General features: G+C 49.3%; 68 protein-coding genes, 2 rRNA genes and 2 other annotated features. All 70 genes read right to left on the reverse strand.

Annotated elements, in window-relative coordinates:
* Positions 1-83: ribosomal RNA gene (locus tag KNP80_RS13790) — 16S ribosomal RNA — on the reverse strand; the annotation flags it as partial.
* Between the two features lie 349 nt (positions 84-432).
* A complete protein-coding gene (locus KNP80_RS13795; protein WP_029594433.1) occupies positions 433-1,077 on the reverse strand; it encodes a KinB-signaling pathway activation protein in 645 nt (214 codons plus the stop codon).
* Positions 1,078-1,087: 10 nt separating this feature from the next.
* Positions 1,088-2,119, reverse strand: coding sequence for an Mrp/NBP35 family ATP-binding protein (locus tag KNP80_RS13800; protein WP_021066632.1), 1,032 nt, complete (start codon positions 2,117-2,119; stop codon positions 1,088-1,090).
* Positions 2,120-2,261: 142 nt separating this feature from the next.
* Positions 2,262-2,654, reverse strand: coding sequence for a 30S ribosomal protein S9 (gene rpsI / locus KNP80_RS13805; RefSeq protein WP_021066631.1), 393 nt, complete (start codon positions 2,652-2,654; stop codon positions 2,262-2,264).
* A gap of 25 nt (positions 2,655-2,679) precedes the next feature.
* Positions 2,680-3,117 carry a 50S ribosomal protein L13 gene (rplM, locus tag KNP80_RS13810; protein WP_021066630.1) on the reverse strand — a complete coding sequence of 146 codons (438 nt, stop codon included), beginning with the start codon at positions 3,115-3,117 and terminating at the stop codon, positions 2,680-2,682.
* 154 nt (positions 3,118-3,271) lie between these two features.
* Positions 3,272-4,012 (reverse strand): tRNA pseudouridine(38-40) synthase TruA, encoded by a 741-nt coding sequence (gene truA, locus KNP80_RS13815; protein ID WP_214720366.1) that lies wholly within the window; start codon positions 4,010-4,012, stop codon positions 3,272-3,274.
* The gene (locus tag KNP80_RS13820) at positions 4,009-4,800 is read right to left on the reverse strand and encodes an energy-coupling factor transporter transmembrane component T family protein (RefSeq protein WP_214834070.1); all 792 of its coding nucleotides are present in this window, start codon (positions 4,798-4,800) and stop codon (positions 4,009-4,011) included. Before KNP80_RS13820 ends, truA begins: the two co-directional genes overlap by 4 nt.
* Positions 4,797-5,675, reverse strand: a complete 879-nt coding sequence (locus tag KNP80_RS13825; RefSeq protein WP_214720364.1) for an energy-coupling factor transporter ATPase — start codon at positions 5,673-5,675, stop codon at positions 4,797-4,799. Before KNP80_RS13825 ends, KNP80_RS13820 begins: the two co-directional genes overlap by 4 nt.
* The gene (locus KNP80_RS13830) at positions 5,651-6,487 is read right to left on the reverse strand and encodes an energy-coupling factor transporter ATPase (RefSeq protein ID WP_029594432.1); all 837 of its coding nucleotides are present in this window, start codon (positions 6,485-6,487) and stop codon (positions 5,651-5,653) included. The genes KNP80_RS13825 and KNP80_RS13830 overlap by 25 nt, the downstream gene beginning before the upstream one ends.
* 69 nt (positions 6,488-6,556) lie before the next feature.
* A complete protein-coding gene (gene rplQ / locus KNP80_RS13835; RefSeq protein WP_012727650.1) occupies positions 6,557-6,910 on the reverse strand; it encodes a 50S ribosomal protein L17 in 354 nt (117 codons plus the stop codon).
* Positions 6,911-6,934: 24 nt separating this feature from the next.
* The gene (locus tag KNP80_RS13840) at positions 6,935-7,879 is read right to left on the reverse strand and encodes a DNA-directed RNA polymerase subunit alpha (protein ID WP_021066625.1); all 945 of its coding nucleotides are present in this window, start codon (positions 7,877-7,879) and stop codon (positions 6,935-6,937) included.
* A 92-nt stretch (positions 7,880-7,971) separates the two neighbouring features.
* On the reverse strand, positions 7,972-8,367 hold the full coding sequence (gene rpsK / locus KNP80_RS13845) for a 30S ribosomal protein S11 (protein ID WP_021066624.1): 396 nt from the start codon (positions 8,365-8,367) through the stop codon (positions 7,972-7,974).
* Between the two features lie 16 nt (positions 8,368-8,383).
* Positions 8,384-8,749, reverse strand: coding sequence for a 30S ribosomal protein S13 (gene rpsM / locus KNP80_RS13850; RefSeq protein WP_021066623.1), 366 nt, complete (start codon positions 8,747-8,749; stop codon positions 8,384-8,386).
* Between the two features lie 19 nt (positions 8,750-8,768).
* Positions 8,769-8,882: a 50S ribosomal protein L36 gene (gene rpmJ / locus KNP80_RS13855; protein ID WP_003156543.1), complete on the reverse strand. Its 114-nt coding sequence runs from the start codon at positions 8,880-8,882 to the stop codon at positions 8,769-8,771.
* A 30-nt stretch (positions 8,883-8,912) separates the two neighbouring features.
* Positions 8,913-9,131 carry a translation initiation factor IF-1 gene (gene infA / locus KNP80_RS13860; protein WP_021066622.1) on the reverse strand — a complete coding sequence of 73 codons (219 nt, stop codon included), beginning with the start codon at positions 9,129-9,131 and terminating at the stop codon, positions 8,913-8,915.
* 105 nt (positions 9,132-9,236) lie between these two features.
* A complete protein-coding gene (gene map / locus KNP80_RS13865) occupies positions 9,237-9,995 on the reverse strand; it encodes a type I methionyl aminopeptidase (RefSeq protein ID WP_021066621.1) in 759 nt (252 codons plus the stop codon).
* Positions 9,992-10,642 (reverse strand): adenylate kinase, encoded by a 651-nt coding sequence (locus KNP80_RS13870; RefSeq protein ID WP_029594431.1) that lies wholly within the window; start codon positions 10,640-10,642, stop codon positions 9,992-9,994. The genes map and KNP80_RS13870 overlap by 4 nt, the downstream gene beginning before the upstream one ends.
* 78 nt (positions 10,643-10,720) lie before the next feature.
* On the reverse strand, positions 10,721-12,010 hold the full coding sequence (gene secY / locus KNP80_RS13875; RefSeq protein WP_021066619.1) for a preprotein translocase subunit SecY: 1,290 nt from the start codon (positions 12,008-12,010) through the stop codon (positions 10,721-10,723).
* Positions 12,010-12,450 carry a 50S ribosomal protein L15 gene (rplO, locus tag KNP80_RS13880; protein ID WP_021066618.1) on the reverse strand — a complete coding sequence of 147 codons (441 nt, stop codon included), beginning with the start codon at positions 12,448-12,450 and terminating at the stop codon, positions 12,010-12,012. The genes secY and rplO overlap by 1 nt, the downstream gene beginning before the upstream one ends.
* A 31-nt stretch (positions 12,451-12,481) precedes the next feature.
* On the reverse strand, positions 12,482-12,667 hold the full coding sequence (gene rpmD, locus KNP80_RS13885) for a 50S ribosomal protein L30 (protein ID WP_214709841.1): 186 nt from the start codon (positions 12,665-12,667) through the stop codon (positions 12,482-12,484).
* A gap of 15 nt (positions 12,668-12,682) precedes the next feature.
* Positions 12,683-13,183 (reverse strand): 30S ribosomal protein S5, encoded by a 501-nt coding sequence (rpsE, locus tag KNP80_RS13890; RefSeq protein ID WP_034817136.1) that lies wholly within the window; start codon positions 13,181-13,183, stop codon positions 12,683-12,685.
* Positions 13,184-13,203: 20 nt separating this feature from the next.
* Positions 13,204-13,566 carry a 50S ribosomal protein L18 gene (gene rplR, locus KNP80_RS13895; protein WP_012727661.1) on the reverse strand — a complete coding sequence of 121 codons (363 nt, stop codon included), beginning with the start codon at positions 13,564-13,566 and terminating at the stop codon, positions 13,204-13,206.
* 34 nt (positions 13,567-13,600) lie between these two features.
* A complete protein-coding gene (gene rplF / locus KNP80_RS13900; protein ID WP_021066615.1) occupies positions 13,601-14,140 on the reverse strand; it encodes a 50S ribosomal protein L6 in 540 nt (179 codons plus the stop codon).
* A gap of 33 nt (positions 14,141-14,173) precedes the next feature.
* Entirely contained in the window at positions 14,174-14,572 is a 399-nt protein-coding gene (rpsH, locus tag KNP80_RS13905; protein WP_021066614.1) for a 30S ribosomal protein S8, read from the reverse strand.
* A 31-nt stretch (positions 14,573-14,603) separates the two neighbouring features.
* Entirely contained in the window at positions 14,604-14,873 is a 270-nt protein-coding gene (gene rpsN, locus KNP80_RS13910) for a 30S ribosomal protein S14 (RefSeq protein WP_021066613.1), read from the reverse strand.
* Positions 14,874-14,893: 20 nt separating this feature from the next.
* Positions 14,894-15,433: a 50S ribosomal protein L5 gene (gene rplE, locus KNP80_RS13915; protein WP_016508927.1), complete on the reverse strand. Its 540-nt coding sequence runs from the start codon at positions 15,431-15,433 to the stop codon at positions 14,894-14,896.
* Between the two features lie 32 nt (positions 15,434-15,465).
* Complete coding sequence (gene rplX, locus KNP80_RS13920; RefSeq protein WP_021066612.1) at positions 15,466-15,774, reverse strand: 50S ribosomal protein L24; 309 nt, start codon at positions 15,772-15,774, stop codon at positions 15,466-15,468.
* A gap of 37 nt (positions 15,775-15,811) precedes the next feature.
* The gene (gene rplN / locus KNP80_RS13925; RefSeq protein ID WP_012727667.1) at positions 15,812-16,180 is read right to left on the reverse strand and encodes a 50S ribosomal protein L14; all 369 of its coding nucleotides are present in this window, start codon (positions 16,178-16,180) and stop codon (positions 15,812-15,814) included.
* Between the two features lie 43 nt (positions 16,181-16,223).
* The gene (rpsQ, locus tag KNP80_RS13930; protein ID WP_021066611.1) at positions 16,224-16,484 is read right to left on the reverse strand and encodes a 30S ribosomal protein S17; all 261 of its coding nucleotides are present in this window, start codon (positions 16,482-16,484) and stop codon (positions 16,224-16,226) included.
* 33 nt (positions 16,485-16,517) lie between these two features.
* Positions 16,518-16,721: a 50S ribosomal protein L29 gene (gene rpmC, locus KNP80_RS13935; RefSeq protein ID WP_012727669.1), complete on the reverse strand. Its 204-nt coding sequence runs from the start codon at positions 16,719-16,721 to the stop codon at positions 16,518-16,520.
* The gene (gene rplP, locus KNP80_RS13940; protein WP_016508922.1) at positions 16,708-17,145 is read right to left on the reverse strand and encodes a 50S ribosomal protein L16; all 438 of its coding nucleotides are present in this window, start codon (positions 17,143-17,145) and stop codon (positions 16,708-16,710) included. Before rplP ends, rpmC begins: the two co-directional genes overlap by 14 nt.
* A 32-nt stretch (positions 17,146-17,177) precedes the next feature.
* A complete protein-coding gene (gene rpsC / locus KNP80_RS13945) occupies positions 17,178-17,837 on the reverse strand; it encodes a 30S ribosomal protein S3 (protein ID WP_021066610.1) in 660 nt (219 codons plus the stop codon).
* A 13-nt stretch (positions 17,838-17,850) separates the two neighbouring features.
* Positions 17,851-18,183: a 50S ribosomal protein L22 gene (gene rplV / locus KNP80_RS13950; protein WP_021066609.1), complete on the reverse strand. Its 333-nt coding sequence runs from the start codon at positions 18,181-18,183 to the stop codon at positions 17,851-17,853.
* Between the two features lie 20 nt (positions 18,184-18,203).
* Positions 18,204-18,479, reverse strand: a complete 276-nt coding sequence (gene rpsS, locus KNP80_RS13955; RefSeq protein WP_012727673.1) for a 30S ribosomal protein S19 — start codon at positions 18,477-18,479, stop codon at positions 18,204-18,206.
* Between the two features lie 66 nt (positions 18,480-18,545).
* On the reverse strand, positions 18,546-19,376 hold the full coding sequence (gene rplB, locus KNP80_RS13960) for a 50S ribosomal protein L2 (protein ID WP_021066608.1): 831 nt from the start codon (positions 19,374-19,376) through the stop codon (positions 18,546-18,548).
* Between the two features lie 34 nt (positions 19,377-19,410).
* Positions 19,411-19,692 carry a 50S ribosomal protein L23 gene (rplW, locus tag KNP80_RS13965; RefSeq protein WP_021066607.1) on the reverse strand — a complete coding sequence of 94 codons (282 nt, stop codon included), beginning with the start codon at positions 19,690-19,692 and terminating at the stop codon, positions 19,411-19,413.
* On the reverse strand, positions 19,692-20,315 hold the full coding sequence (rplD, locus tag KNP80_RS13970; RefSeq protein ID WP_021066606.1) for a 50S ribosomal protein L4: 624 nt from the start codon (positions 20,313-20,315) through the stop codon (positions 19,692-19,694). Before rplD ends, rplW begins: the two co-directional genes overlap by 1 nt.
* A gap of 28 nt (positions 20,316-20,343) precedes the next feature.
* Positions 20,344-20,970, reverse strand: coding sequence for a 50S ribosomal protein L3 (gene rplC, locus KNP80_RS13975; RefSeq protein ID WP_021066605.1), 627 nt, complete (start codon positions 20,968-20,970; stop codon positions 20,344-20,346).
* A 61-nt stretch (positions 20,971-21,031) separates the two neighbouring features.
* Positions 21,032-21,340, reverse strand: coding sequence for a 30S ribosomal protein S10 (rpsJ, locus tag KNP80_RS13980; RefSeq protein ID WP_021066604.1), 309 nt, complete (start codon positions 21,338-21,340; stop codon positions 21,032-21,034).
* A 377-nt stretch (positions 21,341-21,717) separates the two neighbouring features.
* Positions 21,718-22,227 carry a hypothetical protein gene (locus tag KNP80_RS13985; protein ID WP_214834959.1) on the reverse strand — a complete coding sequence of 170 codons (510 nt, stop codon included), beginning with the start codon at positions 22,225-22,227 and terminating at the stop codon, positions 21,718-21,720.
* Positions 22,228-22,336: 109 nt separating this feature from the next.
* On the reverse strand, positions 22,337-23,524 hold the full coding sequence (gene tuf, locus KNP80_RS13990) for an elongation factor Tu (protein ID WP_034781710.1): 1,188 nt from the start codon (positions 23,522-23,524) through the stop codon (positions 22,337-22,339).
* 115 nt (positions 23,525-23,639) lie between these two features.
* Positions 23,640-25,718, reverse strand: coding sequence for an elongation factor G (gene fusA, locus KNP80_RS13995; protein WP_214720362.1), 2,079 nt, complete (start codon positions 25,716-25,718; stop codon positions 23,640-23,642).
* Positions 25,719-25,834: 116 nt separating this feature from the next.
* Complete coding sequence (gene rpsG / locus KNP80_RS14000) at positions 25,835-26,302, reverse strand: 30S ribosomal protein S7 (protein ID WP_021066600.1); 468 nt, start codon at positions 26,300-26,302, stop codon at positions 25,835-25,837.
* A gap of 48 nt (positions 26,303-26,350) precedes the next feature.
* Positions 26,351-26,773: a 30S ribosomal protein S12 gene (gene rpsL, locus KNP80_RS14005; protein ID WP_012727683.1), complete on the reverse strand. Its 423-nt coding sequence runs from the start codon at positions 26,771-26,773 to the stop codon at positions 26,351-26,353.
* 288 nt (positions 26,774-27,061) lie between these two features.
* Positions 27,062-30,661 carry a DNA-directed RNA polymerase subunit beta' gene (gene rpoC, locus KNP80_RS14010; protein WP_214720361.1) on the reverse strand — a complete coding sequence of 1,200 codons (3,600 nt, stop codon included), beginning with the start codon at positions 30,659-30,661 and terminating at the stop codon, positions 27,062-27,064.
* A 22-nt stretch (positions 30,662-30,683) separates the two neighbouring features.
* Positions 30,684-34,232: a DNA-directed RNA polymerase subunit beta gene (gene rpoB / locus KNP80_RS14015; protein ID WP_058765118.1), complete on the reverse strand. Its 3,549-nt coding sequence runs from the start codon at positions 34,230-34,232 to the stop codon at positions 30,684-30,686.
* Between the two features lie 193 nt (positions 34,233-34,425).
* Positions 34,426-35,022, reverse strand: a complete 597-nt coding sequence (locus KNP80_RS14020) for a class I SAM-dependent methyltransferase (protein ID WP_214720360.1) — start codon at positions 35,020-35,022, stop codon at positions 34,426-34,428.
* 86 nt (positions 35,023-35,108) lie between these two features.
* On the reverse strand, positions 35,109-35,474 hold the full coding sequence (rplL, locus tag KNP80_RS14025; protein ID WP_024372175.1) for a 50S ribosomal protein L7/L12: 366 nt from the start codon (positions 35,472-35,474) through the stop codon (positions 35,109-35,111).
* 59 nt (positions 35,475-35,533) lie between these two features.
* Entirely contained in the window at positions 35,534-36,040 is a 507-nt protein-coding gene (gene rplJ / locus KNP80_RS14030) for a 50S ribosomal protein L10 (protein WP_034781718.1), read from the reverse strand.
* Between the two features lie 45 nt (positions 36,041-36,085).
* Positions 36,086-36,239 (reverse strand) — a sequence feature (ribosomal protein L10 leader region).
* 59 nt (positions 36,240-36,298) lie between these two features.
* Entirely contained in the window at positions 36,299-36,985 is a 687-nt protein-coding gene (gene rplA, locus KNP80_RS14035; RefSeq protein ID WP_214720359.1) for a 50S ribosomal protein L1, read from the reverse strand.
* A 98-nt stretch (positions 36,986-37,083) separates the two neighbouring features.
* Positions 37,084-37,509, reverse strand: a complete 426-nt coding sequence (gene rplK, locus KNP80_RS14040) for a 50S ribosomal protein L11 (protein WP_021066593.1) — start codon at positions 37,507-37,509, stop codon at positions 37,084-37,086.
* A 147-nt stretch (positions 37,510-37,656) separates the two neighbouring features.
* Positions 37,657-38,208, reverse strand: coding sequence for a transcription termination/antitermination protein NusG (gene nusG, locus KNP80_RS14045; RefSeq protein WP_128124035.1), 552 nt, complete (start codon positions 38,206-38,208; stop codon positions 37,657-37,659).
* A gap of 17 nt (positions 38,209-38,225) precedes the next feature.
* Positions 38,226-38,396, reverse strand: coding sequence for a preprotein translocase subunit SecE (gene secE / locus KNP80_RS14050; RefSeq protein WP_012727692.1), 171 nt, complete (start codon positions 38,394-38,396; stop codon positions 38,226-38,228).
* 34 nt (positions 38,397-38,430) lie between these two features.
* A complete protein-coding gene (gene rpmG, locus KNP80_RS14055) occupies positions 38,431-38,577 on the reverse strand; it encodes a 50S ribosomal protein L33 (RefSeq protein ID WP_214720358.1) in 147 nt (48 codons plus the stop codon).
* Between the two features lie 128 nt (positions 38,578-38,705).
* Positions 38,706-39,347 (reverse strand): RNA polymerase sporulation sigma factor SigH, encoded by a 642-nt coding sequence (gene sigH / locus KNP80_RS14060; RefSeq protein ID WP_021066589.1) that lies wholly within the window; start codon positions 39,345-39,347, stop codon positions 38,706-38,708.
* Positions 39,348-39,567: 220 nt separating this feature from the next.
* Positions 39,568-40,095 (reverse strand): NYN domain-containing protein, encoded by a 528-nt coding sequence (locus KNP80_RS14065; RefSeq protein ID WP_214720357.1) that lies wholly within the window; start codon positions 40,093-40,095, stop codon positions 39,568-39,570.
* Entirely contained in the window at positions 40,092-40,841 is a 750-nt protein-coding gene (gene rlmB / locus KNP80_RS14070) for a 23S rRNA (guanosine(2251)-2'-O)-methyltransferase RlmB (RefSeq protein ID WP_029594424.1), read from the reverse strand. Before rlmB ends, KNP80_RS14065 begins: the two co-directional genes overlap by 4 nt.
* Before the next feature lie 127 nt (positions 40,842-40,968).
* Positions 40,969-41,376, reverse strand: a complete 408-nt coding sequence (locus KNP80_RS14075) for a Mini-ribonuclease 3 (RefSeq protein ID WP_214755081.1) — start codon at positions 41,374-41,376, stop codon at positions 40,969-40,971.
* Positions 41,373-42,770 carry a cysteine--tRNA ligase gene (cysS, locus tag KNP80_RS14080; protein WP_214834061.1) on the reverse strand — a complete coding sequence of 466 codons (1,398 nt, stop codon included), beginning with the start codon at positions 42,768-42,770 and terminating at the stop codon, positions 41,373-41,375. The genes KNP80_RS14075 and cysS overlap by 4 nt, the downstream gene beginning before the upstream one ends.
* Entirely contained in the window at positions 42,739-43,428 is a 690-nt protein-coding gene (gene cysE / locus KNP80_RS14085) for a serine O-acetyltransferase (RefSeq protein WP_214834960.1), read from the reverse strand. The genes cysS and cysE overlap by 32 nt, the downstream gene beginning before the upstream one ends.
* 49 nt (positions 43,429-43,477) lie before the next feature.
* Positions 43,478-43,681 (reverse strand) — a binding site (T-box leader).
* Positions 43,678-45,135: a glutamate--tRNA ligase gene (gene gltX / locus KNP80_RS14090; RefSeq protein ID WP_214834073.1), complete on the reverse strand. Its 1,458-nt coding sequence runs from the start codon at positions 45,133-45,135 to the stop codon at positions 43,678-43,680. (Overlaps the previous feature by 4 nt.)
* Positions 45,136-45,180: 45 nt before the next feature.
* A complete protein-coding gene (gene ispF / locus KNP80_RS14095; RefSeq protein WP_214834058.1) occupies positions 45,181-45,654 on the reverse strand; it encodes a 2-C-methyl-D-erythritol 2,4-cyclodiphosphate synthase in 474 nt (157 codons plus the stop codon).
* Positions 45,651-46,331, reverse strand: coding sequence for a 2-C-methyl-D-erythritol 4-phosphate cytidylyltransferase (gene ispD, locus KNP80_RS14100; RefSeq protein WP_214834961.1), 681 nt, complete (start codon positions 46,329-46,331; stop codon positions 45,651-45,653). Before ispD ends, ispF begins: the two co-directional genes overlap by 4 nt.
* Positions 46,332-46,389: 58 nt before the next feature.
* Positions 46,390-47,454, reverse strand: coding sequence for a PIN/TRAM domain-containing protein (locus tag KNP80_RS14105; RefSeq protein ID WP_021066580.1), 1,065 nt, complete (start codon positions 47,452-47,454; stop codon positions 46,390-46,392).
* A 115-nt stretch (positions 47,455-47,569) separates the two neighbouring features.
* Complete coding sequence (gene radA / locus KNP80_RS14110) at positions 47,570-48,946, reverse strand: DNA repair protein RadA (protein WP_214834962.1); 1,377 nt, start codon at positions 48,944-48,946, stop codon at positions 47,570-47,572.
* A 54-nt stretch (positions 48,947-49,000) separates the two neighbouring features.
* Positions 49,001-51,436 (reverse strand): ATP-dependent protease ATP-binding subunit ClpC, encoded by a 2,436-nt coding sequence (gene clpC / locus KNP80_RS14115; RefSeq protein WP_029594418.1) that lies wholly within the window; start codon positions 51,434-51,436, stop codon positions 49,001-49,003.
* 24 nt (positions 51,437-51,460) lie between these two features.
* Entirely contained in the window at positions 51,461-52,504 is a 1,044-nt protein-coding gene (locus KNP80_RS14120; RefSeq protein ID WP_214834963.1) for a protein arginine kinase, read from the reverse strand.
* Complete coding sequence (locus KNP80_RS14125; protein ID WP_029594416.1) at positions 52,504-52,938, reverse strand: UvrB/UvrC motif-containing protein; 435 nt, start codon at positions 52,936-52,938, stop codon at positions 52,504-52,506. Before KNP80_RS14125 ends, KNP80_RS14120 begins: the two co-directional genes overlap by 1 nt.
* A 19-nt stretch (positions 52,939-52,957) precedes the next feature.
* Positions 52,958-53,425, reverse strand: a complete 468-nt coding sequence (locus tag KNP80_RS14130) for a CtsR family transcriptional regulator (protein WP_021066575.1) — start codon at positions 53,423-53,425, stop codon at positions 52,958-52,960.
* 147 nt (positions 53,426-53,572) lie between these two features.
* Positions 53,573-53,688 (reverse strand): 5S ribosomal RNA (rrf, locus tag KNP80_RS14135).
* Positions 53,689-53,827 lie beyond the last annotated feature (139 nt).

The following is a 53,827-nucleotide window of genomic DNA, read 5'->3' on the forward strand; positions in this document are numbered from 1 at the left end:
TCCGTCGATTTCCTGCGCTCGACTTGCATGTATTAGGCACGCCGCCAGCGTTCGTCCTGAGCCAGGATCAAACTCTCCAAAGAATTTGATATAGCTCTTTAAAAATGACGAAGCTTGCGCTTCATTCGAAAATTGTAAATCATTTTTGCCTCATCGTTCAGTTTTCAAAGACCAAATGTTGTCGTGTTAGCGACTTTTTAATAATAGCGATTTGACCTTTTAAAGTCAACCGTTTTTTATTATTTTTTTAATTCGCATTCTGTTGTCCGTGTGTGAACAGCAGCGACGTTTATTAATATATCAGCGCCCCCTATTTTCGTCAACTGTTTTTCTAAAAAAACTTTATTTTTTGTTTTACGCTCTGTAACTGAACGAAAGAACGTTTTAAACAAACAAGCCCAGACGAATGTCTGAGCTTGTACTAGTACGCTGTCATGATGATTTAGATGACACACGTTTCTTCGTTTTGGCCTTGCCCGCTGTCGACGGTTTGACGCTCTCTGCCTGAGCAGGTGCTTGGAAGCGATGCAGCATCAAGACTTGATACGCATTGGCAAACACGAGCGTCGCTAACGCCGGCCACAAGAGAGCAATTTCATCCGTCGCCTGAAGGGCTGGAATCCATTCAATCAACGTGATGACAATCATCAAGAAGAGCGTCGGGATGAACGCACTCGCGTTCGTCTGCTTCGCCTTACTCGTCGCGATAATCCAAGATACCATCACCAACACGACCATTTCACCTATATAGCGCCACATATGATCGTTGCCGAACGCGAGCATGCGAAGATATACCGCATCAAATAACGCAAAGGCGATCAATAGCACTTGCACGCGATTCCATAACCTTGGTCCTCGGAACAAGTCCAATCCAACCCGGTGGACAATCAAATAAGCAAAGAATCCCATCATGCTAATTCCCGTCCACGTGCTCGAGTAGCTAAGCGCCGTGACGATTGCTTCCCAAGATTGACTCACTAAATAACCTGGATTGGCCAGTAAGTTCATCACAAACCCAAACAACGTCCCGAAGACGAGCGTCGTCCAAAACAACCTTAAAAATCCTTGTACCTTCATTTGTGAACCATTACCCTTCTATCTGTTGAATGACCGCTTGTGCCAATCCATCGTATGTTTTCTCAAACGGATGCCCGTCCCGATAAACCGATGGGGCAAAGTCTTCTTCGTTTTCGTACGGCTGACCGAGCGGAATTTGAGCGAGCAACTTGCTCTTCAATGCCTCGGACAACTTTTCGCCTCCACCGTAACCGAAGACATACTCTTTCTCTCCAGTCACTTTGCTTTCGAAGTACGCCATGTTCTCAATGATGCCGAGGACTTTGTGGTTCGTCTTAATCGCCATCGCCCCAGCCCGTGCAGCGACGAACGCAGCGGTCGCATGCGGTGTCGTGACAATCAACTCTTGGCATGCCGGGAGCATCGAATGAATATCGAGCGCGACATCACCCGTTCCTGGCGGTAAATCGAGGAGCAAGTAATCTAGGTCGCCCCATTCGACGTCGTTAAAGAAATTATTGAGCATCTTCCCGAGCATCGGTCCACGCCAGATGACCGGCGCGTTATCTTCGACAAAGAAGCCCATTGAAATGACTTTCACACCGAACCGCTCGACCGGGATGATTTTTTCTCCACGTACGACTGGTCTTTCTTCGATTCCGAGCATATCCGGCACACTAAAGCCATAAATGTCGGCATCAATCAATCCGACTTTTTTTCCGGCCCGCGCGAGCGCGACGGCTAAGTTGACGGAGACCGTCGATTTCCCAACGCCGCCTTTCCCTGATGCGATTGCGATGAACGTCGTGCCTGCGTTCTCACGAAGAATTGCCGGCTTTGTCGCTTCTTTCAAGCTCTCGTCATTGAGCGCCTCGAAGCGGAGGCCGACCGTCTTGAAACCTTTTCCTTTGAGCAACGTGACAATCTCTTGTTGAAGTTGGAGCTGTTCCCCGCTCCCGGTTTGACCGAGCGCGACTTTAACACTGACATAATCTTCTTTAATGCGAATATCCTTCACGCCAGCTGTATCTCCAAGCGTACGGTTGATTGTTGGATCGATCAACCCCGCCAATTCTTCACGAACTTGTTCTACTGTAAGCATGTGGTTTCCCCCTAATTTCTGTCTCGCTAACAGTATATCAAAAAAAACGTTTTCTTGAGGGAACGGAATGCAACAATTTCATGAGCAACAAAAAAACTCTCCGCCCCAATGGACAGAGAGTTTGAACCAAATTGTTCGAAGATTAACGCTTCGAGAATTGTGGTGCGCGACGTGCAGCTTTAAGACCGTATTTTTTACGTTCTTTCATACGAGCGTCACGAGTCAAGAAGCCTTTTTCTTTGAGGCTTGGACGGAATTCTGGGTCCGCTTGAAGAAGCGCACGTGATACGCCGTGGCGAATCGCTCCAGCTTGTCCTGTGAATCCACCACCGTTAACGTTAACGATTACATCGTATTTACCTTCTGTTTCAGTCAATACGAGTGGTGATTTTGCCATCATGATCAAAGTCTCATGACCGAAGTATTCTGAAATATCACGGCCATTTACAACAACTTTGCCGTCACCTGCAACGAGGTGAACGCGAGCCACCGAGTGTTTGCGGCGGCCTGTTCCGTAGTAACGTACATCTGCCATCGTTTAGTTCCTCCCTGTGTCCCGATTAACCGCGAAGTTCGTAAACTTCTGGTTTTTGTGCTGCGTGGTTGTGCTCAGCTCCAGCGTAAACGTGGAGTTTGTTGAATGATTGACGTCCAAGTGATCCTTTTGGAAGCATCCCTTTGATTGCGAGTTCAAGCATACGCTCTGGACGTTTTGCGAGAAGCTCTTTTGCAGTTTGTGATTTCAAACCGCCTGGATGACCTGAATGACGGTAGTAAATCTTGTCGTTCAATTTGTTACCAGTCAAGTGGATTTTCTCAGCGTTGATGATGATGACGTGGTCTCCGCAATCAACGTGTGGTGTGAAAGTCGGCTTGTGCTTACCGCGAAGAAGTGATGCTACTTCACTAGTCAAACGACCAAGTGTTTTGCCTTCTGCGTCGATAAGGAGCCATTTGCGTTCTACTTCAGATGCTTTTGCCATGAATGTCGTGCGCATGTGGAATACCTCCTAAAATGTCTGTTTACTTAATTTTTTTAGTGCTTGTTTGATGCTTTATCATAATCCTAGTTTACGGGGCTAAGATTGTGGTTCATCTCTCAATGTGAAAATGAAATGCCAATGAATATAATACGATTTTATAGGGGGAATGTCAATCTACTTTTTCATAATTCACATTCCACAAATATAGACCGTGCGGTGGGGCTGTAATCCCAGCGCTACGCCGGTCTTTAGAAGCGATCATTCGACTCACATCGGCCGCCTCATATTTCCCTCGCCCGACCTCAAGCAACGTACCAACCATAATCCGAACTTGGTTATAGAGAAAGCCCGAGCCGACGAATCGGAAGTACATCTCATCGCCTGCTTCAACGAGCTCAGCTTCATAAATTGTTCTGACGCGGTCCTCCACTTCCGCCTTCGTCACCGAGAAGGACGTGAAGTCGTAGGTCCCGACTAATAGACGAAGCGCCTGGCGCATCCGCTCATGATCGAGCGTATACGTGACCGTCACGGCATGGTGGCGTCGGAACGGATCGGCGTCGCCTCGAAAGAAATAGCGATACTCTTTCCGTTTCGCCCCGTACCGTGCGTGAAACGAAGCATCGACCTCTTCGGCCGCTTGGACGAGGATATCATCCGGTAACATCGCATTCAACGCTTTGACGAACCGGTCGACCGGCATCGAGAGGTGCGTATCGAAATGCAAGACTTGCCCCCTCGCGTGGACCCGGGCATCCGTACGGCCCGAGGCCACGACTTTCACGGCTCGGCTATGCATCCGCGCCAAGACGGCCTCCACTTCGGCTTGAATCGTGTTTCCATTCGGTTGTACCTGGTAGCCCGCATAGTTCGTCCCGTCATACGCTACCGTCAGTTTGATTCGCTTCATCCAATCCCTCGCAATCCGATTAGAATGAGTGTCACGATGACAAAGATGAGGAGTAACGCCGTATCACGACGATGCCACGTCATCTCACGCAATCGTGTCCGTCCTTCACCCCCACGGTACCCTCGAGCTTCCATCGCCGTAGCGAGGTCCTCAGCGCGTTTAAACGCAGATACGAATAAAGGGATCATGAGCGGGACGACTGCCTTGAGGCGATCCATGATGGGACCGCTCTTCAAATCGACCCCTCGTGCCTGTTGGGCCTTCATGATTCGATCCGTCTCGTCGGCCAACGTCGGCAAGAACCGGAGCGAGATCGACAACATGAGGGCGATCTCATGCGCCGGTACTTTAAAGCGTTCGAGCGGGCGGAGCCCGGCCTCAATCGAGTCGGTCAGTTCCATCGGTGTCGTCGTCAGCGTCACGAGCGTCGTCAGCATGACGAGATAGAAGAAACGGAGCGAGACGATTAAGCCCATGCGGACACCTTCCGAATAAATTGCGAACGGTCCGAATGAAATCAACTCGGTTCCCTCGCGATTAAAGAACAACTGCAACAACAGCGTAAATAGGATCAGGAATAGAATCATCTTCAGTCCGTTCCATAAATACCGCCACGACAGTTGAGACAATCGCACGGCGAACAACGTGAAACCGAGCAAGAATACGTTCGTCCACAAGTTATCCGCCAAAAAGACGATTGGGATGAAGGCGAGGATAAACAACGTCTTCGCCCGCGCGTCGAGTGTGTGGAGCCACGAGTGTCCGGGAATGTACTGTCCGATAATCAAGTCGCTCTCCCCCTTCCTAGCTCGAACGCAATCCAGTCCGCCAATTCGTGCTCTGTTCGGAGCGACGGTGTGTCGACACCAAACACTGGGGCAAGTTCATTGGCGAAACGGAGCACGTGTGGAATCTCGAGCTGGAGCGTCTCGACGAGCGCCTCGTCTTTGAATAAGTCGAACGGATCTCCGTCAAAGGCGACCTGTCCGCGTTCCATGACGACGACACGTTCCGCATAGGCCAACACGTCATCCATATCGTGCGAGACGAGGATGAGTGTCAAATCGAGTTCTTGTTTTAATTGTTTGAATAACGCCAGCATCTCGCGACGACCGAGCGGGTCGAGCCCTGCCGTCGGTTCATCCACGACGAGAACGTCCGGACGGCTCGCGAGTACTCCGGCGATAGCGACACGGCGCATCTGTCCGCCTGAGAGATCGAACGGCGAACGGCTCCAAAGCGCTTCATCGAGCCCGACAAGGCGTAAGGCGACATGGGCCCGTTCTTTCGCTTCGTCTTCAGACGCCCCGAAGTTACGTGGGCCGAACATGACGTCGCGTTCGACCGTCTCTTCAAATAATTGATGTTCCGGATATTGAAAGACGAGCCCAACGCGGCGCCGAAGCGGGAGTAAGCTTTGCTTTTTATCGCGACGCTTCGTGATTGCACGGACTTCGATGTCATCGACGACGACACGACCTTTTGTCGGCCGCAACAGGCCGTTCATATGTTGAACGAGCGTTGATTTCCCAGAGCCGGTATGGCCAAGAAACGCAACAAGCGCCCCCGACGGAATCATCACATTCACATCGCGCAGCGCGGTTCGTTCAAACGGAGTATTCAATTGATATTGGTAAGTCACTTCTTCAATGCTAATCGGCATAGATGGTTCACCAACTCCGAATGTTGTAGCATCAGACGATCGAGTGGTATGCCCCGTTCCTTCAGTTCGAGTTGCATCCGGACAATAAACGGTACGTCGAGCTGAATGGCTCGTAACGCCTCCGGATTTTGAAACACGTCTTCGGGTGTGCCAGTCATCGCAATCTTGCCTTTCGACAATGCAATGATACGGTCGGCAAACAACACTTCGTCGAGCTCGTGGGTAATGGCGACAACGGTCATCCCTTCTGAGACAAGCTGTTGCACCGTTTCAATCACCTCTTTGCGCCCAATCGGGTCAAGCATCGAGGTAGCTTCATCGAGCACGAGGACATGCGGGCGCATTGCGAGAGCCGAAGCAATCGCAACACGCTGCTTTTGTCCACCGGATAACTGATGCGGTTCACGGTCCGCTAGTTCCGATAATCCAACGCGCGCTAGACTGTCATCAATTCGACGAACCATTTCTTGACGTGGAAGCCCCATGTTTTCGAGAGAGAATGCCACATCATCGCGCACGGTCGCCCCGACAAACTGGTTGTCGGGATTTTGGAAGACGACACCGATCCGTTTCCGAACGTCCCACACGTCTGTGGCGTCCGTTGGATCGAGTGCCTCAACCCGGACTTCTCCTTCTTGAGGAAGCAAAAGCCCATTCCACAACTTCGTCAAAGTCGACTTACCAGAACCGTTATGGCCAACGATTGCGAGCCATTCCCCTTTGTATACGTCGAGTGACAACCCATTGAGGGCTGGCTCGGTCTGTCCCGGGTAACGAAACACGATATCGCGTACCATAATTTGAGATTCCATCTGCCGACTCCTTTCCGATGTGGAAACAGGGCAATACGTCACCGCATGCCCTGTTGACTGCCTAATGAATTAGACGAGTTCGATGATTACGACTTCCGCACCGTCACCGCGGCGTGGGCCGACTTTCATGATGCGTGTGTATCCACCTTGACGTTCAGCGTAGCGTGGTGCCACGTCTTCGAACAATTTTTGGATTGCGTCTTTTTCTCCAGCGTTCTCTTTGCGAACGAATGAAGCTACTTGACGACGGGCATGAAGATCGCCACGTTTCCCAAGAGTGATCAATTTTTCAACGACTGGGCGAAGTTCTTTCGCTTTTTGTTCAGTTGTTTGAATGCGCTCGTTGATAATAAGGTCAGTTGCAAGATCACGTAAAAGTGCCTTACGTTGCGAGCTTGTACGGCCGAGTTTCGAATAAGCCATTACATTTCCCTCCTTCGTTTGAACTTAGTCTTCTTTACGCAAGCCCAAACCGAGTTCGTCCAACTTGAGTTGAACTTCTTCGAGTGATTTACGTCCGAGGTTACGAACTTTCATCATCTCTTCCTCTGATTTGTTTGCGAGTTCTTGAACCGTGTTGATGCCAGCGCGCTTCAAGCAGTTGTACGAACGAACTGAGAGATCGAGTTCTTCAATCGTCATTTCGAGTACTTTTTCTTTTTGGTCTTCTTCTTTCTCGACCATAATTTCTGCATTGAGAGCTTCGTCAGTCAAGCCAACAAAGATGTTCAAGTGTTCTGTCAAAATTTTCGCCCCGAGCGATACCGCTTCTTCCGGACGGATTGAACCATCTGTCCACACGTCTAATAGAAGCTTATCGAAGCTAGCATCTTGACCGACACGTGTTTTATCTACTTCGTAGTTCACGCGTTGAATCGGTGTGTAGATCGAATCGATTGGAATTACGCCAATCGGCATATCATCACGTTTGTTATCTTCTGCCTGGACGTAACCACGGCCACGGCGAGCAGTCAAACGCATGCGAAGCGTCGCGTTGTCAGCGAGAGTCGCGATGTGGAGCTCAGGATTCAAGATTTCAACGTCGCTATCATGGGTAATGTCTGCCGCAGTGACAGCACCGGCACTTGAAACGTTAATCTCAAGCGTTTTCTCTTCGTCCGAGTACACTTTGAGTGCCAACTTCTTGAGGTTAAGTACGATTTGCGTGACGTCTTCGACGACTCCGTCAATCGTAGAGAACTCATGAAGTACGCCATCGATTTGAACCGCTGTTACCGCTGCACCAGGGAGCGATGACAAAAGAATTCGACGTAGTGAGTTGCCGAGAGTAGTGCCATATCCACGTTCAAGCGGTTCCACCACGAATTTACCAAACGTAGCATCCTCGCTGATTTCGACCGTTTCGATCTTTGGTTTTTCAATCTCGATCATCTGAACCCCTCCTTGAGTGTATCCTGCCATGCAGCGCGAGCTGCATTGTATATGCTGTTTGTGCTAGGTAAGCCCTTCACACGCACAAGCGATTATACGCGGCGACGTTTTGGAGGGCGGCAACCGTTGTGCGGAACTGGTGTTACGTCACGGATTGCAGTTACTTCAAGACCAGTAGCTTGGAGGGCACGGATAGCCGCTTCACGTCCAGCACCAGGACCTTTAACGTTAACTTCTACTGTACGCATACCGTTGTCCATTGCAACTTTCGCTGCAGTTTCAGCAGCCAATTGTGCTGCGAACGGAGTCGATTTACGTGATCCTTTAAATCCAAGGTTACCAGAAGTAGCCCATGAGATCGCGTTACCTTGCGTGTCAGTGATTGTAATGATTGTGTTGTTGAAAGTAGAACGGATGTGTACCACACCGACTTCAACATGTTTTTTGACTTTACGTTTTGAACGTACATTTTGCTTACGTTTCGCCATTGTTCAATTCCCTCCTTTACTTCTTCTTGTTCGCTACTGTACGGCGTGGGCCTTTACGAGTACGCGAGTTGTTCTTCGTGTTTTGTCCGCGAACAGGGAGACTACGACGGTGACGAACACCGCGATAAGCGCCGATTTCAATCAAACGTTTAATGTTGAGTGAAACTTCACGACGAAGGTCACCTTCAACTTTGATTCCGTCAATTGCTTCACGGATACGGTTGATTTCGTCTTCTGTCAAATCACGTGTGCGTGAATCTTCAGATACGTTTGCAGTCTTCAAAATTTCTTGTGCTCTTGTTTTACCAATACCAAAGATGTATGTGAGCGAAATAACGATACGTTTTTCGCGTGGAATATCTACACCAGCAATACGTGCCATGTGTGCACCTCCTCTTAGATTAACCTTGTTTTTGTTTGTGTTTCGGGTTTTCGCAAATTACCATTACTTTACCCTTACGACGAATAACTTTACATTTTTCGCAGATCGGTTTTACCGACGGTCTTACTTTCATGATTATACCCTCCTCCTGGAAAAATCGGAGTTACTTGTAACGGTACGTAATCCGCCCGCGAGTCAAGTCGTACGGAGACAACTCGACAGTTACGCGGTCACCTGGAAGGATTCGAATATAGTGCATCCGAATTTTCCCTGAGACGTGCGCGAGCACCGTGTGGCCGTTTTCTAACTCCACTTTAAACATTGCGTTTGGAAGTGGTTCGACAACAGTGCCTTCCACTTCAATGACATCTTGTTTCGCCATCATTTATTCCCCTTTCTATATGAAGATATTTAGGAGCACAGACGATCTATCGCATTGTACTGTGAGAGAAGGATCCGTTACGGATCAGCACGAAGCAATAGAGCCTCATTCACCGGAATCGAGTTTCGTTAAAATCTCGTATCCATCGTCTGTGATGGCGATGGTGTGCTCAAAGTGGGCGCACATGCTACCGTCCACTGTCACAACTGTCCAGTTGTCAGCCAGTGTTCGAACATAGCGTTGACCAGCATTGACCATTGGTTCAATGGCTAACGTCATTCCAGTCTTCAGGCGCGGCCCTTTCCCCGGTGGACCATAGTGCGGAATTTGCGGTTCTTCATGCAAATTTTGTCCGACACCATGACCGACGTATTCGCGGACGACAGAGAAATCATGAGATTCCACATACGCTTGAATCGCATGCGAAATGTCTGTCAGACGCTGCCCAGCCTTAGCGTGCTCCAATCCTTTATACAGACTTTCTTCAGTTACGTCAAGTAACTGCTGCGTCTCTGCTGAGATTGTTCCCACTGGATACGTCCAAGCGGAATCTCCATGGTATCCGTTATAGTAGGCACCGATGTCGATTGAGATGATATCTCCATCGTTCAATACCCGCTTTCCGGGAATCCCATGAACAAGCTCTTCGTTCACTGAAGCACAAACGCTACCGGTAAACCCGTTGTAGCCTTTGAACGACGGTGTCGCACCTTGGCTGCGAATGTATTCTTCCGCGATCCGGTCGAGCTCAAGCGTCGTAATACCTGGTTTGATGTGCTCTTTGAGCACCTGGTGTGTTCGAGCAACAATTTGCCCAGCCTCACGCATAATCGCTATTTCACGAGGCGTCTTCGTGATGATCATTCAGTACCACCGAGTAACGCTTTGACATCGGCGTATACGACATCGATTGGACGATCTCCATCCAATGTACGAAGATACCCTTTTTCAGCGTAAAAGTCAATGAGTGGTTTCGATTGCTCGATGTTGACGTCAAGGCGACGGCGGACCGTTTCCTCTTTATCGTCTTCACGTTGCATGAGAGCCGACCCATCCACATCACAGATGCCTTCCACTTTAGGTGGGTTGAAGATCACATGATATGTCGCACCGCACGTCGGGCAGATCCAACGACCTGTCAAACGCGGGACGAGAATTTCCGCATCCACATCGATATTCACGACATGGTCAATCTGTTTTCCCAAATCTTTAAGCAAACTTTCGAGTGCCTCTGCTTGAGCAACAGTACGCGGGAATCCATCGAGTAGGAAGCCGTTTTTCGTATCATCTTGACTCAAACGCTCACGTACGATTCCGATTGTTACCTCATCCGGTACGAGTTCGCCTTTATCCATGAACGATTTTGCTTCTTTGCCGAGTGGCGTTCCGCCTTTGATTGCCGCACGAAACATGTCGCCTGTCGAAATGTGTGGGATTTGGTACTCTTCAACGATTTTAGCCGCTTGAGTCCCTTTCCCTGCACCCGGTAAGCCCATGAGTACTAGATTCATCTCAGTTAGCCTCCAGTTTTGATTTTCACAACACGTCGTAAACACGACAGGAAGGAAGGGTGTACCCTTCCTTCCGCTTTAACGGATAAAGCCTTTGTAGTGTCGTTTTACGAGTTGACTTTCGATTTGTTTCATCGTTTCGAGGGCTACCCCGATCACGATCAACAAGCTCGTTCCTCCGATTTGCACCGAAGTTGGGAGACCGGCAAGCTTAATGAAGATTGTCGGCATGATCGCAACGAGCGATAGAAAAATCGCTCCGAAGAATGTCAAACGATAGAGCAACTTCGTGATGTACTGTTCTGTTTGCGCCCCAGGACGAATCCCAGGAATATAGCCACCTTGCTTCTGCAGGTTTTCTGCCATCTGTTCAGGATTGACCTGAATGAATGTATAGAAGTAAGCGAACGCGATGATGAGCGCTACGTAGATTGACATTCCGATTGGAGCTGTCGTATCGAAGTAGGTCTGCAACTTCTGCGTCGTTTCCGGAGAAGCAATGAAGCTTGCAACAGTTGGTGGTGTCACCATGAAGGAAATCGCGAAGATAACCGGGATGACACCGGCAGCGTTTAGTTTGATTGGCAAGTGCGTCGACTGTCCGCCCACAGGGGTACGGTTCGCCGTGCGTTTTGCGTATTGAATCGGAATTTTGCGAGCGGCCTGTTGAACATAAATGATCCCCATAGTCACCGCAAGGATAACGAGCAATAACACAACCAAGTAAACGATGTTAATGAATAACGCATCTCCAGCATTTTGGAGCTTCGTCTCATAAATCTGCGTGAAGATTCTTGGGAACCCAGCGACGATACCGGCGAAGATAATGATGGAAATACCATTCCCAACACCTTTCTCCGTCGTCATCTCACCAAGGAACATCAAGAACGCCGTACCGGCAGTCAGTACGATCGCGATCACGAAATAGGTTGCCGTGCCCCACGTCTCATTGACGAGACCTGGATAGAGGCGGTTAAATCCAAACGACAATGAAGTCGCTTGAATAAACCCTAAGATGATCGTCCCATAGCGCGTGACCGTCGCTAGCTTTTTACGTCCAGACTCGCCTTGTTTTGCCCATTCGGCAAACTTCGGAACGACGTCCATTTGTAAGAGCTGCACAACGATCGATGCCGTAATATACGGCATGATCCCCATTGCGAACAGGGAGAAGTTCTGTAAAGCATTTCCTCCAAACAAGTTCAAGAAGTCGAGTAGACCTCCTGAGTCAAAACGCAACACATCCGTATTCACCATCGGCACCGGGATATGGGCCCCGATGCGGAAAATGATGATGATTGCGAGTGTGAAGAGAATACGCTGTCGAATATCTTTCACGCGCCACATATTGGAGATCGTCTGAAACATCAGATCACCTCAACTGAACCGCCAGCTGCTTCGATCGCTTCTTTCGCTGCACCCGAGAATTTGTTGGCTTTTACAGTCAATTTTGTTTCAAGCTTGCCGTTAGCAAGTACTTTGATTCCGTCTTTAGCAGAGCTGACAACACCAGTCTCGATTAAGAGTTCTGGAGTAACTTCAGTACCTGCTTCGAAACGGTTAAGCGTGTCTAGGGAAACAACTGCATACTCTTTACGAGTAGGGTTGTTGAAACCGCGTTTTGGAAGACGACGGTAAAGTGGGTTTTGCCCACCTTCAAATCCTGGACGAACGCCACCGCCCGAACGAGCTTTTTGACCTTTATGTCCACGGCCAGAAGTTTTACCGTTACCAGTCGCCATACCGCGACCGACACGGTTGCGTTCGTGACGCGAACCTGGAGTTGGCTTCAATTCATGGAGTTTCATAGTGGCACCTCCTTATTTAATAAAATCTGGATTATTCGTTGATTTCGTTTACAGTCACAAGGTGCGACACCTTTTTGATCATACCACGCATCGCTACGTTGTCAGGGACAACGACAGTCTGATGCATTTTACGAAGACCGAGTGTACGTACTGTTACACGCTGATCCTCAGGACGACCAATGATGCTGCGTGTGAGGGTGATTGCGAGTTTCGCCATGTCTAATTCCCTCCCTTATTTAAGAAGTTCTTCTACGCTTTTACCGCGTAGTTTAGCAACTTCCTCTGCTTTTTTAAGCTCTGTCAAGCCTTGTACCGTCGCACGGACGATGTTGATTGGTGTGTTAGATCCAAGCGATTTCGAAAGGATGTCACCTACACCTGCAAGTTCGAGCACTGCACGAACTGGTCCACCTGCGATAACCCCAGTACCTTCAGAAGCTGGTTTCATGAATACACGACCTGCTCCGAATACTCCTGTGATTTCGTGTGGAATTGTTGTACCGACCATCGGTACTTGAACCATGTTTTTCTTAGCGGCTTCAATAGCCTTGCGGATCGCTTCTGGCACCTCTTGTGCCTTACCTGTACCGAAACCGACGTGACCATTCTTGTCACCTACGACGACGAGAGCGGCGAAACGGAAGCGACGGCCACCTTTCACGACTTTCGCGACGCGGTTTACGGTAACAACGCGTTCTTCGAGTTGTTCCATGTTAACGTCTAACTGGCGCATCGAGTGTCCCCTCCTTTTTGTTAGAATTTAAGACCTGCTTCACGAGCTGCTTCAGCAACAGCTTTGACGCGGCCATGATAGAGGTATCCACCACGGTCGAACACAACAGTGTCGATACCTTTCTCGAGTGCACGTTCAGCTGCAAGTTTACCAACAGCTTTCGCTGCTTCAACGTTGCCGCCGTTTGTAAGATCGAGAGCTTTATCTTTCGAAGATGCTGACACAAGCGTTGTTTGTGCTGCATCATCGATGAGTTGAACGTAGATGTGCTTGCTCGAGCGGAATACGTTCAAACGTGGACGAGCTGCTGTCCCCGTGATCGTACGACGTACACGAGCATGACGTTTCTTACGAACTGCATTTTTGTCTGCTTTTGTGATCATTTATGCCACTCCTTTCCGTTCATTTCGTGACGAATTACTTACCAGTCTTACCTTCTTTACGGCGAATACGTTCATCAGAGTAACGAACACCTTTACCTTTGTAAGGTTCTGGAGCACGGTACGAGCGGATTTGAGCTGCAACGTGACCGACGCGCTCTTTGTTAATCCCTTTAACGATGATTTGCGTGTTTGAAGGAACTTCAATCTCGATACCTTCTTCAGCAACGTACTCGATTGGGTGCGAGTAACCGAGGCTGAGGACGAGTTTGTTACCTTGCTTAGCTGCACGGTAACCAACCCCTGAGATCTCAAGTGTTTTCTGGAATCCGTTAGACACACCTTCCACCATGTTGGCGATAAGGGCACGTGTCGTACCGTGGATCGTACGGTTCTCTTTCGAGTCATCCGGACGAACAACAGTCAATTCGTTTTCTTCAACTTTGATTTCCAAGGCCGGGTTAGCTGAAAGCGAAAGTTCACCTTTAGCACCTTTTACTGTGACCGTGTTGTCTTCTGCAACCGATACAGTAACGCCAGCTGGAATCGTAACTGGTTTTTTACCAATACGTGACATTGATTACACCTCCGTTCTTGTTAGAAAAGTGACTTACCAGATGTAGGCGAGCACTTCGCCGCCGACTTGTTGTTGGCGAGCTTCTTTATCAGTCATAAGACCTTTTGATGTCGAAAGAACTGCGATACCGAGTCCTCCGAGTACTTTTGGTACTTCATCTGCTTTTGCGTATACACGAAGACCTGGTTTCGAAATGCGTTTGAGACCAGTGATAACACGTTCGTTGCTTGCTCCGTATTTAAGGAACAAACGAAGTGTACCTTGCTTAGCGTCCTCGATATATTCAACATCGCGAATGAAACCTTCACGCTTGAGGATCTCTGCAACCTCACGTTTGATATTAGAAGCTGGAAGCTCTAATTTTTCATGGCGAACCATGTTAGCGTTACGGATACGTGTAAGCATATCTGCAATTGGGTCTGTCATTACCATGCGATGTACCTCCTTTCACACTGTTAGTGGATTACCAACTTGCTTTTTTAACACCAGGGATTTGACCTTTGTATGCAAGATCACGGAACTTGATACGGCTGATCCCGAATTTACCCATGTAACCATGTGGACGACCTGTGATGCGGCAACGGTTATGAAGACGCACAGGTGAAGAGTTACGTGGCAATTTGCTGAGTCCGATGTAGTCGCCTTCAGCTTTCAATTGTGCACGTTTCTCAGCGTACTGGGCAACGAGTTTCTCGCGTTTTTGTTCGCGATTCACCATTGACTTTTTAGCCATGTTGTCGACCTCCCTTTAGATTATTTTTGGAATGGCATTCCGAGAAGTGTGAGCAATTCACGAGCTTCTTCGTCTGTGTTCGCTGTTGTAACAACAACGATATCCATACCGCGTACTTTTGTTACTTTATCGTAATCGATCTCAGGGAAAATAAGTTGCTCTTTCACACCAAGCGTGTAGTTACCGCGTCCGTCGAATGCTTTCTTCGATACACCACGGAAGTCACGTACACGTGGAAGTGAAACAGTTACCAATTTGTCGAGGAAATCGTACATACGCTCGCCACGAAGAGTAACCTTCGCACCGATTGGCATGCCTTCACGAAGTTTGAAACCAGCGATTGATTTCTTAGCCTTCGTTACGAGTGGTTTTTGACCAGAAAGAATTGATAATTCTTCCACTGCCATGTCAAGAGCCTTCGAGTTCGAAACAGCGTCACCTACACCCATGTTGATGACGATCTTGTCGACCTGTGGGACTTGCATAACTGAGTCATAGTTGAATTTATCCATCATCGCTTTCACGATGTCGCTTTTATACTTCTCTTGCAAACGGTTCATAGTCGAATGGACCTCCTTTCGTCACGTTCTTCTTATTTATCGAGTACTTCGCCCGATTTCGCGACACGAACTTTTTTACCATCGACTACTTTGAAACCAACGCGAGTTGGTTTGCCCGTTTTAGGGTCGAGTGGCATGACGTTCGAGACGTGAATTGGTGCTTCGATTTCAAGGATACCGCCTTGTGGATTCGCTTGTGATGGTTTCGAGTGTTTTTTAATCACGTTGATACCTTCTACGACTACGCGGTTCTTGCTTGGCATAGCTTTGAGGATAACCCCTTGCTTGCCTTTATCTTTACCAGACATTACCTGGACTGTATCGCCTTTTTTAACATGCATCGTTTTGCGCACCTCCTTATAGGATTGAAATTGGAAATTAAAGTACTTCCGGTGCCAACGAAACGATCTTCATGAATTCTTTTTCACGAAGTTCACGTGCAACTGGCCCGAAGATCCGAGTGCCGCGTGGGCTCTTGTCATCTTTGATGATGACTGCTGCGTTCTCATCGAAACGGATGTACGAACCATCTTTACGACGAGCGCCGCGTTTTGTACGAACGACAACTGCTCTGACAACGTCACCTTTTTTAACAACGCCACCTGGTGTTGCTTGTTTTACCGTTGCGACGATAATGTCACCGATGTTGGCAGTCTTACGACCTGAACCACCGAGGACTTTAATTGTCAACAGTTCACGCGCGCCAGAGTTGTCTGCTACTTTCAAGCGAGATTCTTGTTGAATCATGCGAGTGTACCTCCCTCCGGATGTTTATAGATCCGAACTGTTATTAGATGATTACTGACTCTTCTACTACTGTTACGAGACGGAAACGTTTGTCTTTAGAAAGCGGACGTGTTTCCGCGATGCGTACCACATCGCCGATTTTAGCGACATTGTTCTCATCGTGTGCTTTAAATTTCTTCGTGTAGTTTACACGTTTGCCATAAAGCTTATGACGTACTTTTGTTTCAACTGCAACGACGATCGTTTTGTCCATTTTGTCAGACACGACGCGTCCAGTGAGTACTTTACGCTTATTGCGTTCCATGAGTGTTACCTCCTCTTAAAGAATCCGATTAGATTAGCCGTTGTTGATGCCGAGTTCGCGTTCACGAAGAATCGTTTTAGCACGCGCAATCGACTTGCGTACTTCACGGATACGAGCAGGATTCTCAAGCTGACCTGTAGCCAATTGGAAACGAAGGTTAAAGAGTTCTTCTTTCCACTCGCCTACTTTACCGTTGAGCTCTTCAGTTGTTGATTGACGGAGATCAGTTGCTTTCATTCGTATCACCACCATTTTCTTCACGTTTCACGAACTTACATTTAACTGGAAGTTTGTGTGCAGCAAGACGAAGCGCCTCACGTGCTACTTCCTCAGATACACCCGCGATTTCAAACATAACTTTGCCAGGCTTAACTACAGCTACCCAGCCTTCTGGAGCACCTTTACCCGAACCCATTCGGACTTCGAGAGGCTTTTTCGTGTATGGCTTGTGTGGGAAGATCTTGATCCACACTTTACCACCACGTTTCATATAACGTGTCATTGCGATACGTGCTGATTCGATTTGACGGTTTGTGATCCAGCTCGCTTCGAGCGATTGGAGACCGAATTCACCGAAATGAACTGTTGTGCCGCGTTTTGCATTTCCGCGCATTTTACCACGGTGTACACGACGATATTTCACGCGTTTAGGTAACAACATAGTGTGTTGCCTCCTTCCTGAAAGAGTGTTTATTATTCAGCGTTTTTAGCTGTGTTGTTTTTTGTTGGAAGAACTTCACCATGGTACAACCAGACTTTAATCCCGATTTTACCATAAGTTGTGTCAGCTTCAGCTGTTCCGTAGTCGATATCGGCACGGAGTGTGTGAAGTGGAACTGTTCCTTCCGAGTACTTCTCTGATCGAGCGATATCAGCGCCACCAAGACGACCAGAAACTTCTGTTTTGATCCCTTTGATGCCAGTGCGCATCGAACGTTGGATTGATTGTTTCATTGCACGACGGAATGACACACGGCCTTCCAATTGACGAGCGATGTTTTCAGCAACAAGTTTAGCGACAGCGTCAGCGTTTTTCACTTCAACAACGTTGATGTGAACACGTTTGCCTTCAGCAAGCTTGATGATGTTTTTACGGAGTGATTCGATTTCCGAACCACCTTTACCGATAACCATACCTGGTTTCGCAGTGTGAAGTGAAATGTTTACGCGATTTGCAGCGCGTTCGATTTCTACTTTAGAAACACTAGCATCCTTCATTTTGTTTTCGATGTATTCACGAATAACGAAGTCTTCATGAAGGAGATCTGCGTAGTCTTTCTCAGCGTACCAACGCGAATCCCAGTCTTTGATAATACCAACGCGAAGACCGTGCGGATTTACCTTTTGACCCACTACATATCCCTCCTTATTTCTCAGTTACCACGATGTGGATGTGGCTTGTGCGTTTGTTAATGCGGCTTGCGCGACCCATCGCACGTGGGCGGAAGCGTTTGAGTGTTGGACCTTCGTTGACGAAGATTTCCGACACTACAAGGTTCTCAATATTCATATCGTAGTTGTGCTCTGCGTTTGCAATCGCTGACTTCAATACTTTTTCAACGATTGGCGACGCTGCCTTGTTCGTGTGAGCAAGGACAGAGAGCGCTTCGCCGACTTGTTTCCCGCGAATTAAGTCTACAACGAGACGTGCTTTGCGAGGAGCAAGACGGACCATATTAGCTGATGCTTTAGCTTGCATGGATTTGACCTCCCCTCAAATTACCGTTTCGTTTTCTTGTCTGATCCGTGACCTTTGTACGTACGTGTTGGAGCGAATTCACCAAGTTTGTGACCGACCATGTCTTCTGTCACGAATACTGGTACGTGTTTACGACCATCGTGTACACCGAACGTGTGACCCATGAATTCTGGGAAGATTGTCGAGCGACGTGACCAAGTTTTGATGACTTGCTTCTCACCAGATTCGTTAAGTTTGTCAACTTTAGCGAGCAAATGGTGATCTGCGAATGGACCTTTTTTCAAGCTGCGACCCATGATAGAACCTCCCTTTGGAATGATTCGGGAACGGCCCTTTCGAACCGCCCGAGAATCATGTAGTAATTATTTCTTACGGCGACGAAGGATGTACATGTCGCTCGATTTGTTTTTCTTACGTGTTTTAAGACCAAGAGCTGGTTTACCCCAAGGAGTAAGTGGGCCCGAACGACCGATTGGCGCACGACCTTCACCACCACCGTGTGGGTGATCAACCGGGTTCATTACAGAACCACGTACTGTTGGGCGTTTGCCTAACCAACGTGAACGTCCTGCTTTACCGATGTTTACGAGTTCGTGTTCTTCGTTACCAACTGAACCGACTGTCGCGCGGCAAGTGCCGAGGAACAAGCGTGATTCACCTGATTGAAGACGAACGATAACGTACTTGCCGTCACGTCCTTGGATTTGTGCCGATGCACCAGCCGCACGAACAAGCTGACCGCCCTTACCAGGCTTAAGCTCGATGTTGTGGATAGTAGTACCGACAGGGATGTTCATAAGTGGAAGAGCGTTCCCCACTTTGATATCCGCTTCTGGGCCAGCCATGATTTCCATGCCTACTTTGATGCCCTTAGGAGCGAGGATGTAACGTTTCTCACCATCTGCATAGTTGATGAGGGCGATGTTTGCTGAACGGTTTGGATCGTATTCGATCGTAGCAACGCGTCCGACGATGCCATCTTTGTTACGTTTGAAATCGATGATACGGTATTTACGTTTGTGTCCGCCACCTTGGTGACGTACTGTCAAACGACCTTGGTTGTTACGACCGCCTTTTTTCGAAAGCTTTTCAGTTAACGATTTTTCAGGGCGATTCGTTGTGATCTCTGCAAAGTCGAGAGATGTCATGTTACGGCGACCGTTAGTGGTCGGCTTAAACTTTTTAATTGCCATCGAGGATTCCCTCCTTTTCTTCTAAGGTAGTAAATTAACCGAGGAAGTCGATTGTGTTGCCTTCAGCAAGAGTTACGATCGCTTTTTTACGACGCGATGTGTAACCAGAGTGACGACCGACACGTTTCGCTTTCGGTTTCATGTTCATTGTGTTTACCGAAGCAACTTTCACGTTGAAGATTGTTTCGATAGCGTGCTTCACTTGTGATTTAGTCGCTTTAACGTCGATCTCGAAAACGTATTTGTTAGCTTCCATGAGGCTAACAGAACGCTCAGTGATGATAGGACGTTTGATGATATCGTATGCTTGAGCCATTATGCAAGCACCTCCTCTACCTTCGCAACCGCATCTTTAGTGAAGATGACTTTGTCGTTAGCAACGAGGTCAAGAACGTTAACGCCGGCTGCTTCGATCACAGTCACTCCTGGGATGTTACGAGCTGCGAGAGCGATAGTCTCATTGTAGTCCGCTGTGACTACAAGAGCCTTACGTTCTACTGATAGGCCAAGAAGTACAGCGACCATATCTTTTGTTTTTGGTGCATCGAAAGCAAGGCCTTCGAGGACGATCATTTCGTTGTTTTTCACTTTTGACGACAAAGCCGAGAGAAGTGCAAGACGACGAACTTTTTTAGGAAGCTTGTAAGAGTATGAACGTGGTGTTGGACCGAAGACTGTACCACCACCAACCCATTGTGGTGAGCGGATAGAACCTTGGCGCGCACGACCAGTTCCCTTTTGTTTCCATGGTTTACGGCCGCCACCGCGTACTTCCGAGCGACCTTTCGTATCGTGAGTACCTTGACGGCGTGATGCTTGTTGCATAACGATCGCGTCATAAAGTACTGAGTCATTTGGCTCGATACCGAAGATGGCTTCTGCCAATTCGATTTCGCCAACTTGTGAACCTGTTTGGTTAAGCAAAGCTACTTTAGGCATTCGTAATTCCTCCTTTCCGTGCAGTTAATTAGTTACCCTTTACCGCTGTTTTGATGATGACGTTCGACTTGCGAGCGCCTGGGATTGCGCCTTTAACGAGTACAAGGCCGCGTTCCACGTCAACTTTGACAACTTCAAGGTTTTGAATCGTTTTACGCTCGCCACCCATTTGACCAGGAAGAAGCTTCCCTTTAAATACGCGGTTAGGAGCTACAGGACCCATCGAACCAGGACGACGGTGGTAGCGCGAACCGTGAGCCATTGGTCCACGTGATTGTCCGTGACGCTTGATCGCACCTTGGAATCCTTTACCTTTCGATGTACCTGTTACGTCTACTAATTCACCTGCAGCGAAAATGTCCGCCTTGATCTCTTGACCGATTTCGTATCCTTCTACTGAAGTACGAATCTCTTTGATGAAGCGCTTAGGTGTCGCACTTGCTTTCGCAGCGTGACCTTTTGCTGGTTTGTTTTGACGTGATTCTTTGATGTCTCCGAAACCGAGTTGAAGTGCCTCGTAACCGTCTGTTTCAACCGTTTTAAGTTGAAGAACGACGTTTCCTTCGACAGCAACTACTGTTACTGGTACGACTTCGCCTGCTTCGTTGAAGATTTGAGTCATACCGAGTTTTGTTCCTAAGATTCCTTTAGCCATGAGATACACCTCCTGTTTAATAATTATTGTCTCTTCTGGCTAGTATCTACTATATGAAGAATTAAAGTTTGATTTCGATGTCAACACCTGATGGTAATTCGAGACGCATAAGCGCATCAACCGTTTTTGGTGTTGGGTTAACGATGTCGATCAAGCGTTTGTGTGTACGCATTTCGAACTGTTCACGAGCATCTTTGTACTTGTGAACGGCACGAAGGATCGTGTAGATCGATTTGTCAGTTGGAAGCGGGATTGGTCCCGAAACCTTTGCACCTGAACGCTTCGCAGTATCAACGATTTTCTCAGCTGATTGATCGAGTACGCGATGGTCGTATGCTTTTAAACGAATACGGATTTTTTCATTTGCCATGTAAGTTTCCCTCCTTTGTCGCCTATTTTAAAAATAGACAGTTCTCCGCGGAAATTTCCACACCGGCCATGGCAAAGCTGCCTGGCGTGTCATAACCTCCCGCTTCATCGCAGCGTGCTTGTGTCAGCAGAGGTATCCGATCATTGCAAATCAACGATTGGACCCGATTTCTGCTGTAAAGTCTCTCACCACTCGCACAAACACTTAATCATTATATCGAATCTACATATGAAATGCAAGATTTGATTTTTTAATTGTGCTGGATGTCTGATGAGTTGTTCAACGTTCACTAATGTAACAAGATTCGAACCCATTTGCAAGCTATTTTCCTTCTTTTGTTGAACTATTTCTTTCGAGAACCGCCGTGCCAACTCGACCTAGCGTTTCATATGGGTTCCGAAGCGTTCGGTGACGGCTTCAATCACTGAGGCGGGGGCTCGTTTGAGGCATGCTTGGACGATTCCTTCATTGAGCTCATGCGTCTCAAAATAATCCGCCAGTCGATTAAGCTTATCTTCCCGACCGATGACCGTATACAGCACGACCCACTCTTCGAGTCGCATCCAGCTGCCAATCGGTTCAATGTAGGGATGCGTATAAATCCCGTCGGTACACTTCATCCGGAAACTGGCCATCACATCGATGTCGCCCCCTTCAAACACATACTCACTAAAGTATGTCGTCATGTAGTCAGCATGCGGTTGCGTTTCGACTTTCTCGCCGACCCGGCTCAACACTTGATCCAATCGTTCGAATTGATCCGGCTCCACGAATACATCCAAGTCATTCGTCGCTTCGATGAGTCCATGATGCTTCAATAACGTCGACCCACCAAACCGGCATGCAATCCCATTCAAGCGGCATAACGTTTCGACTTGTTTTTCCATCCTCGTCACCCCTTCCTACAACATATGTCCCATCTTACCACGTCTCGCCATAAAACAAAAAAGCAGCCCGCAAAATGCGGACTGCTTGAAAGGTCAGTGTATCAATCGATTACTCGATGATTTCAGTTACTGAACCAGCGCCTACTGTACGGCCACCCTCACGGATTGAGAAACGTGTTCCGTCTTCGATCGCGATTGTAGAAATCAATTCGATCGTCAACTCGATGTTGTCTCCTGGCATTACCATTTCAGTACCTTCTGGAAGGTGAACGATACCTGTTACGTCAGTTGTACGGAAGTAGAACTGCGGACGGTAGTTCGCGAAGAATGGCGTGTGACGGCCACCCTCTTCTTTAGAAAGAACGTAGATTGAAGCTTTGAATTTTGAGTGCGGCGTGATTGAACCTGGCTTAGCAAGTACTTGTCCACGCTCGATGTCTTCACGCGATACACCACGGAGAAGAGCACCAATGTTGTCGCCAGCTTCAGCGTAGTCGAGAAGCTTACGGAACATCTCTACACCAGTACATACAGTTTTCTTAGTTTCTTCTGTAAGACCAACGATTTCAACTTCGTCGTTGACGCGGAGAACACCACGCTCAACACGACCAGTCGCTACAGTACCGCGACCAGTGATTGAGAATACGTCCTCAACTGGCATCATGAATTCTTTGTCCGTGTCACGAACTGGCTCAGGGATGTACTCATCAACTGCGTTCATGAGTTCCATGATTTTTTCTTCCCACTGAGCTTCGCCGTTAAGCGCGCCAAGTGCAGAACCTTTGATTACAGGGAGGTCGTCGCCTGGGAAGTCGTATTCAGAAAGAAGTTCACGGATTTCCATTTCAACGAGCTCAAGGAGTTCTTCGTCGTCAACCATGTCAACTTTGTTCATGAATACGACGATGAAAGGAACACCTACTTGACGTGAAAGAAGGATGTGCTCACGTGTTTGTGGCATTGGGCCATCAGTTGCCGAAACAACGAGGATTGCGCCGTCCATTTGTGCAGCACCAGTGATCATGTTTTTAACATAGTCAGCGTGACCTGGGCAGTCAACGTGTGCATAGTGGCGTTTGTCAGTTTCGTACTCGATGTGAGCTGTTGCGATTGTGATACCGCGCTCACGCTCTTCAGGAGCACCATCGATTGCGTCAAACTTTGTAGCTGTTTTCCCTTGTGCTTTTGAAAGTACAGCTGAGATCGCTGCAGTCAAAGTTGTTTTACCGTGGTCGACGTGGCCGATTGTACCAACGTTAACGTGCGGTTTAGAACGGTCGAATTTTTCTTTACCCATTCTAGATTCCTCCTCTATTAGACAATTAGTTTTTTATTTAACTAGGAAGACGTAGGCTACTTTTAACATACGTCCTCCTTAGCTTACAACAATCAATTAAGCGTTACAACCGTTATTAGCCGTTCGCTTTTTTGATGATTTCTTCTGCGATTGACTTCGGTACTTCTTCGTAGTGATCGAAGTGCATCGAGTACGTTCCGCGTCCTTGCGTACGTGAACGAAGCGATGTCGCATATCCAAACATTTCTGAAAGTGGAACCATTGCTTTAACGACTTGAGCGTTACCGCGTGCTTCCATACCTTCTACGCGTCCACGGCGTGACGTGACGTCACCCATGATGTCTCCCAAGTATTCTTCTGGGATGACAACTTCAACACGCATCATTGGCTCAAGGATGACAGCTTTCGCTTGTTCCTTAAGTTGTTTAACCGCCATCGAAGCAGCAACTTTAAACGCCATCTCGTTCGAGTCGACATCGTGGTACGATCCGAAGACGAGGGCAGCTTTAACGTCAACTACTGGGTAACCAGCGAGGATACCGTTTTCGAGAGCTTCTTCAATCCCGTTCTGAACAGCTGGGACGTATTCACGTGGTACAACACCACCGACGATCTTGTTCTCGAATGCGAATCCAGCGCCTTCTTCGTTCGGCTCGAATTCTACGACAACGTGACCGTACTGACCGCGTCCACCTGATTGACGTACGAATTTCGAATCGATCTTCGCAGCGCCACGGATTGTCTCACGGTAAGCAACTTGTGGTGCACCAACGTTAGCTTCTACTTTGAATTCGCGACGCATACGGTCAACGAGGATATCAAGGTGAAGCTCACCCATACCAGAGATGATCGTTTGACCAGTCTCTTGGTTTGTTTCAGTGCGGAAAGTTGGATCCTCTTCTGCGAGTTTCGCGAGGGCTTGACCCATCTTGTCTTGGTCGGCTTTCGATTTAGGCTCGATCGCGACCGAGATAACTGGTTCTGGGAATGTCATTGACTCGAGAACGACGTTGTCTTTCTCTGAGCAAAGCGTATCACCAGTCGTAGTATCTTTAAGACCAACGGCAGCGGCGATGTCACCAGCGTATACCATTGGAATTTCTTCACGGCTGTTCGCGTGCATTTGAAGGATACGACCGAGGCGCTCACGCTTACCTTTAGTCGAGTTCTTCACATACGAACCAGCTTGTGCTGTACCAGAGTACACGCGGAAGAACGTCAATTTACCGACGTAAGGATCCGTCATGACTTTGAACGCAAGTGCCGAGAAGGGAGCTTCGTCAGAAGGCTCACGCGTGATTTCTTCTTCTGTGTCGAGGTTAACACCTTTGATTGACTCAACATCAAGTGGTGATGGGAGGTAATCAACAACAGCGTCCAACATCAATTGAACACCTTTGTTTTTGAAGGCAGAACCAACGAGTACAGGGTAGAATTCTACGCTGAGTGTTGCTTGACGGATACCAGCTTTGAGTTCTTCGATTGAGATCTCTTCGCCTTCGAGGTATTTCATCATCAACTCTTCGTTGTAGTCAGCAACCGCTTCGATCAATTGACCGCGAAGTTCTTCAGCTTCGTCAGCCATGTCAGCTGGGTAGCCATCCGTTACTTCGATGTCAGTACCGAGGTCGTTCGTGTACATGTATGTCTTCTTCTCAACGAGGTCGATGATTCCTTTGAATTCATCTTCCGCACCGATTGGAAGTTGGATTGGGTGTGCATTTGCATGCAAGCGCTCGTGAAGTGTTTTCACCGAGTACAAGAAGTCCGCACCGATCTTATCCATCTTGTTGACGAATACGACACGTGGAACACCGTAAGTCGTCGCTTGACGCCATACAGTTTCTGTTTGTGGTTCAACACCTGACTGAGCGTCAAGTACTGCAACTGCGCCATCAAGTACACGGAGTGAACGTTCAACTTCAACAGTGAAGTCTACGTGTCCAGGTGTATCGATGATGTTTACACGGTGGCCATTCCACTGTGCAGTTGTCGCAGCAGAAGTGATCGTGATTCCACGCTCTTGCTCCTGCTCCATCCAGTCCATTTGTGAAGCTCCTTCATGAGTTTCACCAATCTTGTGGATACGACCTGTGTAATAAAGAATACGTTCAGTTGTTGTCGTCTTACCGGCATCGATGTGAGCCATGATCCCGATGTTACGAGTATTCTTTAGGGAGAATTCTCTTGCCATACTGGGTATTCTCCTTCCGCATGTGTTTTTCGTGTGCTGGCACACGATATGATTATACCCGAAAGCCACTCCATTAAGCCACCGCTTGGTGACGTGGAGTGGTCTTTACGTTTAACTTACCAACGATAGTGAGCAAACGCTTTGTTCGCTTCTGCCATCTTATGCATGTCTTCGCGTTTCTTAACAGACGCACCAGTGTTATTGGCTGCATCCATGATTTCGTTCGCGATACGTTGCTCCATCGTTTTCTCGTTGCGGAGACGAGCGTAGTTCACGAGGTAACGAAGACCAAGTGTCGTACGGCGCTCTGGACGAACTTCAACAGGAACTTGGTAGTTTGCTCCACCAACACGGCGAGCTTTAACTTCAAGTACAGGCATGATGTTGTTCATTGCTTCTTCGAACACTTCCATAGGCTCTTTGCCTGAGCGTTCAGCGATGAGGCCAAATGCGTTGTAAATGATAGTTTGAGCTGTACCTTTTTTACCGTCTAACATGACACGGTTAATGAGGCGAGTTACCAATTTCGAGTTGTAGATCGGATCTGCGATAACGTCACGACGTTCTGCACGGTTTTTACGCATCCGAGTACCCTCCTTTCAAAATTTCAGTAGTTTTTAGTTTTGCGAGAATTACTTCTTCGCAGCTTTCGGACGTTTCGTACCGTATTTAGAACGGCCTTGCATACGTCCGTCAACACCTGCAGTGTCAAGCGCACCACGAACGATGTGGTAACGTACCCCTGGTAAGTCTTTTACACGTCCTCCACGGATAAGAACAACGCTGTGTTCTTGAAGGTTGTGGCCAATACCTGGAATGTACGCAGTCACTTCGATTTGGTTAGTCAAACGAACACGAGCATACTTACGTAATGCCGAGTTCGGTTTCTTCGGAGTCATTGTACCAACACGTGTACAAACACCACGTTTCTGTGGCGAGCTCACGTTAGTTTGTGACTTGATGAAACTGTTGTAACCTTTGTTAAGTGCTGGAGAGTCAGATTTAACGACTTTCGATTTACGTCCTTTACGGACTAACTGGTTGATAGTAGGCATCTTTGAAGATCCTCCCTTCCTGAATTATGCTATTTTCTAGACCCACCGACCCGGGTGGTTCATTTAAGGTCATAACGAAACGCTTTTACGAGGCGTAGGCATTCCATGACCTCGCAAAAACGTGAGTTATACCTTGAAAGTGGCAATAATAGCAGCCAAACCTTTCCGGAGAAAGATCGGGTGACGTCCAAGTAGCTTGCCGACTGCTGGACACCGTTGTCATCGACAACAACCGATTGGCGGCACTAAATCATAGTAGCACCGCCAACCCATGCTGTCAAGACGTTTTTATTCTACCGTCGTGTCTTCGAGAACGGCTTTCGACTCTTCTTCTTTGAGATTAACATCACGGTAAACCGGCATCCCAGTACCAGCTGGAACGAGTTTCCCGATGATGACGTTCTCTTTGAGTCCGAGGAGATAGTCGCGCTTGCCTTTGATGGCAGCATCTGTCAACACACGAGTCGTTTCTTGGAACGAAGCGGCCGAGAGGAACGAATCTGTCTCGAGCGACGCTTTTGTGATTCCGAGAAGGACCGGTTTCGCTGTGGCCGGGCTCTTGCCTTCGCGAAGCGTATCTTTACACGCTTCTTTGAAGACGCTGATGTCGACGAGCGAACCAGGGAGAAGCGGCGTGTCACCAGACTCGATGACTTTGACGCGACGAAGCATTTGGCGAACCATGACTTCGACGTGTTTGTCGCCGATTTCTACCCCTTGCATGCGGTAAACTTTTTGTACTTCTTGGAGAAGATAGTTTTGAACACCAGATACACCACGGACGGCGAGCAATTCTTTCGGATCGATCGAACCTTCCGTAAAGACTTCTCCGGCTTCTACTGTATCTCCGATTTGAACACGAAGACGTGCTCCGAACGGAATCGTGTACGTACGTGTCTCACTGAGTCCTTCGACCGTGAGTTCACGCTTGTCACGCGATTCTGTAAAGTCGATGACCGTACCAGGGATTTCCGAGATGACCGCTTGCCCTTTCGGGTTACGAGCCTCGAATACCTCTTGGATACGTGGAAGACCTTGTGTGATATCATCTCCGGCTACACCACCTGTGTGGAAGGTACGCATTGTAAGCTGCGTTCCTGGCTCACCGATTGATTGCGCGGCGATGATTCCGACAGCTTCGCCGACTTCAACGTTCGAGCCAGTCGCCAAGTTGCGGCCGTAACATTTCTTACATACGCCGTGTGACGTGTTACATGTAAAGGCTGTACGGATTTCAACTCGTTCGATTCCAGCATCGACGATGTCGCGAGCGAGATCTTCGGTAATCAATTGGTTCTTCTCGACCATGACTTCACCCGTTTCCGGATGTGCCACTGTCTCGAACGCTGTACGGCCGACGAGGCGGTCATACAAGTTTTCGATTTCTTCCGTGCCTTCGCGGAGGGCGGCGACGCGGATACCGCGGTCCGTTCCACAATCTTCTTCACGGATGATGACATCTTGGGCTACGTCTACAAGGCGACGCGTCAAGTAACCTGAGTCAGCCGTCTTAAGGGCTGTATCGGCAAGACCTTTACGCGCACCGTGCGTCGAGATGAAGTACTCTTGTACCGTCAGACCTTCACGGAATGAAGATTTGATCGGAAGTTCGATGATGCGGCCAGATGGAGCGGCCATCAAACCACGCATCCCTGCGAGCTGCGTGAAGTTGGACGCGTTACCACGGGCACCTGAGTCAGACATCATGAAGATTGGGTTCAAGCGATTGAGGGATTTCATCAATCGTGATTGAATCTCATCCTTCGCTTCGTTCCAAGAGCGTACAACGCGCTCGTAACGCTCATCTTCAGTGATGAGACCGCGACGGAATGACTTCATGATTTGATCGACTTGAGTTTGCGCTTCATCAAGGATCTCTTGTTTGTCCGGAAGAACGATGATATCAGCGATTCCGACCGTCACACCGGCTTTCGTCGAGTGTTTGAAGCCGAGATCTTTCATCCGGTCAAGCATGCGGCTCGTTTCAGTCGTTTCAAACTTCTGGAACACTTCCGCGATGACTTTTCCAAGGAATCCTTTTTTGAACGGTTCGACCAAAGGACGTGAGGCGATTTCTTCCGCCACGTTGGCACCTTTGTCGATGAAGTACTTGTCAGGCGTTGCTTCCTGCAAGTTTTCCATCGTCGGCTCGTTCAAGTATGGGAACGTGTTCGGCAAGATCTCGTTAAAGATCATCTTACCGACCGTTGTGATCAACAATTTCTCGTTTTGCTCATCTGTGAACGTTGGGTTGTTGAGCGTACGTGCTGGAAGAGCGACACGTGTATGCAAGTGGACATAGCCATTTTGATACGCGATGAGCGCTTCGTTCACGTTCGACAAAATTTTCCCTTGTCCGACGGCATCGTCGCGTTCAAGCGAGATGTAGTAGTTACCGAGGACCATATCCTGCGATGGTGTAACAACTGGTTTTCCGTCTTTCGGGTTCAAGATGTTTTGCGCTGCGAGCATGAGAAGACGAGCTTCCGCTTGTGCTTCAGCAGAAAGTGGTACGTGAACCGCCATTTGGTCACCATCGAAGTCGGCGTTGTAAGCCGTACATACGAGCGGGTGAAGGCGAATCGCGCGACCTTCGACGAGAATCGGTTCGAAAGCTTGAATCCCTAGGCGGTGAAGCGTTGGGGCACGGTTCAAGAGAACCGGATGCTCACGAATGACTTCTTCGAGGACGCCCCAGATTTCTGGTTGCATCTTCTCAATCTTACGTTTGGCGTTCTTGATGTTCGACGCGATGCCGCGACCGACAAGTTCTTTCATCACGAACGGTTTGAAGAGTTCAAGGGCCATCTCTTTCGGGAGACCACATTGGTACATCTTCAAGTTCGGACCAACGACGATAACCGAACGTCCTGAATAGTCGACCCGTTTACCAAGAAGGTTTTGACGGAAACGACCTTGTTTCCCTTTCAACATATGTGAAAGTGATTTGAGGGGACGGTTACCTGGTCCTGTGACCGGACGACCACGACGACCGTTGTCGATGAGGGCGTCAACCGCTTCTTGAAGCATACGCTTCTCGTTTTGCACGATGATGTTCGGCGCGCCGAGATCGAGCAAACGTTTGAGACGGTTGTTCCGGTTGATGACTCGACGATACAAATCGTTCAAGTCAGATGTCGCAAAGCGTCCACCGTCGAGCTGCACCATCGGGCGAAGCTCTGGCGGAATGACAGGAAGTACTTCAAGAATCATCCAATCTGGATCATTGCCTGACGTGAAGAACGCATCGAGCACTTCAAGACGTTTAATCGCACGTGTACGACGTTGGCCTTGAACCGTCTTCAATTCTTCGCGGAGTTCTCCGACTTCCTTCTCGAGTTGAACGTCTTGAAGGAGTGTACGGATCGCTTCTGCACCCATGTCTGCTCTGAAGTCGCTGCCGTATTTTTCACGGTAGAGACGGTATTCTTTTTCCGAGAGAAGTTGTTTCTTCTCAAGCGGAGTATCACCTGGCTCCGTCACAACGTACGACGCGAAGTAGATTACTTCTTCGAGCGCACGAGGTGACATATCGAGAACAAGCCCCATTCGGCTTGGAATCCCTTTGAAGTACCAGATGTGCGAAACTGGTGCCGCGAGCTCGATATGGCCCATACGCTCGCGACGCACTTTCGCTTTCGTCACTTCAACGCCACAACGGTCACAAATGACTCCTTTATAACGGATTCGTTTGTATTTCCCGCAGTAACATTCCCAGTCTTTCGTAGGACCGAAGATTCGTTCACAGAACAATCCGTCCTTCTCTGGTTTAAGTGTACGATAGTTGATCGTTTCCGGCTTTTTGACTTCCCCGTAAGACCACGAACGGATCTTCTCGGGTGAAGCCAAGCCGATTTTCATATATTCAAATCGATTAACATCTACCAAGGGGCCGACCTCCCTTTTCGCCTTATTCCTCTTCCGTAACAGTCGGTTGAACGACTTGTTCTAACGCCGATGTTGCGTTCGGGATGTTGTCGTCATCTTCATCTTTCATTTCAACTTCTTCATCGTCCGCAGACATCATCTTGACTTCCATACCGAGCGCTTGGAGCTCTTTGATCAAGACGCGGAATGACTCAGGAACGCCCGCTTTCGGAACGCTCTCACCTTTCACGATGGCCTCGTATGCTTTCACACGACCAACCGTGTCATCCGACTTGATTGTAAGAATCTCTTGGAGCGTGTAGGCTGCGCCGTACGCTTCAAGTGCCCATACTTCCATCTCACCAAAACGCTGTCCACCGAACTGTGCTTTACCACCGAGCGGTTGTTGCGTGACGAGCGAGTATGGTCCTGTCGAACGAGCGTGAAGTTTATCGTCAACCATGTGCGCGAGTTTGATCATATACATGACACCGACCGAGACGCGGTTATCGAACGGTTCACCAGTACGACCGTCGTAGAGACGAGTCTTGGCATCTTTGTCCATTCCAGCTTCTTCAATCGTTGCCCATACGTCTTCCTCACGCGCACCATCGAATACAGGTGTCGCCACTTTGATGCCGAGCTTTTTAGCCGCCATTCCAAGGTGGAGTTCGAGTACCTGACCGATGTTCATCCGTGATGGTACACCTAGTGGGTTAAGCATGATGTCAATCGGTGTGCCGTCCGGCATGTATGGCATGTCTTCTTCAGGGAGAATGCGCGAGATAACACCTTTGTTACCGTGACGTCCCGCCATCTTATCCCCTTCGTGAATCTTACGTTTTTGAACGATGTAGACACGAACCATTTGGTTCACGCCTGGTGAGAGTTCGTCACCGTTTTCACGGTCGAACACTTTGACGTCCAAGATGATGCCGTCGCCGCCGTTTGGTACACGGAGTGACGTATCACGGACTTCACGTGCCTTCTCACCGAAGATCGCGTGCAAGAGACGCTCTTCCGCCGTCAATTCAGTCACACCTTTAGGCGTAACTTTACCGACGAGGATATCGCCATCCTTGACTTCCGCACCGATGCGGATGATCCCACGGTCGTCCAAGTTGCGAAGCGCGTCATCCCCGACGTTTGGAATATCACGTGTGATTTCCTCAGGTCCGAGTTTCGTGTCGCGTGATTCTGACTCGTACTCTTCGATATGAATCGATGTGTACACGTCATCTTTCACGAGGCGTTCACTCATGATGATCGCATCCTCATAGTTGTAACCGTCCCATGTCATGAAGGCGACGACGACGTTACGGCCGAGCGCGAGCTCACCCATATCCATCGACGGACCGTCAGCAAGGATTTCTCCTTTTTCGACACGGTCGCCAGCAGCGATGATCGGCTTCTGGTTGTAGCATGTCCCTTGGTTCGAACGGACATACTTTTGAAGTTTATAGCGGTCAAGGTCACCTGATACCTCAGAACCGTTCACGTCAGACGTGCGGCGGACCAAGATTTCACGCGCTGTGACACGCTCGACGACACCTGGGAATTTCGCGATAATCGCGGCCCCAGAGTCTTTCGCTGACACATACTCCATCCCAGTACCGATAATCGGTGAATCTGGTTGAAGAAGTGGTACAGCTTGACGTTGCATGTTCGCTCCCATGAGGGCACGGTTCGAGTCATCGTTCTCAAGGAACGGGATACATGCCGTTGCGGCAGAAACAACCTGTTTCGGCGAAACGTCCATATAATCGACTCGGTTCGGCTCAACTGACAAGTTTTGTCCGCGGAAACGGCAAAGGACTTGTTCGTTGGCGAATCCGCCTTCTTCTGTGAGCGGCATGTTCGCCTGGGCGACGACGTAGAGATCTTCTTCATCCGCCGTCATATATTGAATCTCGCTCGTGACGAGACCTGTTTCAGGGTCGACTCGACGGTACGGAGCTTCAATGAAGCCGTACTCGTTTACTTTCGCATAAGACGAAAGCGAGTTGATGAGACCGATGTTTGGTCCTTCTGGCGTTTCGATTGGACACATCCGACCGTAGTGCGAATAGTGAACGTCTCGAACTTCGAAACCGGCACGTTCACGTGTCAAACCACCCGGTCCAAGTGCAGAGAGACGACGCTTGTGCGTGAGCTCTGCGAGCGGGTTTGTTTGGTCCATGAACTGTGACAATTGCGAACTACCGAAGAACTCTTTCAGCGACGCGATTACCGGGCGAATGTTGATTAACGCCTGTGGTGTGATCGCGTTTTGATCTTGAATCGACATCCGTTCTTTAACGACACGTTCCATACGAGAAAGCCCGATCCGGAATTGGTTTTGGAGAAGTTCTCCGACTGAACGAAGACGACGGTTTCCTAAGTGGTCGATGTCATCTGTTGTTCCGACTTCATGTAGTAAGTTAAAGAAGTAGTTGATCGATGCGATGATATCAGCCGGCGTGATGTGTTTCACGCTGCGGTCGATATTGCCGTTACCGATAATGTTCAAGATACGCTCTCCATCTGGGTCATCTGGTGAGATTACTTTGATCGATTGAAGACCGAACGGTTCACCTTCAGCGACGCCGCCTGTCGGCTCAGCATCCATATAACCGAGGCCGTTCTCCAAGTGTGGAAGAACGCGGTCAAGGTTGCGACGATCGAGCACAGTTCCAGCTTCAGCGATGACTTCGCCTGTTTCTGGGTCAACGAGCGTCTCGGCCAATTTTTGACCGAAGAGACGGTTTTTAAGATGAAGTTTTTTGTTCATCTTGTAGCGACCGACGTTTGCGAGGTCGTAACGTTTTGGGTCGAAGAAACGAGAAACGAGAAGTGACTTCGCGTTCTCAACCGTTGGTGGTTCACCAGGGCGGAGACGCTCGTAAATTTCGATTAACGCTTTTTCTGTTGATTCTGTATTATCTTTTTCAAGGGTGTTACGAAGATACTCGTCATCCCCGAGAAGGTCGATAATCTCTTGGTCCGTACCGAAACCGAGGGCACGCAACAACACCGTTACCGGGATTTTGCGGGTACGGTCAATACGAACGTAAACGATATCTTTGGCGTCTGTCTCAAGTTCGAGCCATGCACCACGGTTCGGAATCACAGTCGCTCCGAAGCCACGCTTACCGTTTTTATCGAGTTTCGCGTTGTAATAAACGCTTGGTGAACGAACGAGCTGGGAAACGATAACGCGTTCTGCACCGTTAATGATAAACGTTCCCGATTCTGTCATGAGCGGGAAATCCCCCATGAACACTTCTTGTTCTTTGAGCTCACCTGTCTCTTTGTTTTGCAAACGTACTTTTACGCGCAATGGCGCAGAGTAAGTTACGTCTCGCTCCTTCGACTCATCGATCGAATACTTCGGCTCACTGAGCGAATAGTCGATGAACTCGAGCACGAGGTTTCCGGTGAAGTCGGAGATTGGCGAAATGTCCGTAAACATCTCTTTCAATCCTTCACGCAAGAACCACTCGTAAGAAGCAGTTTGAATTTCAATCAAATTCGGAAGCTCTAATACCTCACTGATACGGGCAAAGCTTCTTCTCTGACGGTGACGACCGTACTGAACAAGTTGACCAGTCAACTGATTCACCTCTCAGACCCCCAATTCTCTATCGAATTTTTCGGGCGTAATAATCGAACATTGTCATTGAATGTCGCCTCTTTTCCGCGTCTAAAAAGCGGCAAACGCGGCAGTTCAAAGCGAATTCCATTCCAATGGCATTTTATAATGTTAGCATATACGTTATAGCGAGTCAACAAGACTTCACCGTTTGTCAAGAGCGAATTGCCCGGAAAATGAAATAGCCCTTTTCTTTCGCAACCGTCTCGACTTGACCGAACACATCTTCAAGCAACTTCTTGGCAGAAGGCGCTCCTTGTTTCTTTTGAATAACGACGTAGAGCGCTCCACCTACGACAAGGTGTGTATACGCATCGCGCAAAATCATGTGGACCACTTGCTTCCCGGCCCGAATCGGCGGATTGGTCACGATTGCGGCGAACTGTTCATCACCGACTCCGTCATAAGCGTGGCTGAGTCGCGTCTCAATCGTCACCCCATTTTGGGCGGCGTTTTGCTCTGACAAGGCAAGCGCTCGCTCGTTCACGTCGACGAGGAGTGCTTCACGCCCAGAGGCGTCGGCAAGCGAGATCCCCATCGGACCGTAGCCGCAGCCCACATCTAAAATGCGTCCTTCAACATCGGGCACTTCAAATGATTCGATTAAGAGACGTGACCCAAAATCGACCGATCCTTTCGAGAACACGCCGCGGTCCGAGGTGAAGCGATATGTCTTCCCTCGCAACTCAAACGTCCATGTCTCAGGGGCACTTTTCGAACTAGGGTCGTTCGTATAGTAATGATCTCCCATGCATTGAACCTCCTAACCCACTCTTCAAGGAAATAAAAGAAGCTCGCCATAGCGAGCTTCTATAGGTTGTAGAAGTAAAAGTTAGATTACTTAACTTCGACAGTTGCGCCAGCTTCTTCAAGCTTAGCTTTGACTGCGTCTGCATCTTCTTTAGAAACGCCTTCTTTGACTGGAGCTGGAGTTCCGTCAACGAGTGCTTTCGCTTCTTTAAGACCGAGGCCTGTAAGTTCACGTACCGCTTTGATGACGTTGATTTTACCAGCGCCAGCGTTTGTGAGGATTACGTCGAATTCAGTTTGCTCTTCAGCTGCTGCTGCGCCTGCGCCTGCAACTGCTACTGGAGCTGCTGCTGATACGCCGAATTCTTCTTCGATTGTTTTTACGAGTTCGTTAAGTTCGAGAACCGTCATTGATTTGAGGTCTTCGATGAATTGCTCTTTGTTGAAAGCCATTATGGTTTTCCTCCTTTGATGTTGTAAAGATTGGTTTTAGTTACGCTACGAGACAAAAATTAAGCAGTTTGCTCTTCTTTTTGTTCTGCGATTGCGTTTGTTGCGACTGCGAGCCCACGGATTGGAGCTTGAAGGACGCTGAGAAGCATCGAGAGAAGACCATCGCGTGATGGAAGTTCTGCGAGGGCTTTAACTTCTTCAAGTGAAGTCACTTTGCCTTCGATGATTCCGCCTTTCAATTCGAGCGCTTTGTGCTCTTTCGAGAAGTCGTTCAAGATCTTCGCTGGAGCTACAACGTCTTCGTTCGAGAACGCGATTGCTGTAGGGCCAGTGAAGACTTCGTCAAGACCTTCGAAGTTCGACTGAACTGCTGCGCGGCGAAGAAGACCGTTTTTGTATACTTTGAACTCGATTCCAGCGTCACGGAGTGATTTACGGAGTGTAGTCACTTCTTCAACTGTAAGTCCACGGTAGTCAACAACGATTGTCCCAACGCTTGCTTGCATTTTCTCAGCGATTTCATCGACGAGTGCCGATTTCTGAGATACGATTTTTTCGCTTGCCATGTGTTTGCACCTCCTAGTCATTTCTTATACCGGACGAGAGGCTGCTCTTCAAAAAGAAATCCCTCGTATGAAGACATACGAGGGCGTAATTGTTTGAAAGTAAACCTGTGACAACAGGCTCAAGTTCGAGCAAAGACACCTCGGAAGGGTTTACGGACCGATGTCCACCTTCTGTCTACGGTAATCCAACATATTCGGTTGAACGTGTATTACTTTAACAGCGGTATCACACGTTGTCAACAGTTTATTTCAAGTAGATTACTTGATGAAGTCGGCAGTCGCGACACGGATCCCAGGACCCATTGTCGAAGAAAGCGCGATGTTTTTAAGGTAAGTTCCTTTTGCAGTAGCAGGCTTCACTTTCATGAGCGTCTCGATGATTGTCTCGATGTTCTCAGAGAGTTTCGTTGCTTCAAACGATTTCTTACCAACTGGTACGTGGATGTTACCGGCTTTGTCAACGCGGTACTCTACTTTACCAGCTTTGATGTCAGCGATTGCTTTCGTCACATCAAACGTAACTGTGCCTGTTTTCGGGTTAGGCATGAGGCCTTTAGGTCCGAGAACGCGACCAAGTTTACCAACTTCGCCCATCATGTCAGGTGTCGCAACGATTACATCGAAGTCGAACCATCCTTGTTGGATTTTAGTGATGAACTCAGAGTCACCGACATAGTCAGCGCCAGCCGCTTCAGCTTCTTTAACTTTTTCGCCTTTTGCGAAGACGAGAACTTTTTGTGTTTTACCAGTACCGTGTGGAAGTACGACGGCACCGCGGATTTGTTGGTCCGCTTTCTTCGGATCTACGCCGAGACGGACAGCAACTTCGATTGTTTCATCGAATTTAGCAGTAGCTGTTTTTTGAACGAGTTCAACGGCCTCAGCGAGTTCGTATGACTTCATGCGATCAACAAGCTTAGCTGCTTCTTGGTGTTTTTTACCCATGATTCTTTTCCTCCTTGTGGTTAGCGGAATTTCCTCCCACATAATGAAGGGATTGAAGGTGAGCGTAATATTCACCGACAATCCCAGAGACTAATAAATTAGTCTTCGATTACAATACCCATACTACGCGCAGTACCTTCAACCATAAGCATCGCTGTTTCAACAGACGACGCATTAAGGTCAGGCATTTTAAGTTCAGCGATTTCGCGAACTTTATCACGCTTAACCGTTGCTACCTTCTTACGGTTTGGTTCACCAGAACCGCTCTCGATACCAGCAGCTTTCTTCAAAAGAACTGCAGCTGGTGGAGTTTTCGTAATGAATGTAAACGAACGATCTTCGTATACCGTAATGACTACAGGAATAATCAATCCGGCTTGGTCTTGTGTACGAGCGTTGAACTCTTTACAGAATCCCATGATGTTAACACCTGCTTGACCAAGTGCTGGTCCTACTGGTGGTGCTGGGTTAGCTTTACCAGCTGGGATTTGAAGTTTAACGAGTTTAGTAACTTTTTTCGCCACGAGACACACCTCCTTAAGTCTAAAATGTGGTTTCTTGGACGTTGTGCGCCCTCCCACTCAATCTATTAGGTCGAGTTTGTACCGAAATAAAGCACAACATCAAACATTTCCGATTGTACCATCCGTTCCCGAGAATGGCAAGTGGGTTTAGTTAATTTTCTGAACTTGTTCGAAATCAAGTTCAATTTTTGTTTCACGGCCGAACATGTCAACGACAACTTTGAGCTTCTCTTTCTCGGCTTCGATTTCATCAATCGTTCCTTCGAAGTTCTCAAATGCGCCTTCTTTGACACGGACGAGGTCGCCGAGTTCGTAGTTGTAACGATCTTTCTTCTCGATGAGACCCATCTGTGACAAGACGTTCGTCACTTCGTCCGGTTGAAGCGGAATCGGCTTAGCGCCGCCGCCCGTCGAACCGAGGAAGCCTGTGACGTTCGGTGTGTTCCGAACGACATACCATGAATCATCCGTCATGATCATTTCGACGAAGACGTAACCTGGGAAGCTTTTCACTTCTTTTTCTTTAATCTTCTTCTCGCCACTCTTGAGCGTGACTTCTTCTTGCGTTGTTTCAGTCGGAACGAGGACGCGGAAAATTTTATCTTCCATGTTCATCGAACCGATTCGACGTTCTAGGTTTTCTTTGACGTTGTTTTCAAATCCAGAATACGTCTGGACAACAAACCATTGTTTCTCCACGGCTTTCACCTCTTTCCTTAGTTAATCAATAGGTTGACGAGATAACTGACACCAGTATCTACGCCGAACACGAACAGGCCGATCACGACGACCGTCGCGATGACCGTGATGGTATATTTTGTGAGCTCTTTACGAGTCGGCCAACTCGTTTTCTTTAACTCTTTCCATACATCGCGCAAAAAGTTCATGGTAGCTTCCTCCTACGTTGAATGCCAATCTACGTTACTTTGATTCTCGATGTGTCGTATGTGCATTGCAACGACGACAGAACTTTTTCAGTTCGAGCCGCGTCGTCACGTCGTCTTGCTTCACGGTCGAGTAACCGTTCGCTCCGCAATCCGAACACGCGAGACTTACTTTCTTTGCCATTCATAAGCGCCCCTTTCGACAGCTCTCCCACTAAAAAAGAGCGAAAAAAAAACGCCTCCTGTAAATGGCGTCTACGGACAAGGCGCTACCTTAAAAGTATCACATAGGAGGCGTGCGGTCAATATCGGTTAGCTCGTCAGCGTTTTGACGTCGACATGCCGCTCAAACTTTTTCTTCACGCGCTGTAACGCGTTATCAATCGACTTCACGTGACGGTCGAGGTCGTCTGAGATTTCTTGATACGAACGGCCGTCCAAATAAAGACGTAACACTTTTCGTTCCAAGTCACTCAGGAGCTCTTCCATCTTTTCTTCCATGAACAGTTGCTCTTCACGCGTGACGAGCAGATCTTGCGGGTCCGTCGGATGCGGCGGCAAAATCACATCAAGTAGCGTCCGGTCCGACTCGTCGTCAAAAATCGGCTTATCGAGCGAGACGTAAGAGTTGAGCGGAATATGTTTTTGACGTGTCGCCGTTTTAATGGCAGTGATCATTTGACGCGTGATGCACATCTCAGCAAAACTTTTGAACGAGGCGAGCCGTTCGTCCCGATAGTCTCGTACCCCTTTATACAGACCGATCATCCCTTCTTGGACGATATCTTCATGGTCGGCACCGATCAAAAAGTAAGACCGCGCCTTCGCCCGTACGAAATATCGGTAACGTTCAATCAAAAACTCAAGAGCGTCGCTATCCCCTTCGTTACGCGCAAGAAAGACGAGCTCTTCGTCGGACATGTTTTCAAACTGCTCGTATGGCCATCCGTTCATGTTTCCTACCCCCCGGCGATTGATGAACTTATGTAAGTTTGTGCTCTCATTATAGGCGCCGTTTAAAACGACCGTCAAATAAAATTCTAAAAATTCCGTCAATTGCAATTCGTGTAACTCATACAAGTAATAGTATACAACATTTCTTTTCAAAAAAATGTCAAATTAAAAACAAAGACGAGTCCATTTCATGAACTCGTCCGTGAGTTTCGTCACCGCTTCATTTTCGACGACGAATTTCTTCTAATCGAGCCCGCACGTCTGGGGTGAGGTCGATTGTTTTTCGGTTGGATCGGTCCTGCTCAAGCGCCGACCGTTCTTGGTCGATTAACTGTTGCGCCTGTTTCCAATCTTTGAGCAGTTCGGCCGCGGGCACGCGGAGGGCGCCTTGACCGAAGATGACCCATTGCTCGGTGAAATCGTTCGTCGCGACGAATAACGTGACGAGACGATCATCGACGAGTTCATGGGCGCGTCGCTCAATCCATTCGTCCGCGGTCTCGTTCTCTTTCGTGTAAATGACCGCGATCCGACTCTGTTTCGCTTTCGACTCTCGTCCATAACGCATATGCGCATCGAAGACGATCGTCACTTCACGACCTGTGACCGCCTGATACTCGGCCATCGCTTCAATCAAATCGGTACGTGCCTTCTCAAAATCGATGTCGCGCAGTTTGCGAAGGTGTGGCCAAGCGCCAATGATGTTATACCCATCCACGAGGAGCAGTTCCCGTTTCTTGATACTCATGACAACGGGTTACGTGAGCGATGCACTTCATACAATAGAAGTGCGGCCGCGACCGAGGCGTTCAGCGATGTGACATGACCGACCATCGGCATGTGGACGAGGAAGTCACACGACTCGCGCACGAGACGGCTCATCCCTTTGCCCTCACTGCCGATGACAACGACGAGTGGCATGTTCCCATCGAGGCGGCGATAGTCTTGGCTCTCGCTCGCGTCCGTCCCGACGACCCATAACCCTTTTTCTTTCAACTCTTCAAGCGTCCGCGTCAAGTTCGTGACGCGTGCGACCGGGATGTACTCGATTGCGCCCGTTGATGCTTTCGCCACCGTCTGCGTCAATCCGACCGAGCGGCGCTTCGGAATGATGATTCCGTGGGCTCCGACCGCATCCGCCGTCCGAAGAATCGAACCGAGGTTGTGCGGGTCTTCGAGCTCATCGAGCAAGATGAAGAGCGGTGTCTCCCCTTTCGACTCAGCGAGCGCGAACATGTCTTCCACCGACTTATATTCGTAAGCGGCAACCGCGGCGACAACGCCTTGGTGATGTTCACTGCCGGCCATCTTCTCGAGTTTCGTCTTCGGGACGAATGAGATTTGGACTGACGCCTCGTTGGCCATCCCGATGATTTGGGCGAGCGGCCCTTTCTGTTGGCCTTCCATGATGAAGACCTTGTTCATGTCACGTCCGCTCCGGAGCGCTTCCATGACCGGGTTGCGCCCGTATAAGAAGTCGATTCCTTCTTCCATCACATCGACTTCTTGGTAATCCGGTCGTTCTAGTTTCTGACGTTGCGGACGGTCGTTCCGTTCGCCACGTGGGCGTTCATTCCGTTCGCCGCGTGGACGGTCGAATGAGCGTTGCTCCCTTGCTCCGTCATGTCGTTTCGAATGACTCGGTTTCGAGCCATGTGAACGCTTGTTCGATGAGTTCTTCAAGACGATCCCTTCTTTCCATTAGGTATGTGTAACCAATCAATGCTTCGAACGCGGTCGAGTAACGATACGTATGAACATCTGTCCGCTTCGGGATTGAACCGGATTTCGCATTCTTCCCACGGCGGACGATGGCCGTTTCGTCCTCGCTTAAAAATCCTGTCTCGAGCCAGTGGGTCACGACCCCGGCCTGTGCGCCCGCATTTACATAGCGGATGGCGCCGCGGTGGAGATCGTTCGGCTTCGTCATTCCTTGTCCGAGTAGTCGTTTGCGTACCGCCATCTCATAGACGGCGTCCCCCATGTAGGCGAGGGCGAGAGCGTTCAGTTGAGGAGCCTGTTGTTTCATGACCGCTTCCACCGCACCCCTTGGGCCGTATCTTCGAGTTGAATGTTCTGCTCTTTCAACAAGTCACGAATCTCATCGGCACGCGCGAAGTTCCGCTCTGCCCGGGCCGTGTTCCGTTCTTGAATCAATTGATCGATTTCCGCGTCAAGCAATTCCACTTCGTTCGCAATCGTTAAACCGAGTACGCCCGTCAACTCTTCGAACAGGGCGATTACGTGTTCCAACGTCGTTTTCGAGACGTGGTCCGCCTTTGCGTAAATGTTGGCTTCACGCGCCAAGTCGAATAAGACCGTCACCGCGTTCGCCGTGTTAATATCGTCATCCATTGCTTCGATGAACGTGGTTTTAATCGTCGCGAGCTTACGTTCCATCGCCTCACTCGGCTCTTCAAGGCCGGCTGTGACCGACAGGCGGTACTCGACGTTTTGGTACGCTTCTTTGATGCGGTCCCATCCGTTCGCCGCTTGTTCAATCAACTCACGACTGTAGTTGATCGGGTGGCGATAATGGACCGATAACATGAAGAAGCGGAGTACCATCGCATCGACTTCTTTCAACGCTTCGTGGACGAGCAGGAAGTTGCCGAGCGATTTGGACATCTTCTCGTTCTCGATATTGATGAATCCGTTATGGAGCCAATAGTTGGCGAACTTCGTATGGTTGCATGCCTCCGACTGGGCAATCTCGTTCTCATGGTGCGGGAATTTGAGATCATGCCCCCCGGCGTGAATATCAATCGTCGCGCCGAGGTGTTTTTTTGCCATCGCCGAGCACTCGATGTGCCAGCCTGGACGACCTTGCCCCCATGGACTTTCCCATGCCGGCTCACCTGGTTTCGCAGCTTTCCATAGGACGAAATCGAGCGGGTCTTCTTTCTTCTCCCCGACGTCGACGCGTGAGCCTGCGCGTAAGTCTTCAATCGACTGCTGGCTCAGTTTGCCGTACGTCTCAAACTTGCGCGTCCGGAAATAGACGTCCCCGCCTGCTTCATACGCAAAGTCTTGTGTCTCGAGTTCGCGGATGAACGTGATAATCTCTTCCATCGTGTCCGTGACACGCGGGTGGACGTCCGCCGGTAACACGTTCAAGGCACCTGTGTCTGCCAAATACGCGTCGATATACCGATTCGTCAACGTCCCGACGTCTTCTCCTAGCTCATTGGCGGTCCGGATGATTTTATCGTCGACATCTGTGAAGTTGAGGACGTATTTGACGTCATAGCCCCGGTATGTCAAGTAACGGCGGACCGTATCAAAGGCAATCGCCGGACGGGCGTTGCCGACGTGGATGTAATTGTAAACGGTCGGTCCACATACATACATCGACACTTTCCCAGGTACGATTGGTACAAACGGCTCTTTTTTATTCGTGAGGCTGTTGTAAAACTGAATCATGTGTATTCTCCTCCATCCGTTTCTCTAATGAAGCAAGTTTGTCTTCTAGCTGAGCGACAGCACGTTCCAGCCGCTCTTGGCACTCGCGGTCCGGGTCGGGGAAGCGGTGATCGAGGTCATGCTGTTTGACCCGCTCGCCGTTCCGGATGACGACCCGGCCTGGAATCCCGACGACGGTCGAGTCGGACGGGACGTCTTTTAAGACGACGGAACTCGCCCCGATTTTGGCGCAATCACCAATCGTAATATTCCCGAGCACTTTCGCACCGGCCGAAATCAACACGTCGTTCCCAATCGTCGGGTGACGTTTTCCTTTTTCTTTTCCCGTTCCGCCGAGCGTCACGCCCTGATAAATGGTGACGTCATTGCCGATAATCGCCGTCTCGCCGATGACAATCCCAAACCCATGGTCGATGAACAGCCGTTCGCCAATGACTGCCCCCGGGTGAATTTCCACCCCCGTTAACCAACGACTCGTCTGCGCAATCAACTTGGCTAACAGCTTCGTATTACGTTTCCATAGGCCATGTGCGAGTCGATGCGCCCAAAGCGCATGCAATCCTGGATACGTTAAGACAACTTCCGCCTTTGAGCGAGCAGCCGGGTCAAGTTCGAGCACATTTTGAATGTCGGCCCGTACACTTTTCCAAAATCCCATAATTGTTCTCCTTTTCCATATCAAAAACAAAGACGCCCCTGTGCCAAGGCACAGAGACGCCGTAAGCGCGGTTCCACTCTGTTTGGGAAAGTTCCCCTCTCATGTCTCGTTAACGCCGAGTCGCGGTCCCGACTACGTATCGCCGGAACGGCTCCGAGGTGCACTTCGACGGGGGACGCTTCTAGAACTTCCAGCCTAGGTTCTAGTCTCTGTTAAGTGTCATACCGCTTACTTTCCTCATCGTTGCCTTTAAGCTAATAATGTTGTGAGACGTGCCAAGACACGCTCTTTGCCAATCAGTGAAATGGCGTTCGGAAGCTCTGGTCCGTGCGTCTGCCCGGTCGTCGCGACCCGGATCGGCATGAACAAGTTCTTTCCTTTTTGGCCAGTCGCCTTTTGTGTCGCTTTCGTCGCTGCTTTGACGGCTTCCGGCGTGAAGTCTTCGATTGCTTCAAGTTGAGTCTTGAACTCGGCGAGGACAGCCGGTACCGTTTCGCCAGCGAGGACCGCATTGGCCTCTTCGTCGTATTCGACCTCATCCTTAAAGAACAGATCTGTCAACGTCACGATTTCAGCACCGTGTGTCATTTGTTCTTTATAGAGGGCGATCAACGCTGTCGCCCAATCGGCTTGTTCCATCGACAAGGCGTTCGGTAAACGTCCTGCTTCTTGTAAGAATGGTAAACTGAGTGCCACCACTTCGTCAAGCGAAGCCTGTTTCATATAGACGCTGTTGATCCAAGCAAGCTTCTGTTGGTCAAAGACGGCCGGGCTCTTCGACAGACGACCCGCATCAAACATCTCGATGAACTCGTCTTTCGTGAAGATTTCCTCTTCTCCGACCGGCGACCAGCCGAGGAGCGAGATGAAGTTAAAGAGTGCCCCCGGAAGGTATCCGAGATCAGCGTATTGTTCGATGAACTGAATGATCGACTCATCACGCTTCGATAACTTCTTATGGCTCTCGTTATAAATCAACGTCATATGACCAAACGCCGGATAGTCCCAACCGAGTGCGTCATAGACCATCATCTGTTTCGGCGTGTTGGCGATATGGTCGTCCCCGCGCAACACGTGGCTGATTTTCATCAAGTGGTCGTCGACGACGACGGCGAAGTTGTACGTCGGGATACCGTCCTGTTTGACGATGACCCAGTCGCCGAAGTCTTTCGACTCGAACGAGACGTCACCTTTGACGACATCGGTCCACTTGTACGTGACCGACTCCGGTACACGAATCCGAATCGACGGTTTCCGTCCTTCGGCTTCGAAAGCAGCCCGCTCTTCGTCGCTCAAGTTACGGTGGGCACCCGAATACCGTGGTGCTTCACCACGCGCGATTTGAGCCTCACGCTCCGCCTCGAGTTCTTCCGACGTCATATAGCACTTATACGCGAGTCCGTTGTCCATCAACTCGTTCACGTATTTATTGTATAGGTCGAGTCGTTCCATTTGGAAGTAAGGACCGTGGTCGCCGCCGCGGCCTGGACCTTCATCCCAATCGATCCCGAGCCATTCCAAGTACTTCATTTGGCTTTCGACACCGTTCTCCACGTTCCGTTTTTGGTCCGTGTCCTCGATTCGAAGAATCATCTTCCCGCCTGCATGGCGAGCATACAAGTAGTTAAATAGCGCGGTCCGGGCGTTCCCAATATGAAGGTGACCCGTCGGACTCGGCGCATAGCGTACGCGCACTTCACTCATAATATTTCCACCTTTCTTCTCTTCTGCCCAAATAGTATACCACTTTTGTCAAGCACGGTTGAGCAGGATGACCGCCTGGGCGGCAATTCCTTCTTCACGTCCGGTGAAGCCTAGTTTTTCAGTCGTCGTCGCTTTGACGTTCACTTGGCCGATGTCCGCCTCGAGCAAGTCAGCAATCACCGCTCGCATGTCATCGATATACGTCCGCAGTTTCGGACGCTCCGCCATCACGGTCGCATCGACGTTGCCGAGCACGTATCCTTCCGCTTTGACGAGCTGCCAGACGTGTCGCAACAACACTTTCGAGTCGGCGTCTTTAAACTCCGGGTCTGTATCCGGGAAATGCTTGCCGATATCCCCCGCCGCAATCGCTCCGAGCGCTGCGTCGGCAATCGTATGCAATAAGACGTCCGCATCCGAGTGGCCAAGCAGGCCGCGGTCGTGTGGAATCTCGATTCCCCCTAAAATGAGCGGACGCCCTTCGGCGAACGCATGTACATCAAATCCTTGTCCGATTCTCATCGATAGTCCTCCTTCGTTAAAATCGCTTCACCAAATAATAAATCTTCCGGGGTCGTCATTTTAATGTTGTCATAATCCCCCGGGATAATTGTCACCCGTTGCCCGCTCCATTCGAATAGACTGGCATCATCCGTCCCGATAAAACGAGCAGCTTCTGCCCGCTCATGGGCGGCTTGAATGGCGCCTGCCGGAAACGCTTGGGGCGTCTGCGCCAACCATAGTGCCTCACGCGGCACCGTCTGCGTGATGTGTCCGTCCGTCACTTGTTTCACCGTATCTTTGACCGGAACAGCGAGAATCGCCCCTGCCGTCTTGGCCGCTTCGGCGATGGCATGAAGTTGGTCAAGGCGCACAAATGGCCGTGCCCCGTCATGAATTAAGACGACATCTTCGGGATTGACGACTTGCAATCCGGCTCGAACGCTCTGTTGTCGTTCTTCCCCACCCGTTACATATGTAATCGGGATTTGGACGTGACGCAACTGCTGCTCGAACCACGCTTGCTCCTCAGGACGCACCGCGAGCACGATGCGCGCGCACCATGCATCTCTCGCGAACGCTGCCACGGTCCAGACGATAATCGGTTTTCCTTGCAGCGTCAGCATCAACTTATTCTCATCGGCTCCCATCCGCTTTCCTTTTCCTGCGGCCGGAATGACAACCGTATAGCGTACCATTCCATTCACCCCTTTTCGCGAAAAAAGAGAGCGCCGATGCGTCTCTTTTTCCACTTATTTATTCAGGACGAGCAAAAATCATGCGGCCAGCCGACGTCTGAAGCACGCTCGTGACGACAACGGGTAACGTCTTCGAGATCAGCTTGCGCCCACCTTCAACGACGACCATCGTGCCATCTTCGAGATAGGCGACACCTTGATTTTGTTCTTTTCCTTCTTTAATGACCGTCACGACCATCTCTTCTCCTGGAATGACGATTTGTTTGACCGAGTTGGCCAAATCGTTAATGTTCAATACTGGGACGTTCCGAACTTCACACACTTTGTTCAAGTTGTAGTCGTTCGTGACGACGATGCCTTTTTTCAATTCGGCCAATTTGATCAATTTGATATCCACTTCGGCGACGTCTTCAAAGTCCCCATCATAGATTTCCACTTCGATCCGATCGTTGTCTTGTAACTCTTTTAAAATATCTAGACCGCGACGGCCCCGGTTACGCTTCAGCGTATCCGACGAGTCCGCAATATATTGAAGCTCACCGATGACGAACTGCGGCACGATGAGTGTCCCTTCGATGAAACCAGTCTTCGAGATATCAGCGATTCGACCATCAATGATGACGCTCGTATCCAAAATTTTATCGTTCGAGCGGCGCAATGGTTCCGCGGCCGGCTTCTCTCGTTCACTTTTGACGAACAGTTTAATCCATTCATTCCGCTTCCGGTAACCGACGGCAAAGCCGAAGTAACCGAACAGAGCGGTCACAAAAATCGGTACAATCTTGCTGAGCAAGAAGATATTCGTCACTTCTAACGAGACGCTGATCAAAAAGGCGATCAACAAACCAATAATCAATCCGATCGAGCCAAACAAAATATCGCCGACCGGCAAACGGACAAGCCGTTCTTCGATAAAACGGATAAATTTAACGACCCCATCGGTCAAGAACAAACTAAGAATGAAGAAGATAAGTCCACCAATCAAACTAGCAACGTAAGGAATCGTCAACCAAGCCGGTACACTCACACCAAGGTCGCCTAATAGCAACATCGCTTCGATAATTCCGAACCAACCGACGACGAGTCCGATCAATATAAATCCGATTCGTACAGCAATCTTCACTCATTCCACCTCCTTCATTATGAATTAAAATTTCAAGAAATTAACACTTTCATTGTAACACGGTTCTTTTGAAAGCGTTCGTTACAAAGCGTTAAAAACTGCCGGAAGCGCCCCATCAGAATGGGATAGCGAGTTGGAGCGCTTCATCGACAGTACTGACACCGACGACATCGATACCAGGCGGGGCCGTCCAGCCCCCGAGGTTGTTTTTCGGAATGATGGCCCGGGTGAAACCAAGCTTGGCCGCTTCAGCGACACGTTGCTCAATCCGTGACACACGCCGTACCTCACCGGTCAAACCGACTTCACCGATACATACATCCGTCGGACGGGTCGGACGGTCCCGGAAGCTTGACGCGATCGAAATACAGATGGCCAAGTCGATGGCCGGTTCGTCCAATTTAACGCCCCCGGCCGCCTTCAAATAAGCGTCTTGCGTTTGGAGCAAGAGACCCGAACGCTTCTCGAGCACGGCCATGAGAAGTGCGACCCGGTTCTGGTCAATCCCGGTCGCCATCCGGCGCGGGTTCCCGAACGAGGTCGGCGAGATGAGTGCCTGTAACTCGACGAGCACGGTCCGCGTCCCTTCCATCGATGCGACGATGGTAGAGCCCGAGACGCCAGCAGTTCGTTCTTCCAGGAAGATTTCAGACGGATTGAGCACTTCTTCGAGCCCGCCTTCTTTCATTTCAAAGATGCCAATCTCGTTCGTCGATCCAAATCGGTTTTTGACGGCCCGTAAAATTCGGAACGTATGGTGACGCTCCCCTTCAAAGTAAAGGACCGCATCCACCATATGCTCGAGCAGACGAGGGCCGGCAATCGAACCTTGTTTCGTCACGTGACCGACGATAAAGACGGCCACTCCTCGCGTTTTAGCGATTTTCATGAGCGCCGCCGTACATTCTCGGACTTGAGCGACACTACCTGGCGCTGATTGAATTTCATCCATATAAACGGTTTGAATCGAGTCGATGATGACGAACCCCGGTTCTTCTTCATCGATGACCCGTTCAATCATCAACATGTCCGTCTCTGCGAGGACATATAAGTCTTCAGTCGGCAGACCGAGCCGTTCGGCTCGGAGTTTCGTCTGTTTGAGCGATTCTTCCCCGGAAATATAGAGCACTTTCCGTCCACTATGAGCCAAATGGGCACTCACTTGAAGCAGAATCGTCGACTTCCCGATTCCCGGGTCCCCACCGACGAGGACGAGCGAGCCCGGGACAATCCCGCCCCCAAGCACACGGTCAAACTCTTGACTATTCGTATGGACGCGCGTCTCTTCTTGCGACACGACGTCCGACAAACGTTCTGGCTTCAACTGCCTCGAGGAGCTATGGACGAATGCGGCTCCCCGCTTCGCCTTTTTCTCTTCGACAAATTCTTCGACGAGCGTATTCCACTCGTTACAACCTGGGCAACGTCCCATCCATTTTGCGGATTCGTATCCACATGACTGACATACGTACTTCGTTTTAATTTTTGCCATGATGTTCCTTTCCGTCTAAAAAAGCTCCCTCACACGAGAGAGGGAGCCTTGTAGTTACTGAACGACACCTTCATTACGGACGACGAATTCGCCATCTTGTACATCGAGCGCCACTTTGCTGCCTTTTGTGATGCTGCCACTGAGCATCGCTTCTGAGAGTCGGTCCTCAACCTCACGCTGGAGCGCACGGCGGAGTGGACGAGCCCCGTATTCCGGATCGTACCCGACTTCGGCGATTTTCTCGAGCGCCGATTCCGTCAAGCTGAAATCAATCCCTTGTTCTCCGAGACGTTTTGTAAGTGTCTCGGCCATAAGTTTGACGATTTCTTGGATGTGTTCTTTTTGGAGCGAGTGGAAGACGGTAATCTCGTCAATCCGGTTCAAGAACTCGGGACGGAACGCCTTCTTCAACTCTTCCATAACTTTATCCTTCATTTCCGTATATTCACGCTTCACATCATCTTCAACGGTGAACCCGACATATTTGTTCCGTTTGAGCGCTGCTGCACCGACGTTTGACGTCATGATGATGACCGTATTCCGGAAGTCGACCGTACGCCCTTTCGAGTCAGTCAAGCGACCGTCATCGAGCACTTGGAGCAAGATGTTGAACACTTCAGGGTGAGCCTTTTCAATCTCATCAAGCAAGATGACCGAATATGGCTTGCGGCGAACCTTCTCTGTCAATTGACCGCCTTCTTCATAACCAACGTAACCTGGAGGCGATCCAACGAGACGACTCGTCGCGTGTTTCTCCATGTACTCCGACATGTCGATTCGGATGATGGCGTCTTCGTCACCGAACAACGCTTCAGCCACAGCCCGAGCCAACTCGGTTTTCCCGACACCAGTTGGTCCGAGGAAGACGAACGAACCAATCGGACGTTTCGGATCTTTCAATCCGGCACGAGCCCGGCGAATCGCCCGCGAAATCGATTTGACAGCCTCATCTTGACCGATGACTCGGCCGTGGAGAATCGATTCGAGTTTGAGGAGACGATCTGTCTCTTCTTCGGCAATCTTCGTCACCGGTACACCTGTCCAGTTAGCGACGACTTGCGCGATATCTTCTTTCGTTACTTCGAGTTTTTCGTTCCCTTGCTTATTCTGCCATTCCGATTTGAGCTGTTCGAGTTCATCTCGAAGTTTCTGCTCGGTATCGCGTAGTGAGGCAGCCTTCTCGAACTCTTGACTCTGTACAGCTGAATCTTTTTCTTTACGAATCGATTCAAGACGAGCCTCAAGCTCTTTCAAGTTCGGCGGTGCTGTAAACGAGCGAAGTCTTACTTTCGAAGCAGCCTCATCGACGAGGTCAATCGCTTTATCTGGAAGGAAACGGTCCGAGATGTAGCGGTCCGAGAGAACGACGGCCTCATGAATCGCTTCATCTGTGATTGTGACGCGATGGTGCGCCTCGTAACGGTCACGTAACCCGAAGAGAATTTGTTCTGCCTCATCCGTCGTCGGTTCATTGACTTGAATTGGTTGGAAGCGACGTTCGAGCGCGGCATCCTTCTCGATATATTTCCGATACTCATCGAGTGTCGTCGCACCGATACATTGAAGTTCGCCACGTGCTAGCGACGGTTTCAAAATATTCGATGCATCGATAGCACCTTCTGCACCCCCAGCACCAATTAACGTATGCAACTCGTCAATGAAGAGAATGACGTTCCCAGCTTGGCGAATCTCATCCATCACTTTTTTCAAACGATCTTCAAATTCACCGCGGTACTTCGTTCCAGCGACGAGTGTACCCATATCGAGCACCATGACGCGCTTATTCCGAAGTGTTTCCGGCACTTCATTGTTGATGATCTGTTGGGCGAGCCCTTCGACGACTGCCGTCTTCCCGACCCCTGGTTCCCCGATGAGGACCGGGTTGTTTTTCGTCCGGCGTGATAACACTTCGATGACACGTTGGATTTCGCCTGAGCGACCGATGACCGGATCAAGACGGGATTCTCGCGCTTGCTGTGTCAAGTCACGAGCTAAGCCGTCAAGCGTCGGTGTAGCAGCACTTGTACCTGGTTGTGATGCATTAGCTGACGACTCAGTGTTTCCTAAGAGCTGGAGCACTTGCTGACGCGCCTTCGTCAAGCTGATCCCAAGGTTGTTCAAGACTCGGGCTGCCACCCCTTCTCCTTCACGAATGACGCCGAGGAGAATGTGTTCAGTCCCGACATAAGAGTGACCAAGTTTCCGTGCTTCATCCATCGATAGCTCAATCACTTTTTTCGCACGTGGCGTATAGTGAATCGTCGATCCGTTTTCTGAACCTCGTCCGATGAGTGCCTCCACTTCTTGCTGAATCTTTTCAGACGTAAGTCCGAGAGCGAACAGTGCCTTAGCGGCAATCCCTTCTCCCTCGCGAACAAGTCCGAGTAAAATGTGCTCCGTACCGATATTATGATGGCCAAGCCGTACTGCTTCCTCTTGTGCTAAAGCTAATACGCGCTGAGCTCGTTCTGTAAATCGACCAAACATCATTGACAAAACCTCCTTAAAGTTGGATCAAACTAACCCATGATCTAACGTTCGACGAACGAGCGTCGCACGTTCGCGATCTCGTTCTTTCGTAGATAATGTTTTCCCGAAATGCTTTTGTAGGAAACCTGATTGAAGCTTTACAATCAATTCGTGAAACTGAGGTGGACTCCAATCCGATAAAATACCCAGGTCACTCGCCAAGTGAAGATCGGATAGGCGTTCGACAGCTTCTGTTGATGATAGCAGTTTTGCATAACGTAAAATCCCATACGAGCGATAAAACTGATCTTCTAACTCGTCCTGATTGCGAGCCAATAACTCTTCGCGGGCTTGTCGCTCTGCCTGAATGACTTGTTCCGTAATCTCCATGAAGTCGGTTAACAGTTGGGTTTCATGGCTCCCTAACGTGCGTTGGTTCGATAATTGGAACAGTCGCCCCGCCGCATCACTGCCTTCCCCGTAACGTCCCCGAATCGTATATCCGAGCTTCCGAAGTTCTTTTAGAATAGGAGTTATCCGTCCGGTCAACGTCAATCCTGGCAGATGAAGCATCACCGAGGCTCGTAAACCCGTCCCGATATTACTCGGACATGTTGTCAAATAACCTAGCTGTTCATCAAATGCGTAAGGAAGGGATTCCCCACAGAGAGCATCGACACGTCTTGCCAGTTCGAAAGCCTCTTCTACTTGATAACCTGGGAGTAGCGTTTGAATTCGTAAATGGTCTTCTTCATTGATGAGTACGCTGATCGTCTCATCATTACTTAAAAAGACGGCACTTTGTTCTTTCGCGGCAATCGTAGGACTAATCAAATGCTTTTCAACGAGCGCTTGTCGGGTCACCTGATCATAAGCACCCATATGCAAATACTCAAAACCTTGCAATCCTCCAAGTGACGCTTCAATCCGTTCACAAAGTTGTTGCTGTCCTTCCTCCGATAATACAGGAGAAAAGACGGTGTCTTTTAAATTGCGCGCTAGACGAATGCGAGTCGAGATGACCAAATCATCCAACTTGGCTCGCTCTCTCATTTTAGGACCAAGTGGATGTTTAAGATAAGACTCCATCACGCCTCACCTCGCCCTTTCAATTGATTGATCTCTTTTTTCAGCCTGGCTGCGCGTTCATAATCTTCTTGTTCGACGGCTCGTTCCAACTCCCCTGCTAACTTTGCAAGTCGCTCTTCAATTCGCTCGTCGGGAGTCCGTAACGCATCTGGCATCGAACCTACATGTTCATCATGGCCCTGTTGATACTGACGTGTGATTTTAATCAATTCTTCACGAAAGACGGTATAACAAGTGGTACAGCCCGCTTTTCGAAGATGAGCTAATTCAGTTTGTGTCAATTGACAGCCCGGGCACCGTTTCACGGCTGGCACGTAACCTGCCATCAGTTCGACTGTACATTGGCGACATAGTCGTCTCGTCACCGGTATCCCGTTCTCGACTACTTGGATCTCATTGATGGCAGGTCGCCGTTTGCATCGTTCGCATAACATCTCTTTATGCCTCCGTCGGTCAATGGTAACTAAGTAACTTCATTAATGCGAGTAACTGTTGTCTTCGAATCAAGTGACGATCGTCAGCGTGTAACCCAAGCGCTTCATCAGACAATAAATGGTACAACAAGCGCACTTCCCGCTCACTCAACATCCCTTCTTCAAATAAGCGAATCAAGATGTTCTCGACAAGCTGTTCGGAAAGACGAGGATGGTCTTGTAAAATATCCATCAAGCTGACCAACACGTCTTGCTTTTCATGTAAAATCACGCGGCGAATGCGAATATATCCCCCGCCTCCACGCTTACTTTCGACAAGATAGCCCTTCTCGACCGTAAAGCGAGTATTAATGACGTAGTTGATTTGAGACGGAACACATTCGAAACGCTTGGCAATATCTTGCCGTTTAATCTCGATTGCTTCGGCCTGGCTCTCCTTCAGCACTTGTTTTAAATACTGTTCGATTACATCCGATATGTTTCTCATCTCCACCACCCTCTGACCATCTTTGACTTTTGACTATATTCTATCATTGATTCAAAAAAAGGCAAACGAAAAGCGATGTCGCAACTGCGACACCGCTTTAAACAGAAAAAAGACGATCAAGCGGATGCTTGATCGTCTTTCGCGTTGGCCTGGCAACGTCCTATCCTCACAGGGGGAGACCCCCAACTACTTTCGGCGCTGAAGCGCTTAACTTCCGTGTTCGGCATGGGAACGGGTGTGGCCGCTTCGCTATCGCCACCAGACATAGAGAGATTGTTCTCTCAAAACTGAAGACTCATCAATTCATACAAACCTTAGACTAGATCAAAGCCTCGACCGATTAGTATCATTCAGCTCCACACGTCGCCGTGCTTCCACCCATGACCTATCTACCTCATCGTC

Source organism: Exiguobacterium sp. E4787 (genome assembly GCF_018618375.1).
GTDB lineage: Bacteria > Bacillota > Bacilli > Exiguobacteriales > Exiguobacteriaceae > Exiguobacterium > Exiguobacterium chiriqhucha.

Bases quoted from the DNA above. Each gene is read 5' to 3' on its own strand.
- KNP80_RS13795 (WP_029594433.1), bottom strand. From the start codon at position 1,077: ATGAAGGTACAAGGATTTTTAAGGTTGTTTTGGACGACGCTCGTCTTC.
- KNP80_RS13800 (WP_021066632.1), bottom strand. From the start codon at position 2,119: ATGCTTACAGTAGAACAAGTTCGTGAAGAATTGGCGGGGTTGATCGAT.
- rpsI (WP_021066631.1), bottom strand. From the start codon at position 2,654: ATGGCAGATGTACGTTACTACGGAACAGGCCGCCGCAAACACTCGGTG.
- rplM (WP_021066630.1), bottom strand. From the start codon at position 3,117: ATGCGCACGACATTCATGGCAAAAGCATCTGAAGTAGAACGCAAATGG.
- truA (WP_214720366.1), bottom strand. From the start codon at position 4,012: ATGAAGCGAATCAAACTGACGGTAGCGTATGACGGGACGAACTATGCG.
- KNP80_RS13825 (WP_214720364.1), bottom strand. From the start codon at position 5,675: ATGCCGATTAGCATTGAAGAAGTGACTTACCAATATCAATTGAATACT.
- KNP80_RS13830 (WP_029594432.1), bottom strand. From the start codon at position 6,487: ATGGAATCTCAAATTATGGTACGCGATATCGTGTTTCGTTACCCGGGA.
- rplQ (WP_012727650.1), bottom strand. From the start codon at position 6,910: ATGGCTTATTCGAAACTCGGCCGTACAAGCTCGCAACGTAAGGCACTT.
- KNP80_RS13840 (WP_021066625.1), bottom strand. From the start codon at position 7,879: ATGATCGAGATTGAAAAACCAAAGATCGAAACGGTCGAAATCAGCGAG.
- rpsK (WP_021066624.1), bottom strand. From the start codon at position 8,367: ATGGCGAAACGTAAGCAAAATGTACGTTCAAAACGTAAAGTCAAAAAA.
- rpsM (WP_021066623.1), bottom strand. From the start codon at position 8,749: ATGGCACGTATTGCTGGTGTAGATATTCCACGCGAAAAACGTATCGTT.
- rpmJ (WP_003156543.1), bottom strand. From the start codon at position 8,882: ATGAAAGTAAGACCGTCGGTAAAACCGATCTGCGAAAAATGTAAAGTT.
- infA (WP_021066622.1), bottom strand. From the start codon at position 9,131: ATGGCGAAACAAGATGTCATTGAAGTGGAAGGCACTGTTGTCGAACCA.
- map (WP_021066621.1), bottom strand. From the start codon at position 9,995: ATGATCATCACGAAGACGCCTCGTGAAATAGCGATTATGCGTGAGGCT.
- KNP80_RS13870 (WP_029594431.1), bottom strand. From the start codon at position 10,642: ATGAATCTAGTACTCATGGGCTTACCGGGTGCAGGGAAAGGGACTCAA.
- secY (WP_021066619.1), bottom strand. From the start codon at position 12,010: ATGTTTCAGACGATCTCCAATATGTGGCGCGTGAAAGATATTCGACAG.
- rplO (WP_021066618.1), bottom strand. From the start codon at position 12,450: ATGAAACTCCATGAATTGAAGCCAACTCCAGGTTCGCGTCACGAACGC.
- rpmD (WP_214709841.1), bottom strand. From the start codon at position 12,667: ATGGCGAAACTCGCAATCACCCTCACACGCAGCATCATTGGTCGTCCT.
- rpsE (WP_034817136.1), bottom strand. From the start codon at position 13,183: ATGCGCCAGTTAGACGTTAACATGGAACAACTCGAAGAACGCGTTGTT.
- rplR (WP_012727661.1), bottom strand. From the start codon at position 13,566: ATGATCACAAAAGCAGACAAAAATGCAGTTCGTAAGAAACGTCATGCT.
- rplF (WP_021066615.1), bottom strand. From the start codon at position 14,140: ATGTCACGTATTGGTAAAAAACCAGTTACGATTCCAGCTGGCGTTACT.
- rpsH (WP_021066614.1), bottom strand. From the start codon at position 14,572: ATGGTAATGACAGACCCAATTGCAGATATGCTTACACGTATCCGTAAC.
- rpsN (WP_021066613.1), bottom strand. From the start codon at position 14,873: ATGGCTAAAAAGTCAATGGTGAATCGCGAACAAAAACGCGAGAAACTC.
- rplE (WP_016508927.1), bottom strand. From the start codon at position 15,433: ATGAACCGTTTGCAAGAGAAGTATAAAAGCGACATCGTGAAAGCGATG.
- rplX (WP_021066612.1), bottom strand. From the start codon at position 15,774: ATGCATGTTAAAAAAGGCGATACAGTCCAGGTAATGTCTGGTAAAGAT.
- rplN (WP_012727667.1), bottom strand. From the start codon at position 16,180: ATGATTCAACAAGAATCTCGCTTGAAAGTAGCAGACAACTCTGGCGCG.
- rpsQ (WP_021066611.1), bottom strand. From the start codon at position 16,484: ATGGAACGCAATAAGCGTAAAGTACTCACTGGACGCGTCGTGTCTGAC.
- rpmC (WP_012727669.1), bottom strand. From the start codon at position 16,721: ATGAAAGCAACTGATCTCCGTCAATCAACAACTGAAGAGCTCAACGGT.
- rplP (WP_016508922.1), bottom strand. From the start codon at position 17,145: ATGTTGTTACCTAAACGCGTGAAATATCGTCGTGTACACCGTGGTAAA.
- rplV (WP_021066609.1), bottom strand. From the start codon at position 18,183: ATGCAAGCTAAAGCATCAGCTAATATGGTCCGTCTTGCTCCTCGCAAA.
- rpsS (WP_012727673.1), bottom strand. From the start codon at position 18,479: ATGGGTCGCAGCTTGAAAAAAGGTCCATTCGCAGATCACCATTTGCTC.
- rplB (WP_021066608.1), bottom strand. From the start codon at position 19,376: ATGGCAATTAAAAAGTTTAAGCCGACCACTAACGGTCGCCGTAACATG.
- rplW (WP_021066607.1), bottom strand. From the start codon at position 19,692: ATGGCTCAAGCATACGATATCATCAAACGTCCTATCATCACTGAGCGT.
- rplD (WP_021066606.1), bottom strand. From the start codon at position 20,315: ATGCCTAAAGTAGCTTTGCTTAACCAAACAGGTTCACAAGTTGGCGAA.
- rplC (WP_021066605.1), bottom strand. From the start codon at position 20,970: ATGGCTAAAGGAATCTTAGGAACAAAACTCGGTATGACTCAAATCTTC.
- rpsJ (WP_021066604.1), bottom strand. From the start codon at position 21,340: ATGGCAAATGAAAAAATCCGTATTCGTTTAAAAGCATACGACCATCGC.
- KNP80_RS13985 (WP_214834959.1), bottom strand. From the start codon at position 22,227: ATGGAAAAACAAGTCGAAACGTTATGCCGCTTGAATGGGATTGCATGC.
- tuf (WP_034781710.1), bottom strand. From the start codon at position 23,524: ATGGGTAAAGAAAAATTCGACCGTTCTAAACCGCACGTTAACGTTGGT.
- fusA (WP_214720362.1), bottom strand. From the start codon at position 25,718: ATGGCAAGAGAATTCTCCCTAAAGAATACTCGTAACATCGGGATCATG.
- rpsG (WP_021066600.1), bottom strand. From the start codon at position 26,302: ATGCGTAAAAACCGTGCAGAACGTCGTGACGTTATCGCAGATCCGATC.
- rpsL (WP_012727683.1), bottom strand. From the start codon at position 26,773: ATGCCTACTATCAACCAGTTAGTCCGTAAAGGACGTAAATCGAAAGTC.
- KNP80_RS14020 (WP_214720360.1), bottom strand. From the start codon at position 35,022: ATGGGAGATCATTACTATACGAACGACCCTAGTTCGAAAAGTGCCCCT.
- rplL (WP_024372175.1), bottom strand. From the start codon at position 35,474: ATGGCTTTCAACAAAGAGCAATTCATCGAAGACCTCAAATCAATGACG.
- rplJ (WP_034781718.1), bottom strand. From the start codon at position 36,040: ATGGCAAGCGAAAAAATCGTATCTCAGAAATCGGCACTCGTCGATGAA.
- rplA (WP_214720359.1), bottom strand. From the start codon at position 36,985: ATGGGTAAAAAACACCAAGAAGCAGCTAAGCTTGTTGATCGCATGAAG.
- secE (WP_012727692.1), bottom strand. From the start codon at position 38,396: ATGAACTTTTTGCGCGATGTATGGAAAGAGTTAAAGAAAACGAGTTGG.
- rpmG (WP_214720358.1), bottom strand. From the start codon at position 38,577: ATGGCAAAGAAAGTAAGTCTCGCGTGTTCGGATTGCGGAGCGAACGGT.
- sigH (WP_021066589.1), bottom strand. From the start codon at position 39,347: ATGAACGGATGGCCATACGAGCAGTTTGAAAACATGTCCGACGAAGAG.
- KNP80_RS14065 (WP_214720357.1), bottom strand. From the start codon at position 40,095: ATGAGTATCAAGAAACGGGAACTGCTCCTCGTGGATGGGTATAACATC.
- rlmB (WP_029594424.1), bottom strand. From the start codon at position 40,841: ATGGAAGAAGGAATCGACTTCTTATACGGGCGCAACCCGGTCATGGAA.
- KNP80_RS14075 (WP_214755081.1), bottom strand. From the start codon at position 41,376: ATGAAACAACAGGCTCCTCAACTGAACGCTCTCGCCCTCGCCTACATG.
- cysS (WP_214834061.1), bottom strand. From the start codon at position 42,770: ATGATTCAGTTTTACAACAGCCTCACGAATAAAAAAGAGCCGTTTGTA.
- cysE (WP_214834960.1), bottom strand. From the start codon at position 43,428: ATGGGATTTTGGAAAAGTGTACGGGCCGACATTCAAAATGTGCTCGAA.
- ispF (WP_214834058.1), bottom strand. From the start codon at position 45,654: ATGAGAATCGGACAAGGATTTGATGTACATGCGTTCGCCGAAGGGCGT.
- ispD (WP_214834961.1), bottom strand. From the start codon at position 46,331: ATGGTACGCTATACGGTTGTCATTCCGGCCGCAGGAAAAGGAAAGCGG.
- radA (WP_214834962.1), bottom strand. From the start codon at position 48,946: ATGGCAAAAATTAAAACGAAGTACGTATGTCAGTCATGTGGATACGAA.
- clpC (WP_029594418.1), bottom strand. From the start codon at position 51,436: ATGATGTTTGGTCGATTTACAGAACGAGCTCAGCGCGTATTAGCTTTA.
- KNP80_RS14120 (WP_214834963.1), bottom strand. From the start codon at position 52,504: ATGGAGTCTTATCTTAAACATCCACTTGGTCCTAAAATGAGAGAGCGA.
- KNP80_RS14125 (WP_029594416.1), bottom strand. From the start codon at position 52,938: ATGTTATGCGAACGATGCAAACGGCGACCTGCCATCAATGAGATCCAA.
- KNP80_RS14130 (WP_021066575.1), bottom strand. From the start codon at position 53,425: ATGAGAAACATATCGGATGTAATCGAACAGTATTTAAAACAAGTGCTG.